Origin of the sequence: Nocardiopsis synnemataformans (genome assembly GCF_965343085.1) — a bacterium.
GTDB classification, from domain to species: domain Bacteria; phylum Actinomycetota; class Actinomycetes; order Streptosporangiales; family Streptosporangiaceae; genus Nocardiopsis; species Nocardiopsis alborubida.
Map to the genome: position 1 here is coordinate 1 of NZ_CBDRFA010000011.1, position 56,035 is coordinate 56,035.

General features: G+C 71.8%; 53 protein-coding genes, 1 tRNA gene and 1 pseudogene (1 of these 55 cut by a window edge). 18 read left to right on the forward strand and 37 right to left on the reverse strand.

What is annotated here, in order from left to right; all coding sequences use genetic code 11:
• Positions 1–110 precede the first annotated feature (110 nt).
• The 8 genes from ACSIH6_RS08300 (at position 111) to ACSIH6_RS08335 (ending at position 8,127) form a co-directional block, all read left to right on the forward strand.
• Entirely contained in the window at positions 111–1,022 is a 912-nt protein-coding gene (locus ACSIH6_RS08300) for an ABC transporter ATP-binding protein (RefSeq protein ID WP_435107635.1), read from the forward strand.
• On the forward strand, positions 1,019–1,873 hold the full coding sequence (locus ACSIH6_RS08305) for an ABC transporter permease (protein ID WP_435107636.1): 855 nt from the start codon (positions 1,019–1,021) through the stop codon (positions 1,871–1,873). The genes ACSIH6_RS08300 and ACSIH6_RS08305 overlap by 4 nt, the downstream gene beginning before the upstream one ends.
• Positions 1,873–3,180 carry a sensor histidine kinase gene (locus tag ACSIH6_RS08310; RefSeq protein ID WP_435107637.1) on the forward strand — a complete coding sequence of 436 codons (1,308 nt, stop codon included), beginning with the start codon at positions 1,873–1,875 and terminating at the stop codon, positions 3,178–3,180. The genes ACSIH6_RS08305 and ACSIH6_RS08310 overlap by 1 nt, the downstream gene beginning before the upstream one ends.
• Entirely contained in the window at positions 3,177–3,809 is a 633-nt protein-coding gene (locus ACSIH6_RS08315; RefSeq protein ID WP_435107638.1) for a response regulator, read from the forward strand. The genes ACSIH6_RS08310 and ACSIH6_RS08315 overlap by 4 nt, the downstream gene beginning before the upstream one ends.
• Positions 3,810–3,894: 85 nt before the next feature.
• Positions 3,895–4,560 (forward strand): DUF1707 SHOCT-like domain-containing protein, encoded by a 666-nt coding sequence (locus ACSIH6_RS08320; RefSeq protein WP_435107639.1) that lies wholly within the window; start codon positions 3,895–3,897, stop codon positions 4,558–4,560.
• Positions 4,561–4,923: 363 nt separating this feature from the next.
• The gene (locus ACSIH6_RS08325; RefSeq protein ID WP_435107640.1) at positions 4,924–6,528 is read left to right on the forward strand and encodes a M20/M25/M40 family metallo-hydrolase; all 1,605 of its coding nucleotides are present in this window, start codon (positions 4,924–4,926) and stop codon (positions 6,526–6,528) included.
• A 305-nt stretch (positions 6,529–6,833) separates the two neighbouring features.
• A complete protein-coding gene (locus tag ACSIH6_RS08330) occupies positions 6,834–7,430 on the forward strand; it encodes a cob(I)yrinic acid a,c-diamide adenosyltransferase (protein WP_435107641.1) in 597 nt (198 codons plus the stop codon).
• A gap of 247 nt (positions 7,431–7,677) precedes the next feature.
• Complete coding sequence (locus ACSIH6_RS08335; protein ID WP_435107642.1) at positions 7,678–8,127, forward strand: hypothetical protein; 450 nt, start codon at positions 7,678–7,680, stop codon at positions 8,125–8,127.
• A gap of 155 nt (positions 8,128–8,282) precedes the next feature.
• Here ACSIH6_RS08335 and ACSIH6_RS08340 read toward each other — a convergent pair whose 3' ends face one another.
• From ACSIH6_RS08340 to ACSIH6_RS08470, 27 genes are all read right to left on the reverse strand, one after another.
• Positions 8,283–8,798, reverse strand: a complete 516-nt coding sequence (locus ACSIH6_RS08340) for a hypothetical protein (RefSeq protein ID WP_435107643.1) — start codon at positions 8,796–8,798, stop codon at positions 8,283–8,285.
• Positions 8,799–8,891: 93 nt separating this feature from the next.
• On the reverse strand, positions 8,892–9,203 hold the full coding sequence (locus tag ACSIH6_RS08345; protein WP_435107644.1) for an MTH1187 family thiamine-binding protein: 312 nt from the start codon (positions 9,201–9,203) through the stop codon (positions 8,892–8,894).
• Positions 9,204–9,249: 46 nt separating this feature from the next.
• Positions 9,250–9,732 (reverse strand): DUF2550 domain-containing protein, encoded by a 483-nt coding sequence (locus ACSIH6_RS08350; RefSeq protein WP_435107645.1) that lies wholly within the window; start codon positions 9,730–9,732, stop codon positions 9,250–9,252.
• Between the two features lie 30 nt (positions 9,733–9,762).
• Positions 9,763–10,152: a F0F1 ATP synthase subunit epsilon gene (locus tag ACSIH6_RS08355; RefSeq protein WP_435107646.1), complete on the reverse strand. Its 390-nt coding sequence runs from the start codon at positions 10,150–10,152 to the stop codon at positions 9,763–9,765.
• Positions 10,153–10,276: 124 nt separating this feature from the next.
• Complete coding sequence (gene atpD / locus ACSIH6_RS08360; protein ID WP_435107647.1) at positions 10,277–11,719, reverse strand: F0F1 ATP synthase subunit beta; 1,443 nt, start codon at positions 11,717–11,719, stop codon at positions 10,277–10,279.
• Positions 11,720–11,724: 5 nt separating this feature from the next.
• On the reverse strand, positions 11,725–12,645 hold the full coding sequence (locus ACSIH6_RS08365) for a F0F1 ATP synthase subunit gamma (RefSeq protein ID WP_435107648.1): 921 nt from the start codon (positions 12,643–12,645) through the stop codon (positions 11,725–11,727).
• Positions 12,646–12,648: 3 nt separating this feature from the next.
• On the reverse strand, positions 12,649–14,289 hold the full coding sequence (gene atpA / locus ACSIH6_RS08370; RefSeq protein WP_435107649.1) for a F0F1 ATP synthase subunit alpha: 1,641 nt from the start codon (positions 14,287–14,289) through the stop codon (positions 12,649–12,651).
• Positions 14,290–14,354: 65 nt separating this feature from the next.
• The gene (locus ACSIH6_RS08375) at positions 14,355–15,179 is read right to left on the reverse strand and encodes a F0F1 ATP synthase subunit delta (RefSeq protein WP_435107650.1); all 825 of its coding nucleotides are present in this window, start codon (positions 15,177–15,179) and stop codon (positions 14,355–14,357) included.
• Complete coding sequence (gene atpF, locus ACSIH6_RS08380) at positions 15,179–15,724, reverse strand: F0F1 ATP synthase subunit B (RefSeq protein ID WP_435107651.1); 546 nt, start codon at positions 15,722–15,724, stop codon at positions 15,179–15,181. Before atpF ends, ACSIH6_RS08375 begins: the two co-directional genes overlap by 1 nt.
• Before the next feature lie 52 nt (positions 15,725–15,776).
• Positions 15,777–16,007, reverse strand: coding sequence for an ATP synthase F0 subunit C (gene atpE, locus ACSIH6_RS08385; protein ID WP_013151386.1), 231 nt, complete (start codon positions 16,005–16,007; stop codon positions 15,777–15,779).
• A 123-nt stretch (positions 16,008–16,130) separates the two neighbouring features.
• Positions 16,131–16,961, reverse strand: a complete 831-nt coding sequence (atpB, locus tag ACSIH6_RS08390) for a F0F1 ATP synthase subunit A (protein WP_435107744.1) — start codon at positions 16,959–16,961, stop codon at positions 16,131–16,133.
• Positions 16,962–17,066: 105 nt separating this feature from the next.
• Positions 17,067–17,297 carry an AtpZ/AtpI family protein gene (locus tag ACSIH6_RS08395; protein ID WP_435107652.1) on the reverse strand — a complete coding sequence of 77 codons (231 nt, stop codon included), beginning with the start codon at positions 17,295–17,297 and terminating at the stop codon, positions 17,067–17,069.
• Between the two features lie 105 nt (positions 17,298–17,402).
• Entirely contained in the window at positions 17,403–17,828 is a 426-nt protein-coding gene (locus ACSIH6_RS08400; RefSeq protein ID WP_435107653.1) for a Cg1360 family ATP-synthase-associated protein, read from the reverse strand.
• Between the two features lie 224 nt (positions 17,829–18,052).
• On the reverse strand, positions 18,053–19,216 hold the full coding sequence (locus ACSIH6_RS08405) for an MraY family glycosyltransferase (RefSeq protein ID WP_435107654.1): 1,164 nt from the start codon (positions 19,214–19,216) through the stop codon (positions 18,053–18,055).
• A gap of 12 nt (positions 19,217–19,228) precedes the next feature.
• Positions 19,229–20,023 carry an L-threonylcarbamoyladenylate synthase gene (locus ACSIH6_RS08410; protein WP_435107655.1) on the reverse strand — a complete coding sequence of 265 codons (795 nt, stop codon included), beginning with the start codon at positions 20,021–20,023 and terminating at the stop codon, positions 19,229–19,231.
• A 74-nt stretch (positions 20,024–20,097) separates the two neighbouring features.
• Complete coding sequence (prmC, locus tag ACSIH6_RS08415) at positions 20,098–20,961, reverse strand: peptide chain release factor N(5)-glutamine methyltransferase (protein WP_435107656.1); 864 nt, start codon at positions 20,959–20,961, stop codon at positions 20,098–20,100.
• 26 nt (positions 20,962–20,987) lie between these two features.
• Positions 20,988–22,292 carry an RNA-guided endonuclease IscB gene (iscB, locus tag ACSIH6_RS08420; RefSeq protein WP_435107657.1) on the reverse strand — a complete coding sequence of 435 codons (1,305 nt, stop codon included), beginning with the start codon at positions 22,290–22,292 and terminating at the stop codon, positions 20,988–20,990.
• A 352-nt stretch (positions 22,293–22,644) separates the two neighbouring features.
• Positions 22,645–23,715, reverse strand: coding sequence for a peptide chain release factor 1 (gene prfA, locus ACSIH6_RS08425; RefSeq protein WP_435107658.1), 1,071 nt, complete (start codon positions 23,713–23,715; stop codon positions 22,645–22,647).
• 111 nt (positions 23,716–23,826) lie between these two features.
• Positions 23,827–24,036 (reverse strand): 50S ribosomal protein L31, encoded by a 210-nt coding sequence (gene rpmE / locus ACSIH6_RS08430; protein WP_061078094.1) that lies wholly within the window; start codon positions 24,034–24,036, stop codon positions 23,827–23,829.
• A 197-nt stretch (positions 24,037–24,233) separates the two neighbouring features.
• A complete protein-coding gene (locus tag ACSIH6_RS08435) occupies positions 24,234–26,066 on the reverse strand; it encodes an L-lactate permease (protein ID WP_435107659.1) in 1,833 nt (610 codons plus the stop codon).
• Positions 26,067–26,376: 310 nt separating this feature from the next.
• On the reverse strand, positions 26,377–28,368 hold the full coding sequence (rho, locus tag ACSIH6_RS08440) for a transcription termination factor Rho (RefSeq protein WP_435107660.1): 1,992 nt from the start codon (positions 28,366–28,368) through the stop codon (positions 26,377–26,379).
• A gap of 440 nt (positions 28,369–28,808) precedes the next feature.
• A complete protein-coding gene (gene thrB / locus ACSIH6_RS08445) occupies positions 28,809–29,747 on the reverse strand; it encodes a homoserine kinase (RefSeq protein ID WP_435107745.1) in 939 nt (312 codons plus the stop codon).
• A 234-nt stretch (positions 29,748–29,981) separates the two neighbouring features.
• Complete coding sequence (gene thrC, locus ACSIH6_RS08450) at positions 29,982–31,040, reverse strand: threonine synthase (RefSeq protein ID WP_435107746.1); 1,059 nt, start codon at positions 31,038–31,040, stop codon at positions 29,982–29,984.
• 262 nt (positions 31,041–31,302) lie between these two features.
• Entirely contained in the window at positions 31,303–32,589 is a 1,287-nt protein-coding gene (locus ACSIH6_RS08455; protein ID WP_435107661.1) for a homoserine dehydrogenase, read from the reverse strand.
• A 67-nt stretch (positions 32,590–32,656) separates the two neighbouring features.
• Positions 32,657–34,042, reverse strand: a complete 1,386-nt coding sequence (lysA, locus tag ACSIH6_RS08460; protein ID WP_435107662.1) for a diaminopimelate decarboxylase — start codon at positions 34,040–34,042, stop codon at positions 32,657–32,659.
• 118 nt (positions 34,043–34,160) lie between these two features.
• The gene (locus ACSIH6_RS08465) at positions 34,161–35,249 is read right to left on the reverse strand and encodes a DALR anticodon-binding domain-containing protein (RefSeq protein WP_435107663.1); all 1,089 of its coding nucleotides are present in this window, start codon (positions 35,247–35,249) and stop codon (positions 34,161–34,163) included.
• On the reverse strand, positions 35,246–35,632 hold the full coding sequence (locus ACSIH6_RS08470; protein WP_435107664.1) for a response regulator: 387 nt from the start codon (positions 35,630–35,632) through the stop codon (positions 35,246–35,248). The genes ACSIH6_RS08465 and ACSIH6_RS08470 overlap by 4 nt, the downstream gene beginning before the upstream one ends.
• Positions 35,633–35,762: 130 nt before the next feature.
• On the opposite strand from ACSIH6_RS08470, the gene ACSIH6_RS08475 reads away from it, so the two are divergent.
• Positions 35,763–35,834: transfer RNA gene (locus tag ACSIH6_RS08475), tRNA-Arg, on the forward strand.
• A 256-nt stretch (positions 35,835–36,090) separates the two neighbouring features.
• Here ACSIH6_RS08475 and ACSIH6_RS08480 read toward each other — a convergent pair.
• Complete coding sequence (locus ACSIH6_RS08480; RefSeq protein WP_435107665.1) at positions 36,091–36,792, reverse strand: exonuclease domain-containing protein; 702 nt, start codon at positions 36,790–36,792, stop codon at positions 36,091–36,093.
• A 227-nt stretch (positions 36,793–37,019) separates the two neighbouring features.
• Here ACSIH6_RS08480 and ACSIH6_RS08485 point away from each other — a divergent pair, with 227 nt between their 5' ends.
• Positions 37,020–37,541, forward strand: coding sequence for an LURP-one-related/scramblase family protein (locus tag ACSIH6_RS08485; protein ID WP_435107666.1), 522 nt, complete (start codon positions 37,020–37,022; stop codon positions 37,539–37,541).
• Positions 37,542–37,603: 62 nt separating this feature from the next.
• On the opposite strand, the pseudogene ACSIH6_RS08490 reads toward ACSIH6_RS08485, so the two are convergent.
• Positions 37,604–37,876: pseudogene (locus ACSIH6_RS08490) on the reverse strand (mycothiol transferase); the annotation flags it as partial.
• A 180-nt stretch (positions 37,877–38,056) separates the two neighbouring features.
• Here ACSIH6_RS08490 and ACSIH6_RS08495 point away from each other — a divergent pair.
• Both ACSIH6_RS08495 and ACSIH6_RS08500 read left to right on the forward strand, forming a co-directional pair.
• Positions 38,057–39,274 (forward strand): sensor histidine kinase, encoded by a 1,218-nt coding sequence (locus ACSIH6_RS08495; protein ID WP_435107667.1) that lies wholly within the window; start codon positions 38,057–38,059, stop codon positions 39,272–39,274.
• On the forward strand, positions 39,262–39,906 hold the full coding sequence (locus ACSIH6_RS08500; RefSeq protein ID WP_435107668.1) for a LuxR C-terminal-related transcriptional regulator: 645 nt from the start codon (positions 39,262–39,264) through the stop codon (positions 39,904–39,906). The genes ACSIH6_RS08495 and ACSIH6_RS08500 overlap by 13 nt, the downstream gene beginning before the upstream one ends.
• Before the next feature lie 46 nt (positions 39,907–39,952).
• Here the strand turns inward: ACSIH6_RS08500 and ACSIH6_RS08505 are convergent, their stop codons facing one another.
• The 4 genes from ACSIH6_RS08505 to ACSIH6_RS08520 form a co-directional block, all read right to left on the reverse strand.
• Positions 39,953–40,840: a bile acid:sodium symporter family protein gene (locus tag ACSIH6_RS08505; RefSeq protein WP_435107669.1), complete on the reverse strand. Its 888-nt coding sequence runs from the start codon at positions 40,838–40,840 to the stop codon at positions 39,953–39,955.
• 318 nt (positions 40,841–41,158) lie between these two features.
• Positions 41,159–41,713, reverse strand: coding sequence for an ATP-binding protein (locus ACSIH6_RS08510; protein ID WP_150252908.1), 555 nt, complete (start codon positions 41,711–41,713; stop codon positions 41,159–41,161).
• 213 nt (positions 41,714–41,926) lie between these two features.
• Positions 41,927–43,462 carry a glycerol-3-phosphate dehydrogenase/oxidase gene (locus tag ACSIH6_RS08515; protein WP_435107670.1) on the reverse strand — a complete coding sequence of 512 codons (1,536 nt, stop codon included), beginning with the start codon at positions 43,460–43,462 and terminating at the stop codon, positions 41,927–41,929.
• The gene (locus ACSIH6_RS08520; RefSeq protein WP_435107671.1) at positions 43,459–44,064 is read right to left on the reverse strand and encodes a TetR/AcrR family transcriptional regulator; all 606 of its coding nucleotides are present in this window, start codon (positions 44,062–44,064) and stop codon (positions 43,459–43,461) included. The genes ACSIH6_RS08515 and ACSIH6_RS08520 overlap by 4 nt, the downstream gene beginning before the upstream one ends.
• Positions 44,065–44,081: 17 nt before the next feature.
• Between ACSIH6_RS08520 and ACSIH6_RS08525 the strand changes: the two genes are divergently transcribed.
• A complete protein-coding gene (locus tag ACSIH6_RS08525) occupies positions 44,082–45,692 on the forward strand; it encodes an FAD-binding oxidoreductase (protein WP_435107672.1) in 1,611 nt (536 codons plus the stop codon).
• Between the two features lie 76 nt (positions 45,693–45,768).
• Here the strand turns inward: ACSIH6_RS08525 and ACSIH6_RS08530 are convergent, their stop codons facing one another.
• Together ACSIH6_RS08530 and ACSIH6_RS08535 are read right to left on the reverse strand one after the other, a co-directional pair.
• Positions 45,769–46,728: a hypothetical protein gene (locus tag ACSIH6_RS08530; RefSeq protein WP_435107673.1), complete on the reverse strand. Its 960-nt coding sequence runs from the start codon at positions 46,726–46,728 to the stop codon at positions 45,769–45,771.
• Between the two features lie 183 nt (positions 46,729–46,911).
• Positions 46,912–47,817: a hypothetical protein gene (locus tag ACSIH6_RS08535; RefSeq protein ID WP_435107674.1), complete on the reverse strand. Its 906-nt coding sequence runs from the start codon at positions 47,815–47,817 to the stop codon at positions 46,912–46,914.
• 180 nt (positions 47,818–47,997) lie between these two features.
• Here ACSIH6_RS08535 and ACSIH6_RS08540 point away from each other — a divergent pair, with 180 nt between their 5' ends.
• Entirely contained in the window at positions 47,998–50,550 is a 2,553-nt protein-coding gene (locus tag ACSIH6_RS08540; protein WP_435107675.1) for an ATP-binding protein, read from the forward strand.
• Complete coding sequence (locus ACSIH6_RS08545) at positions 50,531–51,226, forward strand: response regulator (RefSeq protein ID WP_150252903.1); 696 nt, start codon at positions 50,531–50,533, stop codon at positions 51,224–51,226. The genes ACSIH6_RS08540 and ACSIH6_RS08545 overlap by 20 nt, the downstream gene beginning before the upstream one ends.
• Positions 51,227–51,340: 114 nt before the next feature.
• On the opposite strand, the gene ACSIH6_RS08550 is transcribed toward ACSIH6_RS08545, so the two are convergent.
• Positions 51,341–52,270, reverse strand: coding sequence for an aminoglycoside phosphotransferase family protein (locus ACSIH6_RS08550; RefSeq protein ID WP_435107676.1), 930 nt, complete (start codon positions 52,268–52,270; stop codon positions 51,341–51,343).
• 365 nt (positions 52,271–52,635) lie between these two features.
• Positions 52,636–53,313: a sirohydrochlorin chelatase gene (locus ACSIH6_RS08555; protein ID WP_435107677.1), complete on the reverse strand. Its 678-nt coding sequence runs from the start codon at positions 53,311–53,313 to the stop codon at positions 52,636–52,638.
• An 856-nt stretch (positions 53,314–54,169) separates the two neighbouring features.
• Here ACSIH6_RS08555 and ACSIH6_RS08560 point away from each other — a divergent pair.
• From ACSIH6_RS08560 to ACSIH6_RS08570, 3 genes are all read left to right on the forward strand, one after another.
• Positions 54,170–54,982, forward strand: a complete 813-nt coding sequence (locus tag ACSIH6_RS08560) for a nucleotidyltransferase domain-containing protein (protein ID WP_435107678.1) — start codon at positions 54,170–54,172, stop codon at positions 54,980–54,982.
• Positions 54,983–55,121: 139 nt separating this feature from the next.
• The gene (gene def, locus ACSIH6_RS08565; protein WP_435107679.1) at positions 55,122–55,676 is read left to right on the forward strand and encodes a peptide deformylase; all 555 of its coding nucleotides are present in this window, start codon (positions 55,122–55,124) and stop codon (positions 55,674–55,676) included.
• Positions 55,677–55,919: 243 nt separating this feature from the next.
• Positions 55,920–56,035: the 5' end (the start) of a coiled-coil domain-containing protein gene (locus ACSIH6_RS08570; RefSeq protein WP_435107680.1), read on the forward strand. The gene runs 853 nt beyond the window's last position; only the first 116 of its 969 coding nucleotides appear in the window; it begins with the start codon at positions 55,920–55,922; the stop codon falls past the right edge of the window.

Here is a 56,035-nt window from a genome sequence, read left to right on the forward strand (position 1 = left end):
GTTCCGCTGCTCCCCCTCCCTTGGTCGTGGTGCCGTCCTCCATCCGGAGGACACGGGTACGGCCCGGCGGCCGATACCCCGAAGGCCCCGCCCGGGGGAGAGTCGGTGGCATGAGCGAGACAGCGATCGAGGTCCACGGCCTCCGCAAGAAGTACGGCGACGACGAGGCCGTCGCCGGAATCGACCTGAGCGTCCCGCGCGGCGAGGTCTTCTCCCTTCTCGGCCCCAACGGCGCGGGCAAGTCCACCACCGTCGAGATCCTGGAGGGATTCCGGCGACGCGACGACGGCACCGTCCGCGTTCTGGGCGAGGACCCCGGCACCGCCGGGCGCCGGTGGCGCTCGCGCATCGGCGTGGTCTGGCAGGGGGAGGCCATGATCCCCCAGCTGTCCGTGCGCGAGGTGGTCCGCCACTTCGCGGGCTACTACCCCGACCCCCGCGACCCCGACGCGGTGGTCGACCTGGTCGGCCTCGGTGAGAAGTCCCGGGCGCGGGTGACGTCCCTGTCCGGCGGGCAGCGCCGCCGCCTGGACGTGGCCCTGGGCATCGTCGGCAGACCGGAGCTGCTGTTCCTGGACGAGCCCACCACCGGGTTCGACCCCAGGGCCCGGCGCGACTTCTGGACGCTGATCGGCGACCTGGCCCGGGGCGGCACCACCATCGTCCTGACCACGCACTACCTGGAGGAGGCCGAGGCGCTCGCCGACCGCGTGTGCGTGATCGCGCGCGGCAGGGTACGCGCGCAGGGCTCCCCCTCCACCCTGGGCGGGCGCGCCTCGGCCCAGGCCACCGTCGGCTGGACGGTCGACGGGCAGCGCCGCGAGACCCGCACCGACGAGCCCGCCCGGGTGGTGGGTGAGCTGTCCGCCCTGTTCTCCGGCGAGGTCCCGGGGCTAAGCGTGCACCGCCCCACTCTGGAGGACGTCTACCTCGGCCTGATCGGCGAGGACGGCCGGGACGGCGACGGAAGCGACGACAGGAACGGCCGCGACCGCCCCGCCGAGAGGAAGGTGTCCGCGTGAGCACCGCGACCGAACGCACCCCCGCCGACCCCGCCGTCCCGGCCTCCTCCGACCGCCTGCCCGGCGCACTGCGTGTCGGGCTGTCCCGGGGGTGGCTGGAGATCCGCGAGTTCGTGCACGAGTGGGAGAGCGTGATCTTCACCTTCTCCCTGCCCGCGCTGATCCTGGTGATGTTCTCGTCGATCTTCGACGGCATGTTCGACATGGGCATGCCCGCCGTGGACTACTACCTGCCGGGCCTGGTGGCGATGGGCCTGATGTCGGTCAGCTTCCAGCAGCTGGGCCTGAGCATCGCCAACGAGCGCGAGCAGGGCGGTCTGCGCCGCCTGCGCGGCACCCCGATGCCGCCGACCGCCTACTTCGTCGGCAAGACCGTGGTGGTGCTGTTCCTGGCCCTGGGCCAGCTGGTCCTGCTGCTGGGCGTGGCCGTCCTGGCCTTCGGCGCGCGCATGCCCGACGACCCCGCCGCCTGGGCGACGCTGGCGTGGGTGTTCGTGCTGGGCACCGTCTCCTGTTCCCTGCTGGGCATCGCGATCAGCTCCCTGGCCCGCAACGTCCGCTCCGCCTCCGGCATCGTGGTCGTGCCCTTCCTCATCCTCCAGTTCATCTCGGGCATCTTCGTGCCGGTCATCGCCCTGCCCGACTGGGTGCTCGACGCCGCCGCGCTCTTCCCGCTGATGTGGATGGCGCAGGGCCTGCGCGCGGCGTTCTTCCCCGCCGAGATGGCCGCCCTCGAACCCGGCGGGGCGTGGGACCTGCCCTCGGTCGCCCTCGCGCTGGGCGTGTGGTGTGTGGTGGGCTTGGCGCTGGTACTGCTGACGTTCCGGTGGAAGACGCGGAAGGACGGGTGATGGCCGTGGCCGCACGGGCTCCGGGGGACGGCCCCGCCCCGACCGCGCCGTCTCCCGGGCCCGTCGTGGCCCCGCCCGCGGAGGAGGAGCGCGACGAACGGCACGCCTGGGACCTGGGCGTGTGGTGGGACGTGTACTTCACCTCCGTGATGGCGGCCATGGTGGCCGTGGCGCTGATCACCAGCGACCCCTTCTGGCGGTGGCCGCTCGTGGGCGTCATGGCAGCGGTGGCGGCTGTGTACCACCTGTTCGGCAAGCGGCTGATGCTGCGCGAGGAGCGCGTCCGCCCGACGGTCCTCATGGCCGTCCTGCTCGTGCTGTGCCTGCCCGCGGTGACGGTCAACCCCACCCTGACCTTCCTGATCGTGGCCGTGGCCCCGCTGTGCTTCATCACCGCCCCGATGCCGGCCGCTGTCTCGACGGTGGCCCTGATCCTGCTGGTCCCGATGCCGCTGCGCGGCCTGCTCGGGATGAGCGAGTGGGACAACGTCGCCGTCAACATCCTGGTCAACGGCGTGATGGTGGGCTACACGCTGTGGTTCGGCGGCTGGCTGGGGCGGATCATCGATCAGAGCTACGAGCGGTCCGAGCTGATCAGGGAACTGCGCGAGAGCCGCTTGGAGGTCGCACGGCTGTCGGAGGAGACCGGGGCCATGGCCGAGCGCGAGCGCCTGGCGCGCGAGATGCACGACACCCTCGCCCAGGGCTTCACCAGCATCGTCGCGCTGACCCAGGCGGTGGAGTCGGAGATGGACGCCGACCCCGCGCTGGCCCGGCGCCACCTCGCCCTGATGCGCGAGACCGCCGCCGAGAACCTCGCCGAGGCGCGGGCCATGGTGGCCGCCCGCCAGCCGGTGGGCCTGGACAGCCAGACCCTGGAGGCCGCCCTGGACAGGGTCGCCTTCCGCCTGGGTGGCGAACTCGGCGTCCCCGTGGACACCGCGGTGCTCGGCGCCCCGGCCACCCTGTCCAACGACTTCCAGATCTGCCTGCTGCGCACCGCGCAGGAGGCCCTGGCCAACGTCCGCAGGCACGCCGGGGCCGGGCACGTGCGGGTGACCCTGGAGTACACGCGAACCGCCGACGGAAGCCCCGGCCCGGTGGAGCTGTCCGTCACCGACGACGGCGTCGGCTTCGACCCCGGCAGGCCCTCGTCCGGGAACGGGCTGGCGAACATGCGGCACCGGGCCGACGACGCCGGCGGCGTCCTGGAGGTGGACAGCGCCCCCGGGCGCGGCACCCGCGTCCGGATGTCGCTGCCCCTGCCCTCGAACGTTCCACGAGGTGACGAGGAGTGCGCACCGTGATCCGTGTCCTGCTGGTCGACGACCACCCGGTGGTCCGCGAGGGCATCCGCGGCATGCTCGCCGCCGAGGCCGACCTCACCGTCGTGGGCGAGGCCGCCTCCGGCCCCGAGGCGGTCGTCCGGGCGGCCGAGCTGGAGCCGGACGTGGTGCTGATGGACCTGCGCATGCCCGGCGGCGACGGGGTGGAGGCCACCGAGCGCATCAGCGCCGAGCGGCCCGGCACGCACGTGCTGGTGCTCACCACCTACGACACCGACGGCGACATCCTGCGCGCGGTGGAGGCGGGCGCCACCGGCTACCTGCTCAAGGACACCCCGCGCGCGGAGCTGGCCGAGGCCGTGCGCGCCGCGGCGCGCGGGGGGACCGTCCTGAGCGGGCGGCTGGCGGGCAAGCTGTTCACCGGCATGCGCGAGCGCGGCGAACCCGCCGCCGCCCTGTCGCCCCGCGAGGTGGAGGTGCTGCGCCTGGCCTCCGAGGGGCGCACCAACGCGGCGATCGGACGCGTCCTGCACATCAGTGCGACCACGGTGAAGACCCATCTGATGCGGGTCTACGACAAGCTCGGCGTGAGCGACCGGACGGCCGCGGTGAGCCAGGCGATCCGCCGCGGGCTACTCCCCGAGGACTGACCCGGGCCCGCGGGCCCGGGTCTCAGGGTCGTCTCGGGGAACCTCCCCGATGCGGCGCGCCGCGCGGCGCCGGAAGAATGGTCCTATGGTGGAAACGATGAGCGAAGCCACTCCCCCCGAGCACGGCCGGATGCGCGCCTCCGACGCCGACCGTGACTCCGTCGCGCACCGCCTGCGTGAAGCCCTCGCCGAGGGGCGCCTGGACCCGGACGAGCACAGCGAGCGGCTGGACGCGGTGTACCGGGCCAAGACCATCGGCGAGCTGGTCCCCCTCACCGAGGACCTCCCGGCGCCGAACGGTCCCGGCGCCTCCGTCGCGCCCGCCGACTTCCGTTCGCCCCGGCCGCTCTACGGCGGCGGCCGGATCGTGGACCAGGAGCCCACCAGCCGGGCCGCGGTCGTCGTCATGGGCGGCGCCGACCGGTCGGGCAACTGGGTCGTGCCGGGCACCTTCACCGCCTTCGCGGTGATGGGCGGGATCGAGCTGGACCTGCGCGAGGCCCGGTTCACCCAGCGCGAGACCAGCATCTGGGTCTGCGCCGTCATGGGCGGGGTGGGCATCACCGTGCCCGACGACGTGCAGGTGCGGGTGCACGGCCTGCCGCTCATGGGCGGCTTCGGCGTCTCCGAGAACACTCCCAGCGTGGTGGACCCGGACGCGCCGGTCGTGCACATCCGGGGCATCGCCGTGATGGGCGGGGTGGGCGTCGAGTACAAGCCGCGCAAACACCAGGACGAGATCGAGGAGTAGGCCGTGTCTCTTTGGGCCTCCGCTTCGCTTCGCCCCACCCGTCGCCCGTCACCACCCTCAACGGACGCCTACGGCGCGATCCTTCTTGTGTTCGGGCGCCCGAACCAACCCCCCACAGGCTGAGGCCCGTTCCTCCGGGGGAACGCGCACCCTCGGACAAGACGTTCTGCTCGCCCGGGGCCGTCCATGGAACCACACTGACACCCCATGTGTAAGGTCTGTGGCTGATTGTGGCAATTGTGGTCATCGGTCCTTGCCGAGACCACCTCCGCGGTGTCAGGCTGCATCGGTACTTCGCCTACCCAAGGTGTCCATCCCCCGACTCCAAGGAGCGGTGGACCCCCGCACTCCGGAGGAAGATCCTTGCGCCCCAGTTCCGAAGGCAGGCCGCCGCGCGGAGCGGCCGTCCCCGCATCCCGGCGCCGCGCCGCCACGGCCGGTGCAGCGGCCGTCCTGATGACCGTCGCCGCCCTGGCGTCCTCCCCCGCCCACGCCGAGCCCGGACCGCCCGGGCACGCCGGGCCCCCGGACCACTCCCGCGCCCCCGAGCACGCGGGTCCGCCCGCGCACGCGGGCAGGCCGAGCGAGGACCCGCCGCTGTCCGAGCGGGTGAGCTCGGAGGCCATCCGCGAACACCTGGAGAACCTCGACACCATCGCCGAGTACAACGGCGGCAACCGGGCCACGAACACCCCCGGCTACGACGTCGCCGCCCTCTACGTCGAGGACCAGCTGGAGCGCGCGGGGTACGAGCCCTACCGGCACGAGTACGAGTACGAGCTGTGGCGGGAGAACTCCCCGTCCGTCCTGGCCCAGACCGCGCCGGAGCAGGCCGCCTACGAGGTCGACACCGACTACGCGACCATGAGCTACTCCGGCTCGGGCGACGTCACCGCCCCGGCGGTGGCCGTCAACGCCGACAGCGCCGCGAGCGGCTGCTCCCCCGACGACTTCGCCGGCTTCCCCGAGGGCGCGATCGCGATCACCGTGCGCGGCACCTGCCCGTTCTCGGACAAGGTGGACAACGCCGCCGCCGCGGGGGCCGCGGCCGCCCTGGTGGTCAACAACGAGGACGAGGTCTTCCTGGGCACCGTGGGCGAGCACTCCGCCATCCCCGCCCTGGGCGTGTCCGGGACGCTGGGCGCCGAACTGCTGGCCGCCGAGGGCCTGGAGCTGCGGGTGAGCGTGGACGCCGAGGTCAGCAACGAGATCTCCTACAGCGTGCTGGCCGAGACCCCGGACGGCCGGGACGACAACGTGGTGGTCGTGGGCGGCCACCTCGACAGCGTCGCGGACGGCCCCGGCATCAACGACAACGGCAGCGGCACGGCCTTCCTGCTGGAGACCGCCATCCAGCTGGCCGAGCAGGAGGAGCCCAACAACAAGGTGCGGTTCGCCTTCTGGGGCACCGAGGAGGAGGGCCTGGTCGGCTCCACCCGGTACGTGGAGGACCTGACCGCGCAGGAGGTCGAGGACATCGCCCTCTACCTCAACTTCGACATGATCGGCTCGCACAACTACGGCCGGTTCGTCCTGGACGGCCGGATGGAGCTGCCCGGGTCCGTGGCCGCCCCGTCGGGCTCCGGAGCGATCGCGAAGGTCTTCGAGGACTACTTCGCCGCCCAGGACCAGGTCAGCGAGCCCGGCGTGCTGAGCGGACGCAGCGACTACCAGGCGTTCATGACCGCGGGCATCCCGTCGGGCGGCCTGTTCAGCGGCGCCGACGGCGTCAAGACCGAGGAGCAGGTCGAGTGGTACGGCGGTACGGCGGGCGAGCAGTTCGACCCGTACTACCACACCGCCGACGACACCATGGAGAACATCAACTGGGACTCGGTGGCCGAACTGTCCGCGGCCGGTGCGCACGGCGTGGAGTTCTTCGCCCAGAGCACCCTGCCGGTGAACGGGGTGCTGCGCACGACGGCCGCGCCCAGCTTCCCGCGCCTGGGCGACGGCTGGCTGATGTAGTCCCCGCACGACCCGTGTGAGGGGCGTGCTCCCGCACAGCGGGGCGGGCGGCGTGAACCCCCCGGTTCCACGCCGCCCGCCGCGGTGCCTCCCCCTCCGCGGCTCCCGGGTGACCCCCTCTGGCACCCGGATGCCGCACACGGACACCGCCGGAGACTACTTTCGGTAGCCCCCTGGTTTCCCAATGTATCAGTGAGTTGCGTCACCTTCACACGCTGATACTGAACAGTTATCCTCCGTCACACCGGGCGTTTCTGCCCCACCGCCGCACCCGCCGGAGCGTCGCCGAACCCTAGGGTGGGGGCATGACCAAACGGGACACCGACAAGCCGGTCGTGCTGTCGAAGATCTACACGCGCACCGGCGACGCCGGGACGACGGCGCTCGGCGACATGAGCCGGACCGGCAAGAACGACACGCGCCTGGTGGGCTACGCCGACACCGAGGAGGCCAACGCCGCCCTCGGCACCGCCCTGGCGCTGGGCGACCTGCCCGACGACGTCCGGGTCCTGCTCGGACGGGTCCAGAACGAGCTGTTCGACCTGGGCGCCGACCTGTCCACACCGATCGTGCCCGACCCGGAGTACCCGCCGCTGCGGGTCCTGCCCGAGTACGTCACCCGGCTGGAGGAGGCCTGCGACACCTACAACGCCGACCTGCCCACCCTGCGCAGCTTCATCCTGCCCGGGGGATCCCCCACCGTGGCGCTCATGCACACCGCCCGGATCGTGGTCCGGCGGGCCGAGCGCAGCGTGTGGGCGGCCGTCGAGGAGCACGGCGAGACCGTCAACCCGCTCACCGCCCAGTACCTCAACCGGCTCTCCGACCTGCTGTTCATCCTCGGCCGGTACGTCGCCCGGGAGGGCGACGAGGTCCTGTGGAAGCCCGGCGGCGAACGCTAGCGCCCCGGCCCCCGTCGCGGTCTCCGGACCGCGCCCGGCCGCCCGTCCGTACCCGAGGGGTCCCGCTCCGCCTGAGCGGGACCCCTTCGCGCTCCCCGACCGTCCCGGGGCCTCCCCCGCCCCGGAACCCCGTCCCCATGGGCGTTCGCGACCTGCGCGGACGGAAATCGTCCGGTGGGACGCGTGTCCTCCGCAGGACTGGGGTTATGGGTTCCTGACACAGGAACGGACGAAGGAAGGAACCCAGATGACCACCAGAGCCAGACCGGCGACCGTCACGGCGGTCTTCGTCCTGCTGATCCTGATCGCGGCCTACCAGATCGTCATGAGCCTGCTGGCCCTCGTCGGTGCCACCGCCATGGCCACCGTCCCGATGATCGCCGAGAGCGCACAGGTGCCCGCCTGGGCCGTGCTGACCGGCGCGGCCATCGGCCTGGTCTACGGCGCGCTGTCGGCCGTCCTGGCCGCCATGGTCAACCGGAACCGCGACGGCGTCCGCACCTCGGTGACCACGGTCAACACGGTCTACGCCGTCGTGATCCTGGCGCTGCTGTTCACCCCGGTCAGCGGGGTCCCCGAGATCGTCGCGGCGCTCTTCGCCGTCACGGTGGCCGTCCTGGCCAACACCGCGACCGCCAAGGAGTACTTCTCGGGCGTCGCGGTCCCGGACGGGCACACCCACCCGCAGGTCGGCTGACCGCCCCCTGACCGCGCCCGGCCCGTCACCCTCCCACGGGCCGGGCGCGCCCCTGTGCGCGAAGCCACGCCCCCGGGCGGCCGGGGGCATGGCTCGTCACGGAGACACACCGGGGCGGGATCCTCAGCACGCGCGGACCCCGGCACGCGGGGCCCTCAGCACTCGGGCGGGAACTCCTCCTCCGGGACGAACTCCGCCTCGGCCGACCCCCCGGCGGTGGCGTACACGCCCTGGTCCTCGGCCAGCACACCGGTCGTGAACGCGACCGTGCCGATGTCGTGCTCGGTCTCCTCGCCCGGCGGGGCCTCCCGCGAGCCGATCCCGACGACGTACTCCTCCCGCTCCGACTCCGGAACCAGGCGGTAGACCTGTCGTCCGTCGCCGTCGGTGATCCGCCAGGCGTCACCGGGGGCGGCCAGGTCCACCTCGGTCCGGTTGCCCTCGAAGTCACGGGTGGCGGTCAGGTGGATCCGCTGTCCGCCGCCGGACAGGTCGATCTGGCGGGGGACGGCGTCACCGCACCAGGCCACGACCAGCACGGGGAACTCGTGCGCGGCGGAGAAGTGGCCCGTGGCCACGGCGCCGACGTGGCCGCCCGCGGGCTGGCAGGCGGTGAGCAAGGGAACGAGGAGGGCGGGGCCCAGGAGCCGGGGAAGTCGCGAGGCGAGCATGGAACCGCATCCTGCCGTGTCCGGCCGCCCAGGGGAAGGGGACACGGGGCACGGCGGCGCCGTGTCCCGTGAAGGTCCGGCTGGGGCCCGGGTTCAGGCGCCGCCGAGTTCGCGCTCGACGGCCTCGACCTTGGTGCGCAGGCCGTCGGTGACGCCCTCGCGGACGTCGGCCTTGAGGGTGAGGCTGACCCGGGAGGAGCCCTCCCCCGCGGCCTGCACGGCGCGCTTGACGACGTCCATGACCTCGTCCCACTCACCCTCGACGCTGGTGAACATGGCGGAGGTCTCGTTGGGCAGTCCGCTCTCCCGGACCACCCTCACCGCGCGGGCGACGGCGGGGGTGACGGACTCACCGGTTCCGAGAGGGGCTACGGAGAAAGCGACGATCGTGCTCATGCCAGCCATGCTAGGCACACAGGGGCGCACGGGGGAACCACCCACGCGGGGGACCTCAACTCTCCCAGTGGGTTCCCGGGGGCATCGACTCCAGCCACGACAGGAAGCCGGTCTGCGTGCCCTCGCTCATGGCGATCTCGTACGCCGCCTCGCGGGGGTCGGAGCCGTCGGCGAGCAGCCAGCCCACCTGGAGCACGGTGAGGTCCACCGGCAGGTCCTCGCCCCCGGCGGGGGCGCGCCGCCCCACGACGACGAGACCGCGGCGCGACAGCTTGGCTGTCGGCCGCGGTCTGAGTGAGAAGATCGGGAACCAGCCCAGGTTCTCCGTGCCGTACCGGCCGAAGCCGATGCGCCAGGACCCCCGGCTGCCCGGCACCCCGACGGCGCGCAGGTAGCACTCCACCGCGCCGCCGCGCCGTACCAGGATCCAGCGGCGCAGGGTGACGGCGAGTGCCAGCACCAGGAGGACGACGAGCAGGGCGAGCAACACCCACAGCGCGGACTCCCACCAGGGTGCTCCGGGCCGGAGCCGTTGCATGCCCACCACTCGTTCCGCCGTCCCGGTACGCTAGGCGACTTCCTCGCCCGCAGCCCGCAGGCGGCTGTTGGCACGGCCCAGGGCGTCGGTGTCGCCGGCCTCGGCCGCGTTCCTCAGCGCCGTGCGCGCACGGTTCACATCGATGTCCTCGGCGAGCTCTGCGGTCTCGGCAAGGATGGAGACGCGTCCCTCACCCGACACCGAGACGAACCCGCCGTGCGCGGCGGCCCGGACCTCGCCGGTCTCCCGCGCACCCAGCACGCGAACGACCGCGTCGTGGGCGAGCAGGGACAGCACCGGGACGTGCCCCGGCATGACGCCCATCTCACCCTCGACGGTCTTCGCGATGACCATGTCGCCCTCGCCCGCCCAAATCTCACGTTCGGGCGAGACGATCTCGACGAAAAGCTTCTTCGACACTGCCACAAACTCCTCGGCTAGCGGGTGATTCGGCCGGGCCGGTCCCCGACTGGGGGACCGGCCCGGCCGGAGAACTAGCCCGCCCGTCGCCCGCCACCACCCTCGGCGGACGCTACGCGCGGTTCTAACCCTGTAGCTTCTTGGCCTTCTCGACGGCCATGTCGATGTTGCCGACGTCGAGGAACGCCTGCTCGGGCAGGTGGTCGTACTCACCGTCGCACAGCGCCCTGAAGGAGGAGATGGTCTCCTCCAGGGGCACGAACACGCCCGGGTTGTTGGTGAACTTCTCCGCCACGAACATGTTCTGCGACAGGAAGCGCTCGATCCGGCGTGCCCGGTTGACGACGATCTTGTCCTCCTCGGACAGCTCGTCCATACCGAGGATGGCGATCTGGTCCTGGAGGTCGTTGTTGCGCTGGAGGATCTCCTTGACGCGCTGGGCCACCTGGTAGTGCTCCTCGCCCACGTACTGCGGGTCGAGGATGCGGGAGGTGGAGGTCAGCGGGTCGACCGCCGGGTAGATGCCCTTCTGCGAGATCGGGCGGGAGAGCTCGGTCGTCGCGTCCAGGTGGGCGAAGGTGGTCGCCGGAGCCGGGTCGGTGTAGTCGTCCGCGGGCACGTAGATCGCCTGCATCGAGGTGATCGAGTGGCCGCGGGTCGAGGTGATCCGCTCCTGGAGCTGGCCCATCTCGTCCGCCAGGTTGGGCTGGTAGCCCACGGCCGAGGGCATGCGGCCCAGCAGCGTGGAGACCTCCGAACCCGCCTGGGTGAAACGGAAGATGTTGTCGATGAACAGCAGCACGTCCTGCTTCTGGACGTCGCGGAAGTACTCCGCCATCGTCAGAGCGGACAGGGCCACCCGCAGACGGGTGCCGGGGGGCTCGTCCATCTGGCCGAAGACGAGGGCGGTGTCCTGGAGGACCTCCATCTCGTCCATCTCCAGGAAGAGGTCCGTACCCTCACGGGTGCGCTCGCCGACACCGGCGAACACGGACACACCACCGAAGTTGCGGGCGATACGCGTGATCATCTCCTGGATGAGCACGGTCTTGCCCACACCGGCGCCGCCGAACAGGCCGATCTTGCCACCCCGCACGTACGGGGTGAGCAGGTCGATGACCTTGATGCCCGTGACCATCATCTCGGTCTTGGACTCGAGCTGGTCGAAGGCCGGGGCCTTGCGGTGGATCGGCCAGCGCTCGGTGACGCCCAGCTCCGCGGTCGGCACGTCCAGGGACTCGCCCAGGGTGTTGAACACGTGGCCCTTGACGACGTCGCCGACGGGCACGCTGATGGGCGCGCCGGTGTCGCGCACCTCGGCGCCGCGGACGAGGCCGTCCTGCGGGGCCAGGGAGACCGTGCGCACGAGGTTGTCACCCAGGTGCTGGGCGACCTCCATCGTGATGGTCTTGGCCTTGCCGCCGATGGTCACGTCGGTGTGCAGGGCGTTGTAGATGGCAGGCAGGGAGCCGACGGGGAACTCCACGTCGACGACCGGGCCGGTGACCCGGGAGATCCGGCCGGTGGCGGTGCCAGCCCCAGCCGTCCCTTCAACTGTCGCAGTCACTTTTGTTACTCACTTCCCGCGCTGGCAGCAGCGAGCGCGTCGGCACCGCCGACAATCTCACTGAGCTCATTGGTGATCTCAGCCTGACGTGCCTGGTTGGCCAGACGGGTCAGGTTCTTGGCGAGTTCCTCGGCGTTGTCCGTGGCCGCCTTCATGGCGGCGCGACGGGAGGCCTGCTGGGAGGCGGACGACTCCAGGAGCGAGAAGTAGATCCTGTTGACGACGTACTGCGGCAGCAGCTGGTCCAGGACCTCCTCCGCCGAGGGCTCGAACTCGTACAGCGGAAGCGGCTCGCCTCCGTGCGCGGCCTCGAGCTCGGAGCTGTCGACCTCCTCCACCTCCAGCGGCAGGGCCCGGACGGTCCCTGCGCGCTGGGTCAGCATCGAGACGAACTCCGTGGAGACCACGTGGATCTCGTCGACACCGCCCTCGGCGGTGTCGGCGGAGAACTTCTCCATGAGGGCGGAGCCGATCTCCTGGGCGTGCGCGTAGGTGGGGCGCTCGGTGAAGCCCTCCCACTGCGCCTCCAGGGGGCGGTCGCGGAACTTGTAGAAGCCCACGCCCTTGCGGCCCACCATGTAGGTGAGGACCTCCTTGCCCTGCTCCCGCAGGAGCTGGGTGAGGGAGTCCGCCTCCTTGAGCACGTTGGTCGAGAAGGCGCCCGCCAGGCCCTTGTCGCTGGTGATGACCAGGACGGCGGCGCGGGTGGGGTTCTCGGCCTCGGTCAGCAGCGGGTGATCGGTCACCCGGCTGGCCAGGGCCGAGACCGCCCGGGTGATCTCCCGCGCGTAGGGCCCAGCAGCCTCCGCCGCACGCTGCGCCTTGGTGATGCGCGTCGTGGCGATGAGCTCCATCGCGCGGGTGATCTTCGCCATCGACTTCGTCGAGCGGATCCTCCGGCGATAGACGCGAAGCTGTGCACCCATGGGTTACTTCCCGCCCTTGGCGACCTTGATGGTCTCCTGGCCGACCTTCTCCTGGTCCAGCGCCTCGGCCTCGGCCTCGGTGCCCAGGAGGGTTCCGGCGGAGGTCTGGAAGCCCTGCTTGAACTTCTCCAGCGCGGAGTCGAGGGACTTCTGGGTCTCGTCCTCGAACTTGCCGCTCTCACGGATGTTGTCGAGGATGCCCGAGTGCTCGCGGTCCAGGTGGTCCAGGAAGTCCTCCTCGAAGCGGCGCACGTCCTCGACCGGGACGTCGTCGACGCGGCCGGTGGTGCCGGCCCAGATCGAGACGACCTGCTTCTCCATGGAGAACGGCGAGTACTGGCCCTGCTTGAGGAGCTCCATCAGACGGGCACCGCGCTCCAGCTGCTGCTTGGAGACGGCGTCCAGGTCCGAACCGAAGGCGGAGAACGCCTCCAGCTCGCGGTACTGGGCCAGGCCCAGACGCAGGGTGCCGGAGACCTTCTTCATCGCCTTGGTCTGCGCGGCGCCACCGACACGGGAGACCGACACACCGACGTTGATCGCCGGGCGCTGGCCCTGGTTGAACAGGTCCGACTCCAGGAAGACCTGGCCGTCGGTGATGGAGATGACGTTGGTGGGGATGTACGCCGAGACGTCGCCCGCCTTGGTCTCGATGATCGGCAGGGCGGTCATCGACCCCTTGCCCATCTCGTCGGAGAGCTTGGCGCAGCGCTCCAGCAGCCTGGAGTGCAGGTAGAAGACGTCACCGGGGTAGGCCTCGCGGCCCGGCGGGCGGCGCAGCAGCAGCGACACCGCGCGGTAGGCCTCGGCCTGCTTGGTGAGGTCGTCGAAGACGACGAGGACGTGCTTGCCCTCGTACATCCAGTGCTGGCCCAGGGCCGAGCCGGTGTAGGGGGCCAGGTACTTGAAGCCGGCCGCCTCGGACGCCGGGGCGGCGACGATGGTGGTGTACTCCATCGCGCCGGCCTCTTCGAGGGCGCCACGCACACCGGCGATGGTCGAGCCCTTCTGGCCGATCGCGACGTAGATGCAGCGCACCTGCTTGTCGGGGTCGCCCGACTCCCAGTTGGCCTTCTGGTTGATGATCGCGTCGATGCAGACCGCGGTCTTGCCGGTCTGCCGGTCGCCGATGACCAGCTGGCGCTGGCCGCGGCCGATCGGGGTCATCGAGTCGATCGCCTTGATGCCGGTCTGGAGCGGCTCGTGGACGGGCTTGCGCTCCATCACGGAGGCAGCCTGGAGCTCCAGCTCGCGGCGCTCGGTCGACTCGATCTCGCCCTTGCCGTCGATGGGAGCGCCCAGGGGGTCCACCACGCGGCCGAGGAAGTCGTCACCCACCGGCACCGAGAGGAGCTGGCCGGTGCGGCGCACCTTCTGGCCCTCCTCGATGCTGGTGAAGTCACCCAGCACGACGACACCGATCTCACCGATCTCGAGGTTCTGGGCCAGGCCCAGGGTGCCGTCCTCGAACTGGAGCAGCTCGTTCGCCATCGCCGAGGGAAGGCCACCGACGCGGGCGATGCCGTCACCGGAGTAGGTGACGGTACCGACCTCTTCCGCGCGGGTGGCTTCAGGCTCGTACGACTGGACGAAGCGCTGTAGCGCGTCCCGGATCTCGTCCGGCCGGATCGTCAGCTCCGCCATCTCTACGTTGTCCTTGCTCTCAAATGGCGCCGGGCTGGCGCCGTGCGTGCTTGCCTTGCGTTCTGTCAGCCGGCCAGGCGGCGTTGGGCCTCGGCGATACGCCCGGCGATGGTCCCGTCGATGACCTCGTCACCCACCTGGATGGACAGGCCACCCACGATCTCGGGGGCGACCTCGATGTTGAGGTGGATGTCGCGGCCGTAGGCGCGCGAGAGCGCGGCTCCGAGCCGGGACTGCTGTTGCTCGCTCAGGGCGACGGCGCTGCGGACGACGGCGACGTAGCGCTTGGCGCGCTCGGCGACGAGCTGTCCGAAGTTGTCCAGCGCCTGCTCCAGGGTACGGCCCCTGGGCCGGGTGACCGCTTCTCCGACCAGGACCAGCGTCGCGGGGTTCACCTTGCCCGAGAGCAGGCTCTCCACGAGGGAGAGGCGCTTCTCGGGGGCGACCCCGTCGCGGGTGAGGGCGTCGCGCAGCTCGGGCTGGGCGATGACGATCCGCTGGAAGCGGAACAGCTCGTCCTCCAGCTCGTCGAGCCCCGAGGCGCTCTGGAGCTGGGCGACGGTCGCGTAGACCGCCATCCGCTCCATCGCGTCCACCAGGTCGCGCGGGCCCGACCACCTGGCCGAGACCACGTCACCGGCCACGAGGACCGCGGACGGCGACACCCGGGTCTCCAGGAGCTGCCCGATCAGGCCGGTCTTGGCCTCGGCCGGGTTCGCCTGGTCGGCGAGCCAGCGGCGCAGCGAGTGCTCGCTCCCCAGCAGGGCGACGACCTCGAAGAGCTCGCTGCCCAGGGAGACGCCGCTCTGCGGGGTGCCCGCCGACGCCAGGACGTTCTCGTCCAGGCGCCGGGTCACCTCGGCCAGCGACGTGCGGCTGATACCACGCATCAGCGCACCTCTGCCTGCTGCGTGCTGTCGCTCTGCTCCAGCTCGTCCAGGAACCGGTCGATGACGCGGTTCTGGGCGGCGCCGTCGCTGAGGGTCTCACCGACGATGCGGCTCGCCAGCTCGGTGGAGAGCGCACCGACCTCGTTGCGCAGCTGCACCAGGGCCTGCTGGCGGTCGGCCTCGATCTGGGCGTGGGCCGCATCGACGATGCGACGCGCCTCGACCTGGGCCTCCTCGCGCGCCTCGGCGATGATCGCCGCCCGCTGCTCCTTGGCCTTCTCCAGCTCCTGGGCGTACTCGCGGTGCGACTCCTCGAGCTTCTCGCGGTACTGCTGGCGGATCCCCTCGGCCTCGGCCTCGGCCCTCTTGGCGCGCTCGATGCCGCCCTCGATGGCGTCGTGACGCTCGTCGAGGACCGCCATGACCTTCGGCACCGCCTTGCGGGCGACAAAGAAGTAGACCACGGCGAGCGCGATCGCACCGAAGGTGAACTTCACCCAGTCGATCCGCAGAATGTTGTAATCGGCTGCCAACTCCACCAACATGGTCAGCCCTCCTTCGCGTCAGTTGCCATCAGATTCCGCCGGCAAACCGTGGTCAGGAACCGGTGGGGGCGGCGAAGGCGAGGACGAAGCCCAGAATGGCCAGGGCCTCGATCAGGGCGAAGCCCAGGTAGATGTTGGTCTGGAGCGGACCGCGCGCCTCGGGCTGGCGGGCGATGGCCTGCATGCCCAGACCGAAGACGATACCGACACCAATACCGGCGCCGATGACGCTGATGCCGTAACCGATGGTGTTGATGTTGCCGGTGATCGCAGCGATGTCCATTGATGTTTCCTTTTACTCGACGTCCGGCGTTGCGCTTCGCAATGGGTCAGTTCGCCGGTGTGGACGGATCTGTGGCTTCCCACACCCCTTCCCAGCCCGGGGGGACCGAGGGGTGTGCGGGGTTCAGTGGGCCGCTTCGAGGGACTGGTTGATGTACAGGCTGGCCAGCAGCGTGAAGATGAACGCCTGGACGGCCATGATCAGGATCTCGAAGAGGAAGAAGGCCAGGTAGCCGAGCAGAGCGGCACCGGAGAAGAGCACCGAAACCGTACTCAGGACCGGCCCGGCCGTCAGGTTCAGCATGTACCAGCCGCCGTAGGCGAACACGGCGAGCAGCAGGCTGCCCGCGAACATGGTCGCGAAGAGACGGAGGGCGTGCGTCACCGGCCGGATGAGGAACACCGAGAGGATTTCGATGGGGGTGACCAGAATGTAGATCACCTTGGGCATTCCGGGGGGGAAGATCTGGTTGCGGAAGTAGCCCCAGCCGCCCTGGTTGCGGATTCCGATCACGATGGTCATGACGTAGATGACCAGCGCCAGCATGGCCGTGAAGGCCAGGTTGCTGTTGACCGGCAACATACCGGGGATCAGGCCGGTGAAGTTCATCGCCAGGATGAGCGTGAACACCGCCGTCATGAACGGCAGGAACCGGTCGCCCTTGGCGCCCATCGTGGGACGGGTGATCTGGTCGCGCACGAAGAGGACCAGCATCTCTCCGACGCTCTGCCGGCGCCCGGGGACGAGGCTCAGCTTGCGGCTGAACCACGACCACAGAAGCAGGACGGCACCGACCGCGACGAGCAGCAGGACCAGGTAGAGGTCGATACCCGCGCTGCCGGGGATGTTGGTGTACCACGGCTCGGGGAAGAACATCCCGATCGTGGGCGGTGTGAACCCGCACCCGTTGTCACCGAACAAGTGGCAATTCGGTTCGGCCGCGAGAATGCGCACGTCAGCACTCACGGCGAATCCTTTCGTCGTGACGCAAGAAAGCCTCGTTGATGGTTGTTGCGGAGCGTTGTCGCGCGAACCGCGACGCCGGACTGGTTGGAGGGGTCAGGAGTGACGGGACTTGGAGACGATCAGGTAGATCGCGCCCACCATTCCCAGAACCGCTCCGATGGGCAGGAACAGTGCCTGGAAGCCCAACAGCTCGTCCGCGGCCCAGCCGATCGCGCTCCAGACGAGCACACCCGAGAGCAGAGTGGAGAAGAGGGCCCACCCGTCGGACTGGCGCGACACCGAATCCTCGTGCGCGTGTGTCTTCCTGGTGGGTTCGCTGCTCATCTCGCTCCGGAATATAGCATGCGAGCTCGGACGGGGACTCTCGGCCCCAGCCGTCGGAAAGCATCGTATTACGCCCGTTTCGAGGGGCTCGGCCGGGGGACTCCATCACCCGTTCCCCGAGCTCTCGACCGGGTCGACGTGGAGTGTCCTCGTCCTGGAGATCGTCCACGTCTGACCGCCCAGCCACGCCAGGACGACGGCCAGCGCACTGTAGACGAAGGCCGCGCTGTCCAGGCCGGCCACGAAGGAGCTGCGGCCCAGGGTGACCAGGACGACGCCGAGCACCGCCATCTTGAGGACGAAGCCCACGAGGTTCGCCGCGAGGAAGAGGTCCTTGTTACGGCGGGTGACGAGGATGACTCCCGCCTGCCCCAAACCGAAGCAGGCGAGGATGATCACCGAGGCCAGCGCGGAGCCGGCCAGGCCCGCCGTACCGGCGAGAAGCGCTGATACTGCCAAGGCCAGAAGAGCGCACGCCACACCGGGAAGCGCGGCGCCGCGGAAGGCCCTCCAGGCGTCGTTTTCCTGCATGGCGAAGCTCCGTCTGGGGTCGTGGTTGCCTGCTCGTGAAAGCTATCACAAGGTTTTTGGTGCTGAATCCGGGGGTTCCTTAACGCGACCTTAACGGTCAACGAAGTGCCCGATCCAGGCGGTTTCCGGCGCCCGTGTCACCTTCGCCACACCTGTTCCGCCACCGTATCCGCAGGTCAGAAGCGTCTTCCCCCGGCCCCAAGGTACGCCCCGCGAGGGCCCGCTCAGCCATCAGTTGGCGAATCGTGATCTGGAGCCGTCTTGACGCTTTCCTTGCGCCGCGGGAACAGCAGTCCGCGCCGCCGCAGGCGGGGCAGCGCGATGAGGCCAACCGCACACGTGGCCACCAGCGCGGTCACCGCCAGCACGATGACCCAGGAGTCGAACACCGACAGGGCGACCGCGGCGAAGGCCACGATCCCCGCCCACAGGTACATCAGCAGCACCGCGCGCACGTGGCTGTGGCCCATGTCCAGCAGGCGGTGGTGCAGGTGGCCCCGGTCCGGCGCGAACGGGGACTTGCCCGCCAGCGTCCTGCGCACGACGGCCAGCACCAGGTCGGCCAGTGGGAGGGCGATCACCAGCAGCGGCAGCGCGACCGGCAGGAACACCACCAGACCGGAGTTGAACCCCTCGCGTGCGGTGTTGGCGTCGAACTGCCCGGTCACCGTGATGGTGATCGAGGTCAGCAGCAGGCCCAGCAGCATGGCCCCGGTATCGCCCATGAACACCTTGGCCGGGTGGAAGTTGTGGCAGAGGAACCCCGCGCACGTACCCGCGAGGATGATCGCGATCATCGCCGGATAGGACTGGCGCACGAAGCCCTGCTCCACCGCGACGACGTAGTAGTAGGCGAAGAAGGCCATGGAGGAGATGGCGACGATGCCCGCCGCGAGGCCGTCGAGGCCGTCGGCGAAGTTGACCGCGTTGATGGTCACCACGATCAGCAGGATCGAGATCATCGCGCCCAGCCACGGCCCCAGGGAGAGCTGGGTGCCGGGCAGCGGCAGCCACAGCAGCTGCACGCCCTGCCAGACGAGGATGCCCGCGGCGGCGGTCTGCCCGGCGAGCTTGCTGAGCGCGTCCATGCCCCAGCGGTCGTCGATGACGCCGACGATGGTGATGAGCCCGCCCGCGAGGAGCAGACCCATCCAGGTGTCGGCGAGGAAGACGTCCTGGAGGTGCGGCAGCTGGGCCGAGATCAACAGGGCGGCGGCGAACCCGCCGTAGATGGCCAGCCCTCCCAGTCGCGGGATGGGCTCGGTGTGCACGTCGCGGTCGCGCACCGGCGGCGTGGCGCCGAAGGCGATGGCGAACCGGCGCACCAGCGGAACGAGCAGGTAGGTCACCGCGGCGGCGATGACGAAGGTGAGCGCGTACTCCCGCACGTCCTGGCCCCTCTAGTTCTTGTCGCCGTCGGGGGCGGTCCCGGAAGCGCTCTCGTCCGCGTCCCGCGAGGCCTCCGCCTCCGGTGACGGGGCCTCCCGCGCGTCCCCGCCCCCGGCCTCGCCGCCCTCCGGCGACGCGGGCTTGCGGGGCCCCTTGCGCAGCTCGCCGATCACGGTGCCGCACACCGCGCGCAGCTGTTCGATGGAGATGGCGCCCGCGCGCAGCACGCGCGGAACCGCGTAGGTCAGGTCGACGATGGTGGAGGAGACGCGGGACTCGGTCTCGCCGCCGTCCAGGTAGACGGCGATGTCCTCGTCACCGAGCTGCTCGATGGCCTCCTCCACGCGGGTCGCGGAGGGCTGGCCGGACTTGTTGGCGCTGCTCACCGCCATCGGCCCGACCTCCTTGAGCAGGTCCAGGGCGACCGGGTCCATCGGCATGCGCACGCCCACGGTGCCCTTGGTGTCGCCCAGGTCCCAGGACAGGCTGGGGGTGGCGGTGCACACGAGGGTGAGCGGGCCGGGCCAGAACTCCTCCATGAGGTCGCGGCCGTGGTTGCCCAGGTCGTCGACGAGGGCGTTGGCGGCGCGCATCGAGCCGACCAGCACCGGCGGGGGCATCTCACGGCCCCGGCCCTTGGTGGCGAGCAGCCTGGCCACCGCGGTCGGGCTGAAGGCGTCGGTACCGATGCCGTACACGGTGTCCGTGGGCAGCACCACAAGGTCGCCTCGGCGTACCGCGGACGCGGCGTCGGCGATGCCGTCCTTGCGGGCGGTCTCGTCCGCGCAGTCGTAGATGCGGCTCACCTGCGTTCACCTCACTCTTGAACGGAGTCCACCGGGTTTACGGTCGGACCGGGATACGGGGGGCGGGAGGCATGTCAGCCGTCCTCGTCGGCGCGGCGCATGACCACGAAGCGGTCGCGCCGGGCCAGGTCCTTGCGGTTGAGGACATCGCGCCAGCCCCTGTCCTCGGGAAAGAGCCAGGGGATGTCGATGCCCTGGCCGTCGTGGTGCTCCACGGCCATCGCGCCGCCGGGCCGCAGCAGCCTGCGGCCGACGGCCTCCAGCGCGCGGATCATGTCCAGGCCGTCCTCGCCCGACCACAGCGCGGGGGCGGGGTCGTAGTCGCGCACCTCGGGCGAGATGGCCCCGGCCTCACGGGTGGGGACGTAGGGGGGGTTGCTGATGAGCAGGTCGACGCGCCCGTTGAACTGGGGAAGGGCGGTGCGCATGTCGCCGTGGTGGGAGGTGACCCGGTCGGCGTGGCCGCTGGCGTCGATGTTGCGCCGGGCCCAGGCCAGGGCGTCGGGGTCGATCTCCACCGTGTGCACGCGCGAGCGCGGCACCTCCTGCGCGATGGAGATGGCGATGGCGCCCGATCCGGTTCCGAGGTCCACCACCAGGGGGTCGGCGACGTCCATGGCGCGCAGGGTCTGGATCGCCCAGTCCACCATGATCTCGGTCTCGGGGCGGGGCACGAAGACCCCGGGCCCGACGCGGAGTTCGAGGTAGCGGAAGTAGGCGCGGCCGGTGATGTGCTGGAGGGGTTCGCGGGCCTCGCGCCGGGACACGCACTCCCAGTAGCGGGCGTCGAAGTCGGAGTCGGCGACCGCGTGCAGTTCCCCTCGACGGACACCGTGCACGAACGCCGCGAGTTCCTCGGCGTCGGTACGAGGTGAGGCCACACCCGCCTCCGCGAGTCTGCGCGTCGCGCGGGCGACCTCGTCGAGCAGGAGGTTCATCTGGTGTGAGGCAAATGCCCCTGCCTTCAGGCAGGAGAGAAAGCCTCAGCCTCCTTCCGTGAGGTGTAGCCGTAACCATCCGCCCGCTGAAGCAGACGCAGATTCTTCCACGAGGTCGTCACCAGTCCGTACGGGACGCGCAGGGTGTGACTGCCGCTGCTACGTATCGCCACTCGCCCCGTGTGCGTCCCGGCATGCTTGCCCGAAGGCACGACCGCCCGGGCCAGGTCTCCAGTCTGAAACCCGAAAAAAGCCTTACGCTGGGGAAAACGCAGTCGGGGAAAACCGTGCTTGTCCGTACGGGTACGGGCATAGGAGCCACGGCCCGTAGCCCCAACGACCAGAACCGTGGAGACGACCTCGGTGATGGCCTCAACCTTGCCCACGGCCAAAGCGTCCAGGGCATGCGACTTGGGCAGGTGATTGCGGGTGCGATTCCACTTGGTGCGCCCACCCGAACCCACATGGGTCGGTAGGCGTTCGTCCAGGGCACGCCACAGTACCCACCGGGTGGTGTTGACCGCAGCAGCGTCCCGCAATGGAGTCTTGGCCTGGGATTTGATCCTGGCGAGGGTCCGAGGGTTGGTCACGAACCCTTCAACGGGCTGATTGTCCTTGGCCTGGTTGCATCCAATACAGGCCAGGGTCAGGTTGGCCACCCGGTCGGAGCCGCCTCGGGAACGGGGGTGGATGTGGTCGATGTTGAGCGGGGTGTCAGTGGCACCGCAGTAGACACAGGCCCGCCCCCACTTGGCCAACAGGTATTCACGCACCTCATAGCCGTGCAGGGTGCCCTGCTGATACTCCACACCTTCCAGAAACCGACCTGCTGCGATGGCGTGGCTGTCGAAGGCGACCCGCTCCACATGTATCGCACGCACCGGCGTCCACCGGGCCAGGCGGCCGACCCAGGCCAGGGTGGTGTTCACACGGTGCTGGAGCGAGGGAGGCAACCATCCATGTGGGTGGGTGCGGTTGTTAAAACGGGGAGCTCGGTAACGCAGGTTCCGGGAACGACGGTTGCGCCGGTAGGTAGCGCGTTGACGCATCTTCTTGGTGATCTGACCGCCTCGGTGGTCCAGTTGCACCGCGTAGCGGCCTCGGCGTTCCCCGGCCTGGGAGGTGAACACCGCGATGCCGGTGTGCTTGCTACCTGGATCGATGCCGACCTCGACTCCGTCGACCTCGGAGTCGGCGACGGTGCGGTCCTTGAGCCGGATGGTGAAGGGAGTGTGCCGGGCTATGATGGCCCGCCCTTGAGCCAGAAATTTCCTGGCCCGTGCGGGGTGGGTGGGTTGGAGTGGTGTGCCGTGGGCGTCAAGGACGAACACAGCCGGGTGCCCCTTGCGGGGTGGGTGGCCCTCACGGGCCCGCTCCCCGTTCCCTGAAGGGACGGGGGTGACGCCACCGGTGGCAGGTGAACCACTGGTGGTCTCCCCTCGCACATGTTCCACACCGGGTGCCACGTGAGTATGGCGTCCGCGCCCCGTTTCGTCCCTGTTCCTGGGGGTGTCTGCTGACGCGGATTCCAGAGCAGGCCGCTGAGGAAGCACGGCCTGGTGGGTCTTCGATCCTGTGTGAAACGTAGCCAACGAGTCACCTCCTCAAGTGTTGGCTAGTGCTGGTAACGGCAGGCTGTCGGCCACACGGGCCGAAAGCTCTCTCCTTCAGGAGAGGAACCCGTTACGATGCCTGGGCCGCTTCGAGCCTTTCCTTGGTGTCCGCGTCCACGAGGGCCTTGACGACCCCGCCGAGTTCCCCGTCCAGGACCTGGTCGAGGTTGTAGGCCTTGTAGCCGACCCGGTGGTCGGAGATGCGGTTCTCCGGGAAGTTGTAGGTGCGGACGCGCTCGGACCGGTCCACCGTGCGGACCTGGCTCTTGCGCTCGGCGGCGGCCTCGGCGTCCGCGCTGGCCTGGGCCTCGGCGTAGATGCGGGCGCGCAGGATGCGCATGGCCTGCTCCTTGTTCTGGAGCTGGCTCTTCTCGTTCTGGCACGAGGCGACGATGCCGGTCGGCAGGTGGGTGATGCGCACCGCGGAGTCGGTGGTGTTGACGCTCTGGCCGCCGGGCCCGGAGGAGCGGTAGACGTCCACGCGAAGGTCCTTCTCGTGGATCTCGACCTCGATGTCCTCGGCCTCGGGGACGACCAGCACACCGGCCGCGGAGGTGTGGATGCGGCCCTGGGACTCGGTCACGGGGACGCGCTGCACGCGGTGCACGCCGCCCTCGAACTTGAGCATCGGCCACACGCCCGAACCGGGCTCGGGGGTGCCCTTGTTCTTGAAGGCGATCGTGATGTCCTTGTACCCGCCGAGGTCGGAGTGGGTGGAGTCGATGACCTCGGTCTTCCAGCCCTGACGTTCGGCGTAGCGCAGGTACATGCGCACCAGGTCACCGGCGAAGAGGGCGGACTCCTCACCGCCCTCGCCCGCCTTGACCTCCATGATGAGGTTCTTGTCGTCGGCGGGGTCGCGGGGGACGAGCAGGACGCGCAGTCGCTCGGTGAGCCGCTCGGCGTCCTCGGTCAGGCGGTCGGCCTCCTCGGCGAAGGAGGAGTCCTCGGCGGCGAGCTCGCGCGCGGCGTCGATGTCGCTCTCGACCTCCTTGAGCGCGCGGTAGGTCTCGATGATGGGGGTGAGCTGTGCGTAGCGTTTGCCCAGCGTGCGCGCCCTGGCCTGGTCGGCGTGCACCTCGGGGTCGGCGAGCTGCTGTTCCAGCTCGTAGTACTCCCCCAGTAGGTCGTCCAGCTTCACGTTCGCCCGTCCCCGTCGTGTTGTGCTTGCCTCGCCTGTCCGTCTCCCCCTCGGGGGCCAACCTGGTCCCGCGGGGCCGGGGAACCGGCCGCCGCGGGACAGCGGGCGGCGCTACTTGCGCTTGCCGAAGCGCTTCTCGAAGCGGGCGACGCGGCCACCGGTGTCCAGGATCTTCTGCTTGCCCGTGTAGAACGGGTGGCACTCGGAGCACACCTCGGCGCGGATCTTGCCCTCGTTGACGGTGCTGCGGGTGATGAAGTGGGCACCGCAGGTGCAGGTCACCTCGGTAGCGACGTACTCGGGGTGGATGTCGGCCTTCATGTGTGTCTCCTCATCAGGGGCGCGACCGCCGGACGCATGACGGGCCGAGCCGCCAGGGGGCGGGTCGGTCGTCGTGGGCCATGCGCGAACCGGTGCCGCGGCGATCCGGGTAACGGGGTGGCGGACCCCGCCGAAGCAGGGGCGGGCCACTCCCCGCTACCAGTTTGCCAGACCCACAACGTTGCCGGGACCAGTGCCTATTCCTCCCCCTCGCGGCTGCCTCTCCTCGGGACGGCTCCGGCGGTGTGGGAGGGGGGCTTGCCCGCGTCGGCCCTGCGCATGAGGAGGACGAGCGCGGCGAGCACGGCGAGGACCAGGAGGAGCACCACGGTGCCGGTGTTGGGGCCGAACCCGTAGACGAAGACGTAACTCACCGACCCCGCCAGCAGCACGTAGTAGGTCATGGGCAGGAGGCTCTGGCGGATGAGGTCGCCCTCGCGTCCGGCCAGTCCGACCACCGCGGAGGCGGCGACCACGTTGTGCACGGTGATCATGTTGCCCGCGGCGCCGCCCACGGCCTGGGTGGCCACGACGGTCTCGGGCGGGATGCCGATGCGTTCGGCGGTGGAGAACTGGAAGAGGGAGAACATCAGGTTGGAGACGGTGTTGGAGCCCGCGACGAAGGCGCCCAGGGCGCCGATCCAGGGGGCGTAGAGCGGCCAGGTGCTCCCGCCCAGCTCGGCGGCTCCGGCGGCGAGGGTGAGCGGCATGCTCTCCATGGCGGTGTCGCCGAAGTCGCTTCCGGTGTTGATGAAGACGCGGACGAGCGGGACGGCGAAGAGCAGGGCGACGGCCGCCCCGGCCAGCTGTGATCCGGCCATCTTCCAGGAGTCGGCGATCTGGCGGCGCGTCATGCGGTGCAGGCCGTAGGTGGCCAGGCAGACGAGGACGAAGGTCGCTCCGGGCGAGTAGAGGGGTTCGACGAGTTGGGAGACGGGGGTGCCGAAGATGTCGGTGCCCCCGACCGTGACGCCGGTCAGCCAGTTCTCCAGGGGTGTGATGGTGCGGGTGGCCACCAGCAGCGCGGCGACCATGAGGTAGGGCGCCCAGGCGGCGAGGAAGCCGACCCGCCTGCCGTCGGCGAGCACGGTCTCGCCGTCTCCGGGGGAGATCCTGCCGCTCCAGCGGGCCAGCCAGTCCTCGCGGGGCGGGAAGTCCCAGGTCCGCTTGGGCATGAGGAAGCCCCTGCGCGCGGCGAGGACGACGATGACCAGGCCGGTGAGGCCGCCGAGGAGGCTGGTGAACTCCACGCCGAGGAAGTGGTTGTAGAGGACCGAGGGAACGGTCATGGCGAAGGCGGCGAAGAGCGCGAACCTCCACACCCCGAGGCCGTCGGAGAAGCGCCGGTTGCCGCCGTAGAAGCCGCAGAGCATGCAGCAGATGAAGAGCGGGACGAGGGTGCCGGCGACGGCGTGCAGCAGGACGGTCTGGAATCCGATGAGACTGACGAACCCGGGCATGTCCAGACCGAGTTCGGCGGCGCGGGCGGCGACCGCGGACGACCCCTCCAGCCCTCCGGAGACGCCGACGAGGATGGGCGTGCCCACCGCGCCGAAGCTGACCGGCGTGCTCTGGATGACCAGGCCGACCATGACGGCGGCCATCGCGGGGAAGCCCAGGGCGAGCAGGAGCGGCGCGACCACGGCGGCGGGGGTGCCGAATCCGGAGGCGCCCTCGATGAAGCTGCCGAACAACCAGCCGATGATGATCGCCTGGACGCGGCGGTCGGGGCTGATGTCGGTGAAGGTGGCGCGGATCGTGGCGACGGCGCCGCTCTTGGTGAGGGTGGAGAGCAGCAGCAGCGCGCCGAAGATGATGTAGAGCAGGCCGATCGCGAGGATGAGGCCCTGGACGGTGGAGGCCGCGATCGCGACCCAGTCGGTCTGCCAGAAGAGGACGGCGATGCCGACCACGACGACGTATCCGGCGGGCATCGCGTACATGGCCGGGAGGCGGAACCCGACGAGCAGGACGCCGACGAGGGCGATCGGGACGAGCGCGAGGAGGCTGAGTAGGGCGAGGTTGTCCATCCAGACGGCTCCCTGGTGCGGGGACTACTCGACGGCGCGACCCTAAATCGTTTTCCCGCCAGGGGATACACCCTTGTGTGATCCGCAACACAGTAGTGATCTTTTTCGTCTCACGGGCTGATTCTTCCGCGATTCGAAAGAAAAGCGGTGGAGAGCGCGGGCCGGTGGAGGCGGACCCCTCGGGCGCGCTCCCTACGGCCCGTACGGAGTCCGCCCGGTCGGGCACGGTTCGGCGGACATGGCGCGGACACGACGAGGCCCCCCTCCCGAAGCGGGAGAGGGGCCTGGTTCGACCGGGAGATTACGCGGGTCAGCGCTCGGGACCCACGGTGGTCTTCTGGATCTGGAGCAGGAACTCCGCGTTGCTCTTGGACTCCTTCATCTTGTCCAGGAGCAGCTCGATGGCCTGCTGGGCGTCGAGAGCGTGCAGCACCCGGCGCAGCTTCCAGACCACGCCGAGCTCCTCCGGCGACATGAGGATCTCCTCCTTGCGGGTGCTGGACGCGTCCACGTCCACCGCCGGGAAGATCCGCCTGTCCGCCAGGCTCCGGTTGAGCTTGAGCTCCATGTTGCCGGTGCCCTTGAACTCCTCGAAGATCACCTCGTCGGCGCGCGAGCCGGTCTCGACCAGCGCCGTGGCCAGGATGGTCAGCGAGCCGCCGCCCTCGATGTTGCGGGCCGCGCCGAAGAAGCGCTTGGGCGGGTAGAGCGCCGTGGAGTCCACACCGCCGGACATGATGCGCCCGCTGGCAGGGGCGGCCAGGTTGTAGGCGCGGCCCAGGCGGGTGATGGAGTCCAGCAGGACGACGACGTCCATGCCCATCTCCACGAGCCGCTTGGCTCGCTCGATGGCCAGGTCGGCGACGACCGTGTGGTCCTCGGCGGGCCGGTCGAAGGTCGAGTGGATGACCTCGCCCTTGACCGTGCGCTGCATGTCGGTGACTTCCTCGGGCCGCTCGTCGACCAGGATCACCATCAGGTAGCACTCGGGGTTGTTCTCGGTGATGGCGTTGGCGATCGCCTGCACCACCATCGTCTTGCCCGCCTTGGGCGGGGAGACGATCAGCCCACGCTGGCCCTTACCGATGGGGGCGACCAGGTCGATGATGCGCGTGGTGAGGATCTGCGACTCGGTCTCCAGGCGCAGGCGCTCCTGCGGGTACAGGGGGACCAGCTTGGAGAACTCCTGGCGGCCCCTGGCCTGGTCGGGCGACATGCCGTTGACCGAGTCCAGGCGCACCAGGGCGTTGAACTTCTCCCTGCGCTCGCCGTCCTTGGGCTGGCGGACCGCACCGATGATGTGGTCGCCCTTGCGCAGGCCGTGCTTGCGCACCTGGGCCAGGGAGACGTAGACGTCGCTCTGGCCGGGCAGGTAGCCGGTGGTGCGCACGAAGGCGTAGTTGTCCAGGATGTCGAGGATGCCCGCGACCGGCAGCAGGACGTCGTCCTCGCCGATCACCGGTTCCGGTTCCTGGCCCCCGCTGCGTCCGCGGCGGTCCCGGCGGTCCCGGCGGCGTCCGCGGCGGCGTCCGCCGAAGTCGTCGTCGTCGCCACCACCGCCACCACCGGAGCCGCGGCCCTGGTTCTGGCCGCCACCACCCTGCTGGGCGTTGCTGTTCGCGTTCTGGTCGTCACCGCCGCGGTTGCGGTTGCGGCGGTTGCGCTGGCGCTCGCGACCCTGCCCGGACCTGTTGTCACGGTCCTCGGCGGAGTCGGGGCCGTTCTTCTGGGGGGTGCTGGATGTCTTGGTCACGCTGCTCGCGGAGGTAGAGGATTCGGCGCCGTCCACGGCCCGGGGCTGGTCGCCGGGTTCGTCACCGCGTCGGCGGGACGAACGGCGACCGCGGGAGGGCTTCTCGCCCCGCCCGCCCTGGGGGTCGGTCACGGCCTGGTCCGACGGCTGCTTGTCCGCGCGCTTGCGCGGGGCCTCGTCCGTGCCCGGCGTCTCGGGAGCCTCGGCCCGGCCGTCGGTTGCCTCGACCTTACCGGCCTTGGACGCCGTCTCGGCGTTCTTTGCTGTTTTGGCCTTCGTGGGGCCGCCGACGGGGCCGCCCTGCTTGGCCTCGATCGCGGCGATGACGTCGCTCTTGCGCATGCGCCCCGTACCGGTGATACCCAGGCTGGACGCGAGCTTCTGGAGCTCGGGGAGCTTCAGGGCCGCGAGACCGGTACCGCGCGACGCCGTGCGGGACCGCGAGGGCGTACCTGTCGGCGCGCCATCGCCAGCCTCCGTCACGGAAACGCCGGTGGTGGCTTTGTCTTCGACCGCCGCGTCCGTTCGGAGTTCGGTGGTGTCGCTCACTAAGGGTCCTTCCCAAGGAGCGGGCGTCGGCCGTCAGCGGGTGCTGGAGCGGCCGGCCCGGTGGTGCGAACCGGCAGGGCCGGGTAGGGCGTGCCCCACGTGGATGTTCGGAAACCGGCGTGAAGGCGGTCCCGTACCCAATCGCGACGGGCTCTGGGTACAGCCAGACGTCGGGGCGGATGGCTCGGTGGTGTTGCCCGTCCATCGTGAAGACACGCTCATCCGAGGAGGAGCGGGCTGCGATGACGTTGGCGACAGCCGCGGAAGAACCGCGGACTCGACACGTCGGCCGCCGCTTCCGGTTGGTCGTGGGATCGGACCACCGGAGTATGGGACGCGAAGGCCGTTGTGGCGGATGAGCACTCACCCCGCAACGGGGCATCTGGTGCTTCACCTAGCCTAACACCACCAGAGGCCACGGCTATTCCTCGACACAGGTGCTACGAATGGGGAGATGGGGACCGCACCCCCGCCAGCTCCACGAGCAGGGGGCGTATGTCCCAATTCTTACCCGCCCTTCGGCGGATCGAATCAACCTGGTCCGCGATTTCCGGCGAATCCGCGGACGCCTTCCCCTCCCCCGTCGAGCACAGGACCAGGACCGTCGGCCCCGCGCCGGAGACCACCGCGGGCAGTCCCTCGTGTTGGCGCAGGTCACGGATGAGGTCGAGGGTGTCCGGCATGGCGGGAGCTCGATAGGACTCGTGTAGCCGGTCCCGCGTGGCCGCGTACAGGGCTTCGGGATGGCCACAAACGGCCGCGGTCATCAGCGCGGCGCGCCCGGCGTTGAACGCGGCGTCGCCGTGGGGCACCCGCTCGGGCAGCAGTCCGCGGGCCCGCTCGGTGGACAGCCGCCACCCGGGCACGCACAGCACCGGCAGGACGCGGGTGTCCGGGGTCAGGGACACCGCGCCCCAGCGGTCGCCGTCGCGGTAGGCGACCGTGTATCCGCCGTAGACGCAGGGGGCCACGTTGTCGGGGTGGCCCTCGATGTCCGCGGCGATCTGGTAGATGCCGTCGCGGTCCGGCCCGCCGCCGGGTCCGGTGCGCCCCAGCAGGGCGCTCGCGGCGGCCACGCCGCCGACGATCGCCGAGGAGGAGGAGCCGAGCCCGCGGGCGTGCGGGACGCCGTTGACGCAGGTCAGGTCGAGTCCGGGCAGTTCCTCCCCAGCCCGTTCGAAGGTCTCGCGCATGGCGCGCACCACGAGGTGGCGTTCGTCGAGGGGGACCTCGTCGGCGCCCTCTCCCTCGACGCGCACGCGCAGCTCGCCGTCCTCGCGCGGGGACGCCTCGAACGTGTTGTACAGGCGCAGTGCCAGGCCCAGGGCGTCGAAGCCCGGTCCCAGGTTGGCGCTGGTGGCGGGGGCCTGGACGGACACCCGGGTGGGGCGTGATGGGCTCACGTGAGGCTCTTTCGTTTCTTCTTTGGGGCTCCGCTCCGCTTCGCCCCGTGTTCGGGCGTCCCGAAGGCAGGGGGCTTCATCCTCGTCCACGCCTGTCGCTCGTTCCTCGCTCGCGGCTCGACTCGTCTTGCAGCACCCCGCCGACGCCCTCACACGTCTTCTCTGGGGCTCCGCTCCCTCCCGGCGGGCCGACGCGGTCCGGGAGAGGGATCAGGCCAGGTCGAGGGCCCGGGCCGCGGCGAGGGCGTCGACCGGGACGGTGGTGGCGGAGGAGGCTCCGGCCAGCGCCCAGTCGGGGTCCTTGAGGCCGTTGCCGGTCACGGTGCACACCACGCGGCTGCCGGGCTCGACCAGACCCGCCCGCACGGACTGGAGCAGGCCGGCCACGCTGGCGGCGGAGGCCAGCTCCACGAACACGCCCTCCTCGGCGGCGAGGAGCTTGTAGGCGGCCATGATCTGGCGGTCGGTGACCTTGTCGATGAGGCCGCCGGACTCGTCGCGGGCCTGCTCGGCGAGCTTCCAGGAGGCCGGGTTGCCGATGCGGATGGCGGTGGCGATGGTGCTCGGATTGGTGACGGGCGCGCCGTTGACGATGGGCGCGGAGCCGCTGGCCTGGAAGCCGAGCATGCGCGGGTCGCGGGTGGAGATCCCGTCCCTGGAGTACTCGGTGTAGCCCATCCAGTAGGCGGTGATGTTGCCCGCGTTGCCCACGGGGATGCAGTGGATGTCGGGGGCGTCGCCGAGGGCGTCGACGATCTCGAAGGCGGCGGTCTTCTGTCCCTGGAGGCGGTAGGGGTTGACCGAGTTCACCAGGGCGACCGGGTAGTCCACGCTGAGCTTGCGGGCCAGTTCGAGGCAGTCGTCGAAGTTGCCGTCGACCTGGAGCAGGCGGGCGCCGTGGACGAGGGCCTGGGCCAGCTTGCCCATGGCGATCTTGCCCTGGGGCACCAGCACGGCGCAGGTCATGCCCGCGCGGATGGCGTAGGCGGCGGCGCTGGCGCTGGTGTTGCCGGTGGAGGCGCAGATGACGGCCTTGGCGCCGTCCTCGGCGGCCTTGGTGATGGCCATGGTCATGCCGCGGTCCTTGAAGGACCCGGTGGGGTTGAGCCCCTCCACCTTGAGGAAGACCTCGCAGCCCGTGAGCTCGGACACGCGCGCGGCGGGCAGCAGGGGCGTGCCGCCCTCCTGGAGGGTGACAACGGGGGTGCTCTCGTTGACGGGGAGGCGGTCGCGGTACTCCTCGACGATGCCTCGCCACGCCCGTGCCATGCTCACGACTTGTCCCTTTCGGGTGGATGCGGCTTCGCTTGACGCGCGGTGGAAGAGGCGGGGTGCCCGGACGGCTCGGCGGCGCGTCCGTGGTCCCCACCAGCCACGAGTCTATGACCCCGTCCGGACTATCTCGAATCGCGGTCTGGTGTCTCATCATACGGACACGCGGGGTTGCGCGGCGCGGGCCGCACGGGTCCCGTGCGGCCCGCCATGGGGTTCTCGTCGGCCGCGCCGCGCCTCTTCCGCGCCGCGCGGACCCTCAGTCCGCGAAGGTCTCCACGCGCATCACGCTGGCCACCTCGCGCACCATCTCGTGGACGCGCAGATCCTCGACCGTGGCGCTGAGCGCGGCGTCGGGGGCGGGGTGGCTGACCAGCACCAGCTGGGCGTCGTCCCCGCTGCCCTCCTGCCGCACGTTCTTGATGGACACACCGTGGTCGGCGAAGATCTCCGCGACCTTGGACAGCACGCCGGGGCGGTCCGCCACGTCCAGCGCCACGTGGTAACTGGTGATGGTCTGGCCCATGTCGTGCACCGGCAGCCCGGTGTCGTGCCCGCCCTCGGCCACCGAGGTGTCGGCGAGGCGGTTGCGCGCCACCGCGACCAGGTCGCCCAGGACCGCGCTGGCGGTGGGGGTGCCCCCCGCCCCGGCCCCGTAGAACATCAGGCGCCCCGCGGACTCGGCCTCCACGAACACCGCGTTGTAGGCCTCCTTGACGCTGGCCAGCGGGTGCCCGACCGGGAGCATCACCGGGTGGACGCGCACGCCCACCGACTCCCCGTCCTGCGAGCGCTGGCAGATGGCCAGGAGTTTGACCACGCAGCCCATCGCGCGGGCGCTGGCGATGTCGCCCGCGGACACGGCGGTGATGCCCTCGCGGTGCACGTCGGCGGCGGTCACCCGCTGGGTGTGGAAGGCCAGCCGGGCCAGGATGGCGGCCTTGGCGGCCGCGTCGAAGCCCTCCACGTCCGCGGTGGGGTCGGCCTCGGCGTACCCGAGGGCCTGCGCCTGTTCCAGGGACTCGGTGAACCCGGCGCCCTGGGAGTCCATCCGGTCGAGGATGTAGTTGGTGGTGCCGTTGACGATGCCCAGCACGCGGTTGACCCTGTCCCCCGCGAGCGAGTCGCGCAGGGGCCGCAGCAGCGGGATCGCGCCCGCCACGGAGGCCTCGTAGTACAGGTCCACCCCGGCGTCGCGGGCGGCGGCGTGCAGGGTCTGGCCGTCCTCGGCGAGCAGGGCCTTGTTGGCCGTGACCACGGACTTGCCCGCCTTGATCGCGGCGAGGATCAGGGAGCGGGCCGGTTCGATGCCGCCGATGACCTCCACCACGAGGTCGATGTCGGGACGCGTGGCCAGGGCCGTGGCGTCGGTGGTCAGCAGCGCCGGGTCGACGCCGCGGTCGCGGCCGAGGCGGCGCACCGCGATGCCCCCGACCTCGATGGGCGAGCCCACCCTCGCGGCCAGTTCCTCGGACTGTTCGTTGACCAGGCGGACGACTTCCGATCCCACCACGCCGCATCCGAGCAGCGCCACCTTCATCGCCATTTGGGCGTGACTCCCACTTCTCTCGTGAATCCTCGTCTCGGGGCGGTCCTGCCGCCGTCGGGACCGTTCAGCCGACGTCGAGGCGGAGGAGGTCCTCCTCGCTCTCCCTGCGCACGATGACGCGGGAGCTCCCGCCGCGGACCGCGACCATGGCCGGCCGGGGCAGGTGGTTGTAGTTGCTCGCCATGGAGTAGCAGTAGGCCCCGGTGGCGGCGACGGCCACCAGGTCGCCCGGGCGCAGGTCGGCGGGCAGGTAGAGGTCGTGGACGATGATGTCGCCGCTCTCGCAGTGCTTGCCGACCAGGCGGGACAGCATGGGTTCGGCGTCGCTCTCTCGGGAGACGAGCTGACTGGTGTACTCCGAGCCGTACAGGGCGGTGCGGATGTTGTCGCTCATGCCGCCGTCGACGCTGACGTAGGTGCGGATGCCCTCGACGTCCTTGACCGTACCGACCTCGTAGACGGTGATCCCCGCCGGGCCCGCGATGGCGCGGCCGGGCTCGACCGCGATGCGCGGCACCGGCAGTCCGGCCTCCTCGCACTCGCGGCGCACGATGGAGGTGAGGCTCCCCGCGATGGTCTTGGGGTCCAAGGGGTCGTCGCCGGAGGTGTAGGCGATGCCCAGGCCGCCGCCGAGGTCGAGTTCGGCGAGGGTGACGCCCAGTTCCTCGTGGATGCCGGTGAGGAACCGGGTCACGCGGCGGGCGGCGACCTCGAAGCCGGAGGTGTCGAAGATCTGCGAGCCGATGTGCGAGTGCAGGCCGACGAGTTCCAGGTGCGGGGCGGCCAGGACGCGGCGGACGGCCTCGGCGGCGGCGCCGGTGCTCATCGCGAAGCCGAACTTCTGGTCGTCGTGGGCGGTGGCGACGAACTCGTGGGTGTGCGCCTCCACGCCGGTGGTGACGCGGATGAGGACCCTGGGCCGGGCGCCGAGCTCGGCGGCGATCGCCCCGAGGCGCTCGATCTCGTCGAGGGAGTCGATGATGACGCGGCCCACCCCGGCCTCGACGGCGCGGCGCAGCTCGGCGGCGGACTTGTTGTTGCCGTGCATGCCGATGCGCTCGGCGGGGACCCCGGCGGCCAGGGCGACGGTGAGTTCGCCGCCCGAGCACACGTCGAGCTTGAGCCCCTCCTCGTTCACCCAGCGCGCGACGGCCTTGGTCAGCAGCGCCTTGCCCGCGTAGTAGACGTCGGCGTCGGAGAAGGCGGTGCGGTAGTCGCGTGCGCGGCCGCGGAAGTCCTCCTCGTCCATGACGAAGAGTGGCGTGCCGTGGGTGGCGGCGAGTTCGCGCACGCCGACGCCGCCGACGGTGAGCTCACCGTCCGCGCGGCGCGCGGTGGCGGGCCACACGCGCGGGTCGAGGGCGTTGAGGTCCTCGGGCGGCAGCGGCGGGTTGTCCTCCGGCAGGATCTCCGCGTGGCGGGAACCGGCGGGGTGGGCGTAGCGGCTCATGATGGGCTTTCGACTGGGACTGTACGGCTGTGCGGGTCGGCGGTACCTTCTACCCCCATTGTCCACCGAACCGATCGGAACACCAGGGACGGGTACGGCCACCGGGGGGCACGGGTGCCTACAGCCTTGTGGGCGCTGACACCCCGAGCAGGAGGAGTCCGGTGTGGAGGACCCCGGCGACGGCTGCTGGCAGGGCCGGGTCCGCGGCGGTCCGCTCGGTGGCTTCGGGGACCGCGGCGGAACACGTCCGCCACTCATCGTAGGCACTGGTCAGCGCCTCCAGGTATCGGACCAGGATATGGGGTTCCTCTCGGCGGGCGGCCGTGTCCAGGACGCTGGGGCCGTCGAAGAGGAGGCCGCGCACGGCGGCGGTGCGGTCGGGGCAGGCCGCGGGGGGCGGCACGCCCTCGGTGCTCCAGCGCACGAGGCTGGTCGCGTGGGCGTGGGCGTAGCGCATCCGGAAGGCGGGGTTGGCGTCGGTCAGGCGGGCCCAGGCCCCGGGGTACTCGGCGGAGGGCAGCACCGGCAGGTCGCGTCCGGTGGTCTCGGTGCCGCGTGGACGTTCGGGCACCGACCGACAGAAGGCGATGCGTGCGCTGTCCTCGCCGACCGCGCCGAGGGCGCGCGCGGCGGGGGTGAGCAGCTCCCGGTGTCCGCCGTCGAGGTAGGGGTCGCGCCAGGAGGGTTCTCCGCCGGGCCCGGGCGGAGGGACCTGGGGTCCGACGGCCAGGGCGATGCGGGCGCGGGCGTCGGCGCGGGCGAGCCTGCGGGCCTGGGCGACCGGCCCGGCCTCGTGCAGGACGGAGGCGGGCCACTCCCCCTCGCCGTCCCAGTCCCTGCCGGTGAGGAAGCGGGGCCCGTCGGACGCCGCGGCGAGCAGGGCGCCGCGCTGGCGTCCGGTGAAGGTGATGTTGAGGAAGCCGCGGCCGTCGCCGGTGACACGGTCGAAGTCCACCAAACCCTCGTCGCGCATGGCCGAGAGCTCGGCGGCGACGCGGTCGCGGACCTCGGCGCGGCGGTCCCCCCGACGCTCGGGCCCACGGCCGCCCGCGCCGCCCGACAGGCGGGGCGGCAGGGCGGTGGCGGCGTCGGCGCCCCCGTTCGCGTGGTCGTTGCGGGGCCACACGAAGGGGATCGCGTCGGGGTCCAGGCCCAGGGCCCGAGCGGCGGCCTCGCGGACGGCGGCCTCCAGGTGCCTGGGGGTCACTCCCGCCCCCTGTCGACCAGACTCCGGATGATGTCGATGAGCACGTCGGGGTCGAAGGGCTTGGTGACGTAGGCGTCCACGGCGAGGCGCCTGCCGCGCTGGTGGTCCGCCTCCTGGGTGCGCGCGGTGACCATGATGATGGGGCGGTCGCGGGTACGGGCGTCGGCGCGCAGGCGCTCGACGGCCGTCCACCCGTCCACACGGGGCATCATGGCGTCCATGGTGACCACGTGCGGGTCGATGTGCGCGGCGCGGTCGAGGCAGTCCTGGCCGTCCACCGCGGTGAACACCTCGAACCCCTCCAGTTCGAGGTTCAGGCGGATGAGCTCGCGGATCACGTCGTCGTCCTCGACGACGAGAACCCGTGTGGGTAGGGCGTTCACGGGCGCGACACTACCGCCGCCGGGTGACACGGCACCACCGGATCGCGGTGATCGCCGGGCCGGGCCGAGCGCGGCGGTAACGGGTGGACGAAGAACGGCGTGATCCTGCTAGAGTTGTTCACGCAAGCCAGCCCCCTTAGCTCAGGGGATAGAGCATCGGCCTCCGGAGCCGGGTGCGCAGGTTCGAATCCTGCAGGGGGCACCCACAGCGGACCAGCGGGATCGCCCAGCTGGCCAGCCGAAACAACGCCGACCACCACGGTCGGCGTTCTTCGTTTTCCGTCACCTGACGCCACGTTCCCCGGGCTTTCCCGGACACACGGCGGACAGGACGTGCAGCGCGAAGGGCGGGGACGCCGAGAGCACTCGGTGTCCCCGCCCCGGGTATTTCGGCCGCCCGTGATCAGGTCACCGGCAGACGCCCGTCCGGTCGTTCCGGCGTGGTGGGGAGTGCCCGGTCAGGCACGTCCGGGCAGCGGCCAGGAGCCGTCCACGACCGCCTCGGGGTCCCTGCGTCGCAGGTAGTCCTGGAAGCTGGCGGCCTGTTCGGCCTTCCAACCGACCTGTGCGGCGTGCAGGTCGTCGATGTCCATGGCCGCCAGTTCGGGGTGGGTGGTGGCGAGCTTCCAGGCCAGCCGGGCGGCGGCCAGCGCGTCCGCGGCGGCCCCGTGCGCCTGCTCGGCGTCCAGGCGCACGCCGTGGTGGGCGCACACGTCGACCAGCTTGCGCGAGCCGCGCCGGAAGGTGTCGAAGCGCTTGTCGATCACCAGCGGGTCCAGGACGCGCAGCGCCCCGTCCAGGCGCGCCCCGGCGTCGTGGCGCCGCGTCTCGGCCGTGAGCAGTCCCAGGTCGTAGGGGGCGTTGTAGACCACCACCGGCAGTCCGTCCGCCGCCGCCTTCTCCAGCGCGGCGCCGATCTCGGGCACCGCCTCGGCGGCGGGGCGGCCGTGGGAGCGGGCGTGCTCGGTGGTGATGTGGTGGATGTCGGTGGCCTCCTGGGGGATGTCGATCCCGGGGTCGATGAGCCAGGTGGTGACGTCCTTGGTGCGGGCCACGGGGTCGATGCGCCACAGGGCGGCGGTGACGATCCGGTCGTTGGCCAGGTCCAGGCCGGTGGACTCGGTGTCGAACGCGGCCATGGGCCGGGTGTGCCAGGTCATGGGGACCTTTCCGGGTCGGGATGTGCCGTAGGTACCCGCTCCGGCGCGTGTTGCGCCGGAACGGGTGAACTTTCGCGGGCACGCCCCGTCCGGCGTCGGTGCCGACGCGGGGCTTCACGGGCGGCCTCCCAGCCGGTACCCACCCGGCGCGGCCCTGCCCCGCAGGCGTTGTCCACAGGCGTGGGCGGCCTCTGGTGCGGCGGGTGCGCGTGCCCTAACTTCGAGACATGAAGTTCCTGGTACGCGAACGCGTTTTCGACATCGGTGACGACTACTGGGTGACCGACGAGGCGGGTGAGAAGGTCTTCCTCGTGGACGGCAAGGCGCTGCGGCTGCGCACGACCTTCGAGCTCAAGGACACCGACGGCACCGTCCTGGCCGTCATCCGCAAGAAGCTGTTCAGACTGCGCGACCAGATGAGGGTCGAGCGGGAGGGCGGCGCCACCGCCACCGTGCGCAAGCGCCTGGTCAACCCGCTGCGCGACAAGCTCGTGGTGGAGGTGGAGGGCGCACCGGACTGGGAGGTGACCGGGGACTTCCTCGGCAAGGAGTACGTGATCAGCGACGAGCACGGCACCGTCGCGCACGTGTCCCGCAAGTGGTTCCGCGTCCTGGACACCTACGCGGTGGACGTGAACACCCACCGCGCCGACCTCGCCGGGGACCCCGCCCTGGTGATCGGCGTGGCGGTGGCCGTGGACACCCTCACCCGCGACGAGGACGACGAGGAGGAGGGGCCGCAGGACTGAGCCGGGTCGCCTGCCACGTCGTCGAAGTCCTGGTCGGGATCGTCGTCGGAGTAGTACGGCAGCGGCAGCTCCTCGCCCGCGAACCGGATGCGCAGCCACCACCGCTCGCCCCCGGCAAGGTGCCGGACCAGTCCGTGCGGGCTCGTGTCCGAGGGCTCCACCGATCTCGCGGAGAGCTGCTCCGGAGTGAGCCCGGCGCACTTGGCCGCGAAGGTGGCCCGGTGCCAGTCGAGGTAGGCGGTGAGGATCTCGCGTTCGCTCCCGGCCAGGGGCAGGAACGGTCGGTCGGCCCCTTCCCAGCTGGGCGAGCGGTGGACGGGAGGGATCGCGTGCATGCCACCAGTGTGCTCCCGGCCCACGACGGTCCGCGCCCGGCGCCCCGGCACCCGCCGCCGGGTTCTCCCCCCGCTGGAGACGGTGGCTGGCTGTAGTGCCCGGGGTGTTCGCGATGGACCAGACTGTCGTTGGTCGACGGGCGTTCGTTGGTCGACGGGCGTGAGGAAGGGACGACGGGGATGGGTGTGGTCTGGAGGCGGGCGCTGAGGGCCAGCACGTACCTGCTGGTGGTCCTGGGCTCGGGACTGGTGACGCTGGCGATGCTGCCGCTGACCCTGGCCGTGGCGCTGACCATCCCGGTCGGGGGCCTGGGGTTCGTGCTGCTCCCGCGCTGGATGGGGCTCCTCGGCCGGTGGGCCTCCTGGCACCAGGGGTGGGCCTCCCGCTTCCTGGGTGTGCCGGTTCCGCGCGTCCGCGGCAGGGAGGCGTCCGGCTTCCGGGAGCTGTGGGGTCGGCCGTCCACCCGCCGTGTCCTGCTGTGGTTGCCCGCGTTCGCGCCGGCCAGCACCGTGCTTGGGCTCGTGGGGCTGCTGGCCCTCGCGATGCCGCTGAGCGCGCCGCAGTACCTGTTCTGGTGGGCGGTTCCGGAGGCGGAGCCGTTGCAGCTCCTGTGGCTTCCGGTGCTGGACTGGGGCACGGCGCTGGTCACCGGGATCGGGTACACGGTGGTCGGGTGCGCGCTGGGCCTGGGCGCGGCCGTTCCGGCGGCCCGGGCCCACGCCCGCATGACCCTGGCGCTGCTGGCCCCCACCGAGGCGGAGCTGCTGGCGGCCCGGGTGGACGAGCTGAGCCGCACGCGCGCCGACGTGGTGGACGCGCACGGCGCGGAGCTGCGCCGGATCGAGCGCGACCTGCACGACGGCACCCAGGCGCGGCTGGTGGCGATCGCGATGCAGGTGGGCGTGGCGCGGGAGGCGGTGGAGGACCCGGCCGTGGCCGCGCTGCTCGGGAACGCCCACGAGGGCGCCGAGGAGGCGATGGCCGAGCTGCGCGAGGTGATCCAGGGCATCTACCCGCCGATCCTCGCCGACCGGGGCCTGGCCGGGGCGCTGACCGCGCTGGCCGCCCGCACCACCGTTCCCACCCGCCTGGACGTGGGCGAGCTGGGCACGCTGCCAGTGGCGGCGGAGACCGCGGCCTACTTCGTGGTCACCGAGTCGGTCACCAACGCGGTCAAGCACAGCGGGGCCGAGGAGATCTCCGTGCGCCTGGAGCGGGCGGACGGCGTGCTGCGGGTGACGGTGCGCGACGACGGATCAGGCGGGGTGGACGAGGAGCGCGGCAGCGGGGTGCGGGGACTGCGCCGCCGGGTGGCCGCCCTGGACGGTACGGTACGCGTGGACAGCCCGGCGGGCGGGCCGACCGTGATCGACGTGGAGATACCGTGCGGATCGTGATCGCCGAGGACAACGTGCTGCTGTCGGCGGGACTGGAGCTGCTGCTCTCCACCAGGGGTTTCGAGGTGGCCGAGGTGGCCGCGGACGCGGCGGCCTTCGCCGACGCCGTCGACCGTCACCGGCCCGACCTGGCCATCGTGGACGTGCGGCTGCCGCCGAACTTCCGCGACGAGGGCATCCACGCGGCGATCGGGGCCCGCCGCAGGCACGAGGCGCTGCCGGTGCTGGTGCTCTCGCAGTACGTGGAGAGGGACTACGCCGGGGAGCTGCTGGCCGACGGCCGCGGCGGCGTGGGCTACCTGCTCAAGGACCGGGTGGGCCGGGTGAGCGAGTTCGTGGACGCGCTGCGGCGGGTGGCCGGGGGCGGCACGGTGATGGACCCGGCGGTGGTGCGGCAGCTGCTGGCCCGCCGGGTCCGCGACCCCCTGGAGTCGCTCACCCGGCGTGAGAACGAGGTCCTGGCGCTGATGGCGGAGGGGCTCGACAACGGGGAGATCGCCGAGCGGATCGTGGTCACGGAGAACGCGGTGCACAAGCACGTCGGCAACATCTTCGCGAAGCTGGGGCTCTCGCCCTCCGACAGCGGGCACCGCCGGGTGCGCGCGGTGCTCGCCTACCTCGGCAGCAGGTGAGCGGTCCCGGCCGGTTCCGGCGGGGTGGCACCCGACGGGGAGCGGATCAGCGGCCGGGCGCCGGGGCCTCCCCACCGGCACCCCTGCGGGTGATCAGCAGGCCGGTGGCGGCCGCGGTGAAGAACATCAGCACGCCGTACACCGCCGACGGGACGGCCATCTCGGTGCTGCCGAGCAGGGCCGGGCTGAGCGCGATGGCCAGGGACAGCGTGGTGTTGTGCAGGCCGATCTCCATGCAGGAGGCGATGGCCTCGGGGCGGCCGGTGCCCAGGACGCGCGGCGCCCAGTAGCCGATGGTGAGGCTGGCGATGTTGAACAGCAGCACCATCAGCCCCACGGACACGATGTAGTCGCCGATGTTGTCGAGTTCCTGGTAGAGCGCGACGGCGATGACGCCGAACAGCACCACGACGGAGGCGATCTTGACCGGCCTCTCCATGCGCCGGGCGAAGGCGTCCGCACGGGCCCTGACGAGCATGCCGACCGCGACGGGGACCAGGATGACCGCGAACACCTGGAGGACCTTGCCGACCTGGAGGCCGAGGGTGTCGCCGTCGCCCATGAAGCGGGCGATCGCCAGGTTGGTGATCAGCGGCAGGGTCACCATGGCGGTGAGGGAGTTGAGCGCCGTCAGGGAGATGTTGAGCGCGACGTTGCCGCGGAACAGGTAGCTGTACAGGCTGGCGGTGGTGCCGCCGGGCGAGGCGGCGAGCAACATCATGCCGACCGCCAGGGCGGGCGGCGGGTCGAAGAGCAGGACGAGGACGAGGCAGACCAGGGGCAGGACGAGGATCTGGCAGCCCAGGACGAGCGCGACCGTGCCGGGCATCCTGGTCAGCCGGACGAAGTCCCCGACGGTCAGGCTCAGGCCGAGGCCGAGCATGATGACGGCGAGTGCCGCCGGGAGCGCGATCGTGGCGATGGTGGAATCCATGGGCGGACACCTCGGGGCGGGCCGCGCGGGGGGCGCGGTTCGGCGGTCGGGGGAGTGGCCGGCCGTCGCGGACCGCGGAGGTGAGGGTGCCGGCCTGGGGCGCCGCGTGCGGTGTTACGGGCCCGCCGGCCCGTGCGGATCGGGGATCGCGCCGTCCCGTGATCCGCGCCACATGTGGCTACTGGCCAGTATGCTGGCACGCCCCCGCCCGGGTGACAAGAGCGGACGCCCGGTCCGGATCTCCCCGTCCCCGGCCCTGGCAGGGCTCAGTCACCCGCACGCGCCGCCCGGATCTCCCCGGCCCCGCCCCGGCAGGGCTCAGGCGGCGGGCCAGGAGCTGCCGGTGAGGTCGTAGGCCAGGTGGAACCACACCTTGCGGATGCTGGGGTGGCCGTTGTCGCCCCAGGCGGTGGCGAAGCTGTCGACCAGGGCCAGGCCCCGGCCGTTCTCCGCGGTGAGCCGGTCGCCCTCCAGCGGTCCGGCGCTCAGCGGGCCGTCCTCTCCGGGCTGGGAGCGCGTGGGCCTGCCGTTGTCCCGGCAGACCAGCGTGAGCCCGTTGGGCGCCCGGGTCACCCGCAGCACGAAGGTCTGACCCTCCTCGCCGGAGCGGCTGTGCCGGATGGCGTTGGTCGCCAGCTCGGTGCCCAGCAGCGAGAAGACGTACCGGTAGTCGCTGTCCCGGGTGGCCGCGCAGGTGTCCAGGAAGGCGCGGGCCAGCGGCACGCCCGCGGGCTCTCCGGGGAACTCCCAGTGGCGTTTGGTGAAGGGGACCGGCGGCCGTCCGTTGAAGTAGTGCCGGTACTCGTCCGGGACATCCGTGAGGACGGTGTCCTCGGCCTTGGCCAGAGCCGGCACGGAGACGAGCGTGGGCATGGGAGGACTCCTTCGGCGGGGCGGCTCAGTGGGCAGGCGAACCGTGGGAGGGGGCGGCTGCGGGAGCGTCCCGGGACCGCCTTCGGGGGAGGGGCGGCGGGAACGGCTACGACCTTACGCGATCAGACCCCTGTGGGACAGGGGATGCGGGTGTGGTGAGTCCCCGAAATCCCGCGCGTTCTCCGGTCCGCCTTCCCCGGCCCGGCCCGCCGCTCAGCCCACGGCCCCGAGCGCCTCCTCGGCGGCGGCCTCGGCCGCGGACCGCTCGGCGGGTACGAGCCCGACCCGGGTGCGGCGGTCCAGCAGGTCAGCGGCGTCCATGGCCCCCTCGTGGCGCACCCCGAACCGGAGCTCGGCCCCGGTGACCCCGCGGACGAGGGGGGTGAGCAGCGCCGGGTCGGCGTCGGCCTCGGCCAGCACGTCGACCGCCTCGGTGCCGTACCTGGCCACCAGGCGGCGCGGGGCGGCCACGGCGTCGAGCTCCTCGTGCGGGGCGGCGCCGACCAGGGGCAGCGTGCGGGTCCGGCAGGGGTTCGCGGACAGCCCGCGGGAGCGCACCGCGGCGTCGACGGCCTGCTCGGCCATGGCGCGGTAGGTGGTGAGCTTGCCGCCGACCACGGTGACGGTGCCGTTCGGGGCGACCGTGACGGAGTGCTCGCGGGACAGGTCGGCGCTGTCCCCGGCCCCGCGCACCAGCGGGCGCAGCCCGGCGAAGGCACCGAGGACGTCGCCGCGGTCCAGGCGGGTCTCCAGGGCCCGGTTGAACTGGTCCAGCAGGAAGTCCACGTCGCTGTCGGGCACCTCGGGCACGTTCGGGACGGGGCCGTCCACGGGCTCGTCGGTGAGCCCGGCCAGGACCCGGCCGTCCGGCTGGGGCAGGGCGAACACGAAGCGGCTGGCGCTGCCGTCGACCGGCACGGTGAGCGCGGCCCGGGGACGGCCCAGGGAGGCGCCGTCGAACACCAGGTGGCTGCCCCGGCTGGGGCTCAGCCGTACGTGGGGGTCGAGCCGGTCGGCGTGGACGCCGGTGGCGTTGACGACCGCGCGCGGGCGCACGGGGACGATCCGGCCCGTCACCCCGTCGCGCAGCACGGCGCCGTCGGCGGCCAGGCTCTCGGCCGAGCAGCGGGTGAGGACCCGGGCGCCCTCGCGGGCGGCGGTGCGCGCCAGGGCGACCACGAGGCGGGCGTCGTCCACGAGCTGGCCGTCGAAGGTCACGACGCCGCCGAGCAGCCCCCGCCGCGCGACGCCGGGGACCAGGCGCAGGGTCTGGCGCGGGCCGACCACCCGGGGCCGGGGCAGCACCCCGCCGGGGGTCCCGGCCAGGACCCGCAGCAGGTCGCCCATCCCCGCCCCGGCGCGGACGAGCAGGGCGCGTGGGAGTCCGGTCCCCCGGTGGACCGGGACGACTATGGGCAGGGGCCGCACCAGGTGGGGCGCGGTGACCCGCATGAGGACGTCGCGCTCGCGGGCGCTCTCGTAGGCGATGGCGACCTGCCCCCTGGCCAGGTAGCGCAGGCCGCCGTGGACCAGCTTGGAGCTCCAGCGGCTGGTGCCGAAGGCCAGGTCGTGGCGTTCGACCAGGACGGTGGACAGGCCGCGCGAGGCGGCGTCGAGCGCGACGCCGGCGCCCGTCACTCCCCCGCCGACGACCAGGAGGTCGATCCGGGGGTCGTGCTCCAGCGCGGCGAGGTCCGCCGCGCGCCGGGCGGTGTTGAGGGAGGAGGACGTGTGGACCGCGGGGCTCATGGGTTCTCCCGGTTCGGCGGGCGGAGGTAGCCGTCCAGGAGGGCGGCGAGCTCGTCAACGAGGCCGGACTCGTCGGTGACGTCGGCGAACAGTCGGCGGGAGGTGACCGTGCCCTGGACCGTGACCAGCACGAGGCGGGCCAGCACCGCGGGGTCGCCCGCGCGCACCGATCCGTCGCGCTGGCCCTCGGCCACGACCGGCTCCACCAGTTCGAGGGCCGCGCGGTGGCTGGTGCCCAGCCGCTGGAACGTGTAGGTCGCCAGGAGTTCGGGCTCGGTGTCCACGATCCGGACGAACAGCGGGTGGGCGAGCAGCGCGCGGGCGACCCCGGCCGCGTGCCGGACCAGTCGGGCGCGCACGTTCTCCTCCGCGGACCCGCCGCCGGAGCCGTCCCCCTCCTCCGCGAGGATCCGCCGCAGTTCCCGCGTGAGCAGGTCGGCGACGAGCGCGGTCGCGTCGGGCCAGCGCCGGTACACGGTGGGCCGGCTGACCCCGGCGCGGCGCGCCACGTCGGTCAGGGTGGTGCGGCGCACCCCGAAGGCCTCGACGCAGGCGCGGGCCGCGTCCAGGATGCGGTCTTCAACGTTACTTATTGACGCCATATGTAAAACTGTAGAGCATGACTGACGACACTTCCCCCGGGCCCGCCCCCGAGATGAGCTGGTTCGCGTGGGGCGACCCCGCCCGGGCGCGCGCGCTGGACCCCGGCCTGCGCGACCTGGTCTCCCAGGTGCTGCGGGCCCCGCTCGCGGACCTGCCGCCGGTCCCCGAGGAACGGGTAGAGCTGGCCCCCTCACGGCTGGACGGGCGGCTGCGCGGACTGCTCTCCGGTGTGGTCGGGCCCGGCCACGTGGACGACGGGGACGCCGCCCGGCTGCGCCACAGCGGCGGCAAGAGCACCCCCGACCTGCTGCTGCGCCGCGCGGGCAGGGCCGACCCCGCCCCGGACGCCGTCCTGTACCCCGCCGACCACGACCAGGTGCAGCGCGTCCTGGAGGTGTGCTCGGCCGAGCGCGTGTCCGTGGTGCCCTTCGGCGGCGGCACCAGCGTGGTGGGCGGGGTCACGCCCCTGCGCGGCGGCCTGCGCGCCGTGGTCTGCCTGGACCTGCGCCGCCTGGACCGGCTGGTGTCGGTGGACACCGCCTCCATGACCGCCGTCCTGGGCGCGGGCGTGCGCACACCGCGCGCCGAGGCGCTGCTGGCCGAGCACGGGTGCACGCTCGGGCACCTGCCGCAGAGCTACGAGTACGCGAGCGTCGGCGGCTACGCGGCCACCCGTTCCAGCGGGCAGGCCTCCTCCGGGTACGGCCGCTTCGAGGACATGGTGGTCTCGCTGCGCGCGGCCACCCCGCGCGGCACCCTGGACACGGGCGGCCCGCCCGCCTCGGCGGCCGGGCCGGACCTGGGCCGCCTGCTGCTGGGCTCGGAGGGGACACTGGGCGTGATCACCGAGGTGGGCCTGCGGATCCGCCGCCGCCCCGAGCGCGTGCTGGACGAGGCGTGGTCCTTCCCCGACTTCGCGACGGGGATGGACGCGCTGCGGACCCTGGCCCAGTCCGGGATCCGGCCGACCATGGCGCGGGTCCTGGACGAGGCGGAGACCTTCGTGGGAGCGGCCATGGCGGGGCGCGAGGCCCTGCCCGGCTGCCAGGCAGTCCTGGGCTTCGAGGGCACCGGCGCCGAGGTGGACGTGTGCGCGGCCGCGGCTCGGGAGGCCATGGCCGGAGCGGGCGGCGCCCCGCTGGGCCCCGAACCGGTGGCGCACTGGCGGGACAACCGGTTCTCCGCGCCCTACCTGCGCGACTCCCTGCTGTCGGCCGGGGCCTTGGCCGAGACCCTGGAGACCGCGGCACCCTGGAGCGGCCTGCTCCCGTTGTACGCGGCGGTCTCCGCCGCGCTCACCGGGGCGCTGGAGGACGGGGAGGGCGGCGCCGTGGTGATGTGCCACGTGTCGCACACCTACCCCACGGGGGCCTCGCTGTACTTCACGGTGGTGACGGCGGCCGGGGCTGCGCCGCTGGAGCGTTGGGGCCGTGCCAAGCGGGCCGCCTCGGAGGCGATCGCGGCCAACGGCGGGACGATCACCCACCACCACGCGGTGGGGACCGACCACCTGCCGTGGATGGCGGCGGAGATCGGCCCCCTGGGCGGGGAGGTGCTGCGCGCGGTCAAGGCCGCGCTGGACCCGGTGGGCGTCCTGAACCCGGGCAAGCTCATCCCCGCCCCGTAGGGCGCCGTCCGGTCAGGACCCCGTGGGACGCCGTCCGGCCGGGGCCCGGGGCCGGTCGCCCGTCCCCGGGCGGACGTCAGGCCCGTTCGCTCTCGCGGGAGAGCTGGCGCTCCACCCGTCCGGCGAAGTCGGCGAGGAAGTCCAGCGTCTCGGCCTCCTCGACGCCGTCGTCCCCGACCGTGTAGGAGACCGAGACCGAGACCGTCACGTTGACGGTGGCGAAGAACACCGCACCGTAGGCGTCGCTGTCGCTGTACTCGTCACTCTCGTAGAGGACCGCGTATCCGGTGTCGCCCGCGGACACGGGGCGCCAGTCCAGGACCACCGTCTCCTCCTCGTGGTGTCCCTCCTCGCGGTCCCGGAGTTCGTCCTCCAGCTCCCCGTGGAGCTCCTCGACGATCTCCCCGCCGTCCTCGTACTCGAAGAGGGAGACCATGACGTGTACGGGGTAGGCGTCGACGTTCCCGACGCTGCAGCTGAGGTAGCCGAGCATGCCCCCCTCGGCCAGGTACCCCGCCTCGTCGTCCTCGACGGAGGTGAACTCGCCCTCGGCGCGGGAGCTCTCGGTGCCGGGCACGGCGTCCACCACCTCGGCGGGCAGCAGACGTCCGCAGCTGGGCAGTTCGGCGTAGGGGCGGCCGTCGGCGATGTTCCACACCACGACGCCGAGGGAGACCGCCAGCAGGACCGCCGCGGCGGCGCCGCCGATGACCAGGCCCCTGCGGGGGCGCCGGGGCGGACCGGGCTGCGCCGGGTGGCCGGGGACGGGCGGCTGCTGTGGCGGCGTGCCCCCGGACACGCCGTATCCGGGCTGGGCGGGCGGGACGTGGGAGTGGCCGGGCGGGAAGGGCGGCCGACCGCCCGGCGGCTGCCCCGGCTGCCCGGGGAAACCCTCCGGGGCCTGCGGTCCGGGACGCGGCTGCCCGGGGAAGCCCGGCTGGGGCTGTGATCCCGGATGGGGCTGGCCCGGCTGGCCGGGGAAGGGCTGCCCTCCGGGGGGACCGGGGAACGAACCGTCGTTCGGGGGATAGGTCATCGGCTCTGCGGCGTCGACCCGTCCGGCGGACGGACGCCGCGCCTCCTCACCAATGTTCGTCGGCCGCGCGCGGCGGCCGGGCACCGCCCCGTCCCGTGTGGGAGGCCCGGGCGTGTGCGTCGGTATGTCACCCCAAGTATTCCCAACCCGGGCCGTCGCGTCATACCCGAGGCCGCAACCGGCCTACTCGGTCTCGCCGACCGAGGCGAGCTGGCCCTCGATCTCGCCGGCCAGGTCCTCCACCCGCTCCATTCCGTCCGGGAGCTCCTGCTCACCCTCCGGGTACCCGTAGAAGACGATCACCACCAGGTTGTCGACGAGAAAGGTGCTGGAGGCGGAGTGCTCCCCTGTGCCGAACATCGCGTCGGAGGAGGCCACGGAGTAGCCGCCGTCACCATGTGACGTGGGCTGCCAGACGGCCTCGTCGAAGTCCATGCCGTCCTCGAAGGACAGCTCGCCGACCTCTCCCGGAGGCAGCGCCCCCTCGGCCCCCTCCAGAACGTCGAGGAGTTCCTCGTGCTGCTCCTCGATGTCGGTGCCCTCCGGCTCGAAGAGGCCGACCATCACCGTGAAGGAGCTCTCCCCGTCCCCCGCGGCCACCTCGCAGTGGAGCTGGCCCCGACCGTCGTCACCGTCCTCGGCGGGGGAGAACTCCCCCGACATCTCGAGGTCCTGCGTCTCGATCGCCTCCTGGAACATCTCCAGGGGCAGGGCCTCCTCGCAGTCGGGGAACGAGGTGTACGCCCTGGGCCCCGACACGGCCACGGCGACGCCGACGACGGCGACCAGCAGGACGGCCGCGCCGGCCGCGCCGCCGATCAGCAGGTTCCGGCGGTTCTTTCCACCCGAGGGCCCGGGGGGACCGGTCGGCGGGTGGGGTCCCTGCGGCGGCTGGCCTCCGGGGGGTCCCTGGTATCCAGGAGGGCCCTGGTAACCGGGAGGACCGTACGGACCTTGCTGGTAGGGGCCCTGGTTGGGGTTGGAGGGGCCCTGGTAACCGGGAGTGCCGTACGGGCCCTGCTCGTAGGGGCCCTGTCGGTGCGGCCCCTGGTTGGGGTCGAAGGGGCCTTGGGGCGGGGGAACGGACATGGGGAAGGGTCTCCTCGGGAAAGGCGCGATCACGTGACGTCCCCTCTGATGCGCGTACCGCTTCGGGGGTTTGCCGACCAAGGTCCCTTGTTTCCCCGGATCCTCCCATGACCGGTTCTCCCGCCCGCGGGACCGCGCACACCGCGGAACCGGCCGCGGCGGCCCTCCGCTGCCCCGACAATGGATGCCGTGGCACGAGGAAAGCTCCGCATCTATCTGGGATCGGCCCCCGGTGTCGGCACCACGCACAACGCCCTGGCCGAGGCCCGCCGCCGGGCCGAACGCGGCACCGACGTCGTGGTCGCGGCCGCCCACACCCACCGCCGCGCACGGACCTCCGCGCTCCTGGAGGGGCTGGAGCGGGTTCCACCGCTGGCGTCCGGCTCCGTGGACACCGCGACCGTGATCGCGCGCGCCCCGGCGACGGCGCTGGTCGACGACCTCGCCCGTGCCAACCCGCCCGGCTCGCCCAACGCCACCCGCTGGCAGGACGTGGAGGAGCTGCTGGATGCGGGCGTCGACGTCCTGTCCACCGTGGGCATCCACCACCTGGAGTCCCTCAACGACGTGGTCCACCAGATCACCGGCGCGCGCCCCCGGCAGACCGTCCCCGACCACGTGGTGCGCCGCGCCGCGGAGGTCGAACTGGTGGACGTCACCCCCCAGGAGCTGCGCCGCAGGATGGCGCGCGGCGACATCCACCCGGCCGAGAGCGTGGACGCGGCCCTGGCCGACTACTACCGGGAGGGCAACCTGGCGGCGCTGCGCGAGCTGGCACTGCTGTGGACCGCCGACCGGGTGGAGGAGAGCCTGGCCCGCTACCGCGGCGAGCACGAGATCCGGCGGACCTGGGAGGCCCGGGAGCGGGTCGTGGTGGCGCTCACCGGCGGCCCCGAGGGCGAGACGCTGATCCGGCGGGCCGCCCGCGTGGCCGCCCGCTCGCGGGGCGGTCACCCCCAGCCCAGTCACCTACTGGCGGTGCACGTGGTGCCGCCCAACGGCATGGCGCAGGCGCCCACCGACGACCTGCTGCGGCAGCGCAGGCTGCTCGTGGAGCTGGGCGGCACCTACCACCAGGTGGTCGGCAACGACGTGCCGACCGGGCTGCTGGAGTTCGCGCGGGGCGTGCAGGCCACCCAGATCGTGCTGGGGTCCTCGCGCCGCCGCACCTGGCAGTACGTGTTCGGCCCCGGGGTCGGGGCCATCGTGGCGCGCGACTCCGGGGACATCGACGTGCACATCGTCACCCACGAGCGGGTGGGCAGCGGGCGGTGGCCGCTGCCGCCGCCCGGCCGGGGGCTGGGCGAGCACCGCCGGGTGACCGGCTGGTCGCTGGCGCTGCTGGCGCCCACCCTGCTGTCGCTGGTGATGGCGCTGCCCCTGTTCGAGGACGTGGGAGCGGCCTCGGACGCGATGCTCCTGCTGCTGGCCACCGTGGCCACCGCGGCGGTGGGCGGCCTGCGCCCCGCCCTGGTGTCGGCGCTGTGGAGCGCGGTGCTGCTCACCGTGCTGCTGTCCCCGCTGCACGGGCGGCCGCCGGTGTCGCTGGACAACATACTGGCGCTGACCGCGTTCGCCCTGGTGGGAGCACTGGTGGCGATCGTGGTGGAGATGGCGGCACGCCGGTCGGCGCAGGCCGCGCGCGCCCGGGCCGAGGCAGACGCGGTGACGCTGCTGGCCAGCAGCGTCCTGGCGGGCAAGGAACCCCTCCAGGCACTGCTGCGGCGGATCCGGGAGACCTTCGGTCAGCGGTCGGCGACCCTGCTGGAGCGGCTGGACGACGAGCGCTGGCGGGCGGCGCACAGCGTCGGCGCCCCGGCGTGCGAGTCCCCCGAGGAGTCGGACGTCCTGGTCTCGATCTCCGACAACCTGGCACTGGCGCTGCGCGGCCGGGTGCTGCCCGCCGCCGACCGGGGCGTGCTGCGTGCCTTCGCCGCGCACATCGGCATCGCCCTGGAGCACCAGAGGCTGGAGTGGGACGCGGCCGAGGCGCGCGGCCAGGTGGCGGGCAACCGCATCCGCACGGCGTTGCTGGCCGCGGTCTCGCACGACCTGCGCACCCCGCTGACCTCGATCAAGGCGAGCCTGTCGAGCCTGCGCGCCACCGACATCACCCTCACCGAGGAGGACCGCGAGGACCTGCTGGAGACGGTGGAGGAGTCCACCGACCGGCTCAACCGGCTGATCGACAACCTGCTGGACATGAGCCGGGTGCACACCGACAACGTGCGCCCCAAGCTGCGCGCGGTGGGCCTGGAGGAGGTCGTGCCCGTCACCCTGCTGGGCCTGCCGCACGAGGCGGTCGTGGTGGACGTACCCGACCGCCTCCCCCGCGTCCGTGTCGACGCCGGGCTGCTGGAGCGGGCGGTGGCCAACGTGATCTCCAACGCGGTCCGGTACAACCCGGACCCGCGCCTGCCGGTGCTGGTCTCGGCGAGCGCGCACGGCGACAGCGTCCAGCTGCGCGTAGTGGACCGCGGGCCCGGGGTCTCCGACGAGGGCAAACAGCGCATGTTCGAGGCCTTCCAGCGCCTGGGCGACGCCCCCCAGGGCACGGGGGTGGGGCTGGGGCTGGCGGTCGCGCGTGGTTTCGTTGAGGCGATGCACGGCAGACTCGACCCCGAGGACACCCCCGGGGGCGGTCTGACCATGGTCTTCACGCTCCGTGCTGTGGAGAAGAGCGAGACGGACGCCGGAGACGGGAAGGGGACCGATGCGGGTCCTGGTCGTTGACGACGACATGCAGATCATCCGGGCGATGCGGATCAACCTGCGGGCGCGCGGGCACGACGTGGACACCGCGGCCGACGGGGCGTCCGCGCTGCGGCTGGCCGCGGACAACCACCCCGACGTGGTCCTGCTCGACCTGGGGCTGCCCGACATGGAGGGCATGGAGGTCATACAGCGGCTGCGCGGGTGGTCGCAGGTGCCGATCATCGTGCTGTCGGCGCGGCACTCGGCCGGGGAGAAGGTGCGCTGCCTGGACTCGGGCGCCGACGACTACGTCACCAAGCCGTTCGGGATGGACGAGCTGCTGGCCCGCATGCGCGCGGCGGAGCGGCGGTCGGTGCGCGTCGACGAGGCCCCGGTGGTGCGCACGCCCTCCTTCACCGTGGACCTGGGCGCCAAGCGGGTGCTGCGGGAGGGCGAGGAGGTCCGGCTCACCCCGACGGAGTGGCACATCCTGGAGATCCTGGCCCGGCACGCGGGTCAGCTGGTCAGCCAGCGCCAGCTGCTGCACGACGTGTGGGGCCCGGCCTACCAGAGCGAGACCAACTACCTGCGGGTGTACATGGCGCAGCTGCGCCGCAAGCTGGAGCCCGACCCGGCGTGCCCGCGGTACCTGATCACCGAGGCGGGCCGGGGCTACCGCTTCGAGAGGGTCGGCTCGGCGCAGCCCGGGGACTGAACCCGTCGACCCGTGCCGGGACGGCCCGGCGGCGGCCGGGGCGGAAGTCATCGGCACGGGTCCGGACCGGCGGCGGCCGGGGCGGAAGTCATCGGCACGGGTGACCGGCGCGGGTCACAGGACGAAGGCCTCCCCCTCCGAGAGCTCGATGAGCATGTCGAACTCGTCGGTGCCGCCGTGGCCGCGGTTGGCCTTGGCCACCGCCAGGCAGGGCGCGAACGCGCGCACCCACGCCATCATCCGGTCTCCGTCCACGCCGAGGACGCCGGAGAGCGCGTCCACGCGCCGCACCACCTCGGGCAGGCTGGTGGCCTTCCACAGGGCCCAGTCCACGGCGTCGACCGCCGCGTCGCCCAGGCAGGCGCGCGGGTCGACGGCCACCAGTCCGCGCCGACCGCCGTCGATGACGTTGCCCGGGTGCAGGTCTCCGTGGACGGGCACGACGTCCACCGTGCCGTTGGCCAGGTCGCGGGCCCGGCAGAAGCCCTGGTGCATGGCGGACGCGGACACCACCTCGGCGGCGGGCCCCTCGGCGCGCTCCCGGTTCCACAGGTCGAAGACGAACTGCACCCGCGAGGTCAGCGGACGCAGTTCGAGCAGTTCCCGCCGGGGCACCTCGACGGAGTGCAGCTGGGAGATGAGCGCGCCGACGGTCTCCATCGGCGGCACCCGCCCGCCCTCCACGACGGTGTCGCCGTCGATCCACTCCATGAGGATGGCCCCCCGCGCGTCGTCGACCTCCCACACGCGGGGCACGCGCCCGGAGGCCTCCCACATCCGCAGCACCCCGGCCTCGGACGCGGCCAGGCCGGTGTCCGGGGAGAGCTTGAGGACCGCGCGGTCGCCGTCCGGGCGCACGACGCAGACGACGACGGAGGTCCGGCCGTGGGGTGCCGGTCCCTCGACGGTCAGCTCCCACTCGGAGGCGATCTTGGCGACGATCCCCGGAAGTTCGGTCAGCCACTCGCCGACGTGGCTGCCGAAGCGCCGTTCCAGACGCCGACGCTGCCGGTCATCGACGAACTGCGCTGTGACGTCGTTCATACATCCACCTTAGGTTCGCTCGCGTCGATGACGGTTCGGATCGGGCCCCTCACGGGTCGGCGGAGCCGCGGACCGCACGGTCCACGGCGCACGGGCGCTGTTCGGGTCCCGGGCCGGTCGCGGGGGATCCTCCGCGCCGACGGGGAGCAGGGGGCCGCCGGAGGAGTCGCGTCCGGTCGCTGCCGCGCCGTACGGGAGGCGGCGCGGTACGGGTACCGCGTTTGTGGGTGCGGGGAGTTCCCGCCCGTTTGCCCCATACCCACCGGCGCGCTCCCGGTAACGGCCCCGCGACGCCCCGAACTCCTCCGATCACCCGCGCGGTCGGCGGTGTCACCTTCGGTGTCGGCCCGTCGGGGCCCGCGGCCTCAGGCCAGGCGCCCCTTGGCCGCCCGGTGCTGGGCGAGGAGGGTGTCCACGACCAGCTCGGAGGGCCACAGGGGCTCGGTGATCGCGGTGACGTCCAGACCCCGCAGCAGGTCGAAGTCGGGTCCGTCGACGAGTCTCCACGCGGCGACGGCGACGTTGTCCTGGCCGTGGCGGCGCAGCCGGTCGACGGCGTCCAGCACCGACGGCGCCCAGGTGCGCAGGTAGCCCACCTGGACCGGGGAGTCGAGGCGGCGGCTGAGCATGCGCGCCACGTCCATGACGACCTGGCGCTCCTCGGTGCCGGTGGTGCCGTCGGCGGCCAGGACCACGCCGTCGGACGAACCCCAGCCGGAGTCGGTCAGCCGCCCTGCGAGGTCGGCGACGATCGACGGGACCGCGCCCAGGGGCGGGGTCTGGCAGGAGTCGCGCATACGGCCGAGGTCGAGCCGGGAGAGCAGGTGGGCGCTGGCGACGTCGCCGCCCGCGACGAACGCGGGGACGACCACCTTGGGCCCCCGGACGGAGTGGACGGTGGCGGCGACGTCGTCGAGGCTGCCGAAGGCCGGGGTCACCGGCACCTCTCCCCTGCTGGCCACCGCCTCGGCCAGGCCCCACAGGGCTTCCCGGCGGTGGGTGTCACGTGAGTCGTCGGCTACGAGGACCATCGTCGGGACCATGCACGGCTCCTTCGGTACATCTGGGGGGAGAACTGCCCTTGCCCGCCGAGCGTAAAGCGGCTCAGTTTCACGGGGGTTCTGCCGTGTTACGCGGAGGAAAAAAGCGAACAATGGCTGTGGTGGTTATGACCACCGAGAGTCTCCGTGAACCATAACAATCGCCTAAAAAACGGGGCGTGTCCACTTCCGGGGAGAGTGGCGTACGACTCACGGGACCCGGAGGGCGAAGGGGACTATCCTTGGCACTGAGAGGGTCGACATCCCCCACCTGCCCCGACGGACCGCCCCTCCCTCCTCACCCCGGCACCGCCCCCCGGCGGGACATGTCGGACACCACACCCCATTCTCCGACGGACGAATATCCGCTTTCGTCCGGACCTCTCTAGAGAAATACCCGGCAAAGCTTTTCTCATGCATTCGCCAGGTGCGGATGCACGTGCTGCGGAATGTGCGGCAGCCGCCCTGCCTGAGGGGACGCGGATTTTCGCTTCTCCTCGGAGCGTGCCGTTTCCGACCGCTGTCCGACCGCCGTCCGGCCCGGTGCGACGCCGTCCCGTTCCGGCCGTCCCGCACGCGCGCGCGAGTCCATTGCACATCACGCCCCTTGCTGTCAAGGGTGCGCACTCCCCCAAGCCTCCATAGCCGCACACCACCTGACGTGGGGGGACAGGATGCGGGTCCGGCGTGATCACTTGCCATGACCCCCTCGGCCCGCTCACACTTGGTACAGATGGAGCGCGTACCCGCAGGCGGCACCCGCCGCGGGAACGCTCCGGGCCGCCGCCCGACCGGACTCCCCACCTCCGGACGGGCCGCGCCCCCAGATCCGCACCGAACCATCCAGACTGGAGTGAGCATGGCCGTCCACCCTCGGGTGCAGACGCTGGCCCAGACCTTTCTCGCGCACGCCGACCAGGAGGCCCCCGGCCTGGTCGAAGGCCTCTACCTGACCGGTTCGGTCGCCCTCGGCGACTTCCGCCCCCACACCAGCGACGTCGACTTCGTCATCGTCACCGGTCACACGCCCGGCAGGCACGAGCTGGAGCTGCTGCGACGCGTCCACGCGCGCACCCGCGCCGCCACCGGACCCCAGTTCAACGGCGTCCACGTCACCTGGGACGACCTCACCCGCGACCCCGCGGCCTGCGGCCCGGTCGCCTCGGTGATCGGCGGCCGGTTCCGCAGCCGGGCCAGCGCCGACGTCAACCCCGTCACATGGCACATCCTCGCCGAGCACGGCGTGACCGTGCGCGGCCCGCACCCGCTCGAACTGGACGTGTGGGACGAGCCCGAGAGCCTGCGCGCCTGGTCGCTGGGCTCCCTGGACGAGCAGTGGCGGCGCTGGCGCGAGAAGGCGGGCCGCCTGGTCACGCCCCGCGGCCTGGCCGTCCTGGGCTCCCTGGCGCCCTCCTGGAGCGTGCTGAGCGTCAGCCGCCTGCACTTCACGCTCAAGACCGGGGAGATCACCTCCAAGACCGGCGCGGGCACCTACGCCCTGCACGCCTTCCCCGACCGGTGGCAGCGCATCGTCAACGAGTGCCTGCGCGTGCGCCGCAACGTCAGCGCGCCCTCCCTGTACGAGAGCGCGCTGGCCCGGCGCAGGGCCGCCCTGGACTACATCGAGATGGTGCTGGACGACTCCCTGCGCCCCGGCCTGGCCGCGGCCTGAGCCGTTCGGAGCCACCGCTGGGGCCGCCGGGGACCGAACCGCCCTTGGACGGGCTGGAGGAGTTCCCCGTGCGGTCGCCGAGGCCCGGCTTCTCCGCTTGCGTACCGCCGGGAGCACGCTCCCGACTACCCTGGGGCACATGACCATGCGCCCCATCGTCCGTTTCGGCGACCCCGTCCTCGTCACGCCCACCACCCCCGTCACCCGGTTCGACAAGCACACCCGGGCGCTGGTGGACGACCTCCTGGAGACGGTCGAGCCCCCCGGGCGGGCGGGCCTGGCCGCCAACCAGATCGGTGTGGGCCTGCGCGTGTTCAGCTACAACGTCGAGGGCCGGATCGGCTACGTGATCAACCCGCGGATCGCCGAGCTGTCGGAGGAGGTCCAGGAGGGCGACGAGGGCTGCCTGTCGGTCCCCCAACTGTGGTACCCCGCCACACGGGCCGAGCGCGCCGTCGTCACCGGGGTGGACCTGCGCAACGAACCGGTCACCGTGGAGGGGACCGGGCTGATGGCCCGCTGCCTCCAGCACGAGACCGACCACCTCGACGGCGTGGTCTACATCGAGCGCCTGACCCCGCAGACGCGCAAGCGGGCCCTGCGCGACATCCGCCGCTCGGACTGGTTCATGCCGACCGAGCCGCCCGAGCCCGCGGGCGTGCGGCTGCCCAGCGCCTTCGGCGGCGCGAGCTGACGCTCCTCCCGGCCTCGGTCCGGTGGGCCCGGGTCCGGGACGACCGGCCGGGGTTCGGTCCGGTCCCCGACTCCGGGTATCTTCGGACACATCCCCGCGCAATCTCCCAAGTCACGTGAGTAACGCACTAGGCATGTAACGCCAAGATCTCGTATGGTCTGCTGAGCATCTCCCGTCGCCGCGGCGCCCCCCGTCACATGCCGCAGGCCAACCGGATGCGCTCGGACCATCCTCGGAGCAGACATGACACCCACTTCTCCCTCATTCACGCGCGGCAGGCGTGCCGCTCTGTCCCTCACCGCCCTGGCGGCGACCCTGCTGGTCGCCCTGCCCGGAACGGCGCTGGCGGAGCCGGACAA

Bases quoted from the DNA above. Each gene is read 5' to 3' on its own strand.
- ACSIH6_RS08395 (WP_435107652.1), bottom strand. From the start codon at position 17,297: ATGAGCAGCGAACCCACCAGGAAGACACACGCGCACGAGGATTCGGTG.
- ACSIH6_RS08520 (WP_435107671.1), bottom strand. From the start codon at position 44,064: ATGGCGTCAATAAGTAACGTTGAAGACCGCATCCTGGACGCGGCCCGC.
- ACSIH6_RS08320 (WP_435107639.1), top strand. From the start codon at position 3,895: ATGGTGGAAACGATGAGCGAAGCCACTCCCCCCGAGCACGGCCGGATG.
- ACSIH6_RS08455 (WP_435107661.1), bottom strand. From the start codon at position 32,589: ATGGCGATGAAGGTGGCGCTGCTCGGATGCGGCGTGGTGGGATCGGAA.
- ACSIH6_RS08365 (WP_435107648.1), bottom strand. From the start codon at position 12,645: ATGGGTGCACAGCTTCGCGTCTATCGCCGGAGGATCCGCTCGACGAAG.
- ACSIH6_RS08510 (WP_150252908.1), bottom strand. From the start codon at position 41,713: ATGCCCACGCTCGTCTCCGTGCCGGCTCTGGCCAAGGCCGAGGACACC.
- ACSIH6_RS08525 (WP_435107672.1), top strand. From the start codon at position 44,082: ATGACTGACGACACTTCCCCCGGGCCCGCCCCCGAGATGAGCTGGTTC.
- ACSIH6_RS08400 (WP_435107653.1), bottom strand. From the start codon at position 17,828: ATGCAGGAAAACGACGCCTGGAGGGCCTTCCGCGGCGCCGCGCTTCCC.
- atpE (WP_013151386.1), bottom strand. From the start codon at position 16,007: ATGGACATCGCTGCGATCACCGGCAACATCAACACCATCGGTTACGGC.
- ACSIH6_RS08505 (WP_435107669.1), bottom strand. From the start codon at position 40,840: ATGGATTCCACCATCGCCACGATCGCGCTCCCGGCGGCACTCGCCGTC.
- lysA (WP_435107662.1), bottom strand. From the start codon at position 34,042: ATGAGCCGCTACGCCCACCCCGCCGGTTCCCGCCACGCGGAGATCCTG.
- ACSIH6_RS08515 (WP_435107670.1), bottom strand. From the start codon at position 43,462: ATGAGCCCCGCGGTCCACACGTCCTCCTCCCTCAACACCGCCCGGCGC.
- ACSIH6_RS08375 (WP_435107650.1), bottom strand. From the start codon at position 15,179: ATGCGTGGTATCAGCCGCACGTCGCTGGCCGAGGTGACCCGGCGCCTG.
- ACSIH6_RS08300 (WP_435107635.1), top strand. From the start codon at position 111: ATGAGCGAGACAGCGATCGAGGTCCACGGCCTCCGCAAGAAGTACGGC.
- def (WP_435107679.1), top strand. From the start codon at position 55,122: ATGACCATGCGCCCCATCGTCCGTTTCGGCGACCCCGTCCTCGTCACG.
- atpF (WP_435107651.1), bottom strand. From the start codon at position 15,724: ATGTTGGTGGAGTTGGCAGCCGATTACAACATTCTGCGGATCGACTGG.
- ACSIH6_RS08340 (WP_435107643.1), bottom strand. From the start codon at position 8,798: ATGCTCGCCTCGCGACTTCCCCGGCTCCTGGGCCCCGCCCTCCTCGTT.
- ACSIH6_RS08550 (WP_435107676.1), bottom strand. From the start codon at position 52,270: ATGAACGACGTCACAGCGCAGTTCGTCGATGACCGGCAGCGTCGGCGT.
- atpA (WP_435107649.1), bottom strand. From the start codon at position 14,289: ATGGCGGAGCTGACGATCCGGCCGGACGAGATCCGGGACGCGCTACAG.
- ACSIH6_RS08350 (WP_435107645.1), bottom strand. From the start codon at position 9,732: ATGCAACGGCTCCGGCCCGGAGCACCCTGGTGGGAGTCCGCGCTGTGG.
- ACSIH6_RS08530 (WP_435107673.1), bottom strand. From the start codon at position 46,728: ATGACCTATCCCCCGAACGACGGTTCGTTCCCCGGTCCCCCCGGAGGG.
- ACSIH6_RS08540 (WP_435107675.1), top strand. From the start codon at position 47,998: ATGGATGCCGTGGCACGAGGAAAGCTCCGCATCTATCTGGGATCGGCC.
- ACSIH6_RS08495 (WP_435107667.1), top strand. From the start codon at position 38,057: ATGGGTGTGGTCTGGAGGCGGGCGCTGAGGGCCAGCACGTACCTGCTG.
- ACSIH6_RS08535 (WP_435107674.1), bottom strand. From the start codon at position 47,817: ATGTCCGTTCCCCCGCCCCAAGGCCCCTTCGACCCCAACCAGGGGCCG.
- prmC (WP_435107656.1), bottom strand. From the start codon at position 20,961: ATGAACCTCCTGCTCGACGAGGTCGCCCGCGCGACGCGCAGACTCGCG.
- ACSIH6_RS08435 (WP_435107659.1), bottom strand. From the start codon at position 26,066: ATGGACAACCTCGCCCTACTCAGCCTCCTCGCGCTCGTCCCGATCGCC.
- ACSIH6_RS08335 (WP_435107642.1), top strand. From the start codon at position 7,678: ATGACCACCAGAGCCAGACCGGCGACCGTCACGGCGGTCTTCGTCCTG.
- ACSIH6_RS08345 (WP_435107644.1), bottom strand. From the start codon at position 9,203: ATGGCTGGCATGAGCACGATCGTCGCTTTCTCCGTAGCCCCTCTCGGA.
- ACSIH6_RS08555 (WP_435107677.1), bottom strand. From the start codon at position 53,313: ATGGTCCCGACGATGGTCCTCGTAGCCGACGACTCACGTGACACCCAC.
- ACSIH6_RS08560 (WP_435107678.1), top strand. From the start codon at position 54,170: ATGGCCGTCCACCCTCGGGTGCAGACGCTGGCCCAGACCTTTCTCGCG.
- ACSIH6_RS08545 (WP_150252903.1), top strand. From the start codon at position 50,531: ATGCGGGTCCTGGTCGTTGACGACGACATGCAGATCATCCGGGCGATG.
- rpmE (WP_061078094.1), bottom strand. From the start codon at position 24,036: ATGAAGGCCGACATCCACCCCGAGTACGTCGCTACCGAGGTGACCTGC.
- ACSIH6_RS08485 (WP_435107666.1), top strand. From the start codon at position 37,020: ATGAAGTTCCTGGTACGCGAACGCGTTTTCGACATCGGTGACGACTAC.
- ACSIH6_RS08310 (WP_435107637.1), top strand. From the start codon at position 1,873: ATGGCCGTGGCCGCACGGGCTCCGGGGGACGGCCCCGCCCCGACCGCG.
- ACSIH6_RS08330 (WP_435107641.1), top strand. From the start codon at position 6,834: ATGACCAAACGGGACACCGACAAGCCGGTCGTGCTGTCGAAGATCTAC.
- thrC (WP_435107746.1), bottom strand. From the start codon at position 31,040: ATGGCACGGGCGTGGCGAGGCATCGTCGAGGAGTACCGCGACCGCCTC.
- ACSIH6_RS08480 (WP_435107665.1), bottom strand. From the start codon at position 36,792: ATGACCTGGCACACCCGGCCCATGGCCGCGTTCGACACCGAGTCCACC.